At 69.7% G+C, this 55,385-nt stretch carries 61 protein-coding genes and 1 pseudogene (1 of these 62 running past the window's edge); 56 read left to right on the top strand and 6 right to left on the bottom strand.

The window, feature by feature from the left end:
* From rplJ to ACWCYY_RS36350, 9 genes are all read left to right on the top strand, one after another.
* A protein-coding gene (rplJ, locus tag ACWCYY_RS36390) for a 50S ribosomal protein L10 (protein ID WP_345286286.1) crosses the window boundary here: on the top strand, nt 1-128 show its 3' portion. It extends 436 nt beyond the left edge of the window; the window shows 128 of its 564 coding nt (coding positions 437-564); its start codon lies beyond the left edge, outside the window; it ends in the stop codon at nt 126-128.
* A 90-nt stretch (nt 129-218) separates the two neighbouring features.
* Nucleotides 219-602 (top strand): 50S ribosomal protein L7/L12, encoded by a 384-nt coding sequence (rplL, locus tag ACWCYY_RS36385; protein ID WP_345286284.1) that lies wholly within the window; start codon nt 219-221, stop codon nt 600-602.
* A 602-nt stretch (nt 603-1,204) separates the two neighbouring features.
* Nucleotides 1,205-4,678 (top strand): DNA-directed RNA polymerase subunit beta, encoded by a 3,474-nt coding sequence (rpoB, locus tag ACWCYY_RS36380; protein ID WP_345286282.1) that lies wholly within the window; start codon nt 1,205-1,207, stop codon nt 4,676-4,678.
* Between the two features lie 101 nt (nt 4,679-4,779).
* The gene (locus tag ACWCYY_RS36375) at nt 4,780-8,673 is read left to right on the top strand and encodes a DNA-directed RNA polymerase subunit beta' (RefSeq protein ID WP_345286280.1); all 3,894 of its coding nucleotides are present in this window, start codon (nt 4,780-4,782) and stop codon (nt 8,671-8,673) included.
* Nucleotides 8,674-8,841: 168 nt separating this feature from the next.
* Complete coding sequence (locus tag ACWCYY_RS36370; protein WP_449798478.1) at nt 8,842-9,456, top strand: DUF4097 family beta strand repeat-containing protein; 615 nt, start codon at nt 8,842-8,844, stop codon at nt 9,454-9,456.
* A 10-nt stretch (nt 9,457-9,466) separates the two neighbouring features.
* Nucleotides 9,467-10,669 (top strand): sensor histidine kinase, encoded by a 1,203-nt coding sequence (locus ACWCYY_RS36365; RefSeq protein ID WP_449798477.1) that lies wholly within the window; start codon nt 9,467-9,469, stop codon nt 10,667-10,669.
* 13 nt (nt 10,670-10,682) lie between these two features.
* Nucleotides 10,683-11,357: a response regulator transcription factor gene (locus ACWCYY_RS36360; RefSeq protein WP_345286273.1), complete on the top strand. Its 675-nt coding sequence runs from the start codon at nt 10,683-10,685 to the stop codon at nt 11,355-11,357.
* Nucleotides 11,358-11,479: 122 nt separating this feature from the next.
* Nucleotides 11,480-12,031 carry a hypothetical protein gene (locus ACWCYY_RS36355; RefSeq protein ID WP_345286271.1) on the top strand — a complete coding sequence of 184 codons (552 nt, stop codon included), beginning with the start codon at nt 11,480-11,482 and terminating at the stop codon, nt 12,029-12,031.
* 48 nt (nt 12,032-12,079) lie between these two features.
* Nucleotides 12,080-13,516, top strand: a complete 1,437-nt coding sequence (locus ACWCYY_RS36350) for a WGR domain-containing protein (RefSeq protein WP_345286269.1) — start codon at nt 12,080-12,082, stop codon at nt 13,514-13,516.
* Here ACWCYY_RS36350 and ACWCYY_RS36345 read toward each other — a convergent pair.
* Nucleotides 13,500-16,046 (bottom strand): helicase-associated domain-containing protein, encoded by a 2,547-nt coding sequence (locus ACWCYY_RS36345; protein WP_449798476.1) that lies wholly within the window; start codon nt 16,044-16,046, stop codon nt 13,500-13,502. The two genes, ACWCYY_RS36350 and ACWCYY_RS36345, sit on opposite strands and share 17 nt — an antisense overlap.
* Before the next feature lie 66 nt (nt 16,047-16,112).
* Between ACWCYY_RS36345 and ACWCYY_RS36340 the strand changes: the two genes are divergently transcribed.
* The 4 genes from ACWCYY_RS36340 (at nt 16,113) to ACWCYY_RS36325 (ending at nt 20,149) form a co-directional block, all read left to right on the top strand.
* Nucleotides 16,113-16,847, top strand: coding sequence for an SIR2 family NAD-dependent protein deacylase (locus tag ACWCYY_RS36340; RefSeq protein WP_449798475.1), 735 nt, complete (start codon nt 16,113-16,115; stop codon nt 16,845-16,847).
* A 72-nt stretch (nt 16,848-16,919) separates the two neighbouring features.
* Nucleotides 16,920-18,155 (top strand): cytochrome P450, encoded by a 1,236-nt coding sequence (locus ACWCYY_RS36335; RefSeq protein ID WP_449798474.1) that lies wholly within the window; start codon nt 16,920-16,922, stop codon nt 18,153-18,155.
* 14 nt (nt 18,156-18,169) lie between these two features.
* On the top strand, nt 18,170-19,168 hold the full coding sequence (locus ACWCYY_RS36330; protein WP_345286260.1) for an ADP-ribosylglycohydrolase family protein: 999 nt from the start codon (nt 18,170-18,172) through the stop codon (nt 19,166-19,168).
* A 93-nt stretch (nt 19,169-19,261) separates the two neighbouring features.
* Nucleotides 19,262-20,149, top strand: a complete 888-nt coding sequence (locus ACWCYY_RS36325; protein WP_345286259.1) for a prohibitin family protein — start codon at nt 19,262-19,264, stop codon at nt 20,147-20,149.
* 13 nt (nt 20,150-20,162) lie between these two features.
* Here ACWCYY_RS36325 and ACWCYY_RS36320 read toward each other — a convergent pair whose 3' ends face one another.
* From ACWCYY_RS36320 to ACWCYY_RS36305, 4 genes are all read right to left on the bottom strand, one after another.
* Nucleotides 20,163-20,438, bottom strand: coding sequence for a hypothetical protein (locus tag ACWCYY_RS36320; RefSeq protein ID WP_345286257.1), 276 nt, complete (start codon nt 20,436-20,438; stop codon nt 20,163-20,165).
* Between the two features lie 171 nt (nt 20,439-20,609).
* Nucleotides 20,610-21,842, bottom strand: coding sequence for a DUF2786 domain-containing protein (locus ACWCYY_RS36315; protein ID WP_449798485.1), 1,233 nt, complete (start codon nt 21,840-21,842; stop codon nt 20,610-20,612).
* Between the two features lie 126 nt (nt 21,843-21,968).
* Entirely contained in the window at nt 21,969-23,558 is a 1,590-nt protein-coding gene (locus ACWCYY_RS36310) for a transporter (RefSeq protein ID WP_449798473.1), read from the bottom strand.
* Nucleotides 23,555-24,316 carry an ABC transporter ATP-binding protein gene (locus tag ACWCYY_RS36305; RefSeq protein ID WP_449798472.1) on the bottom strand — a complete coding sequence of 254 codons (762 nt, stop codon included), beginning with the start codon at nt 24,314-24,316 and terminating at the stop codon, nt 23,555-23,557. Before ACWCYY_RS36305 ends, ACWCYY_RS36310 begins: the two co-directional genes overlap by 4 nt.
* A 160-nt stretch (nt 24,317-24,476) precedes the next feature.
* Here ACWCYY_RS36305 and ACWCYY_RS36300 point away from each other — a divergent pair, with 160 nt between their 5' ends.
* The 42 genes from ACWCYY_RS36300 to glmM all read left to right on the top strand — a co-directional run bounded on the left by ACWCYY_RS36300 (nt 24,477) and on the right by glmM (nt 53,759).
* Nucleotides 24,477-25,016, top strand: a complete 540-nt coding sequence (locus ACWCYY_RS36300; protein WP_345286250.1) for a DUF1707 and DUF4190 domain-containing protein — start codon at nt 24,477-24,479, stop codon at nt 25,014-25,016.
* Between the two features lie 323 nt (nt 25,017-25,339).
* Nucleotides 25,340-25,711 (top strand): 30S ribosomal protein S12, encoded by a 372-nt coding sequence (gene rpsL, locus ACWCYY_RS36295; protein ID WP_014144289.1) that lies wholly within the window; start codon nt 25,340-25,342, stop codon nt 25,709-25,711.
* A gap of 2 nt (nt 25,712-25,713) precedes the next feature.
* A complete protein-coding gene (gene rpsG, locus ACWCYY_RS36290) occupies nt 25,714-26,184 on the top strand; it encodes a 30S ribosomal protein S7 (RefSeq protein ID WP_030457432.1) in 471 nt (156 codons plus the stop codon).
* Between the two features lie 39 nt (nt 26,185-26,223).
* Nucleotides 26,224-28,329 carry an elongation factor G gene (fusA, locus tag ACWCYY_RS36285; RefSeq protein WP_345286247.1) on the top strand — a complete coding sequence of 702 codons (2,106 nt, stop codon included), beginning with the start codon at nt 26,224-26,226 and terminating at the stop codon, nt 28,327-28,329.
* Nucleotides 28,330-28,517: 188 nt separating this feature from the next.
* Nucleotides 28,518-29,711: an elongation factor Tu gene (tuf, locus tag ACWCYY_RS36280; protein ID WP_345286245.1), complete on the top strand. Its 1,194-nt coding sequence runs from the start codon at nt 28,518-28,520 to the stop codon at nt 29,709-29,711.
* 93 nt (nt 29,712-29,804) lie between these two features.
* Nucleotides 29,805-30,791, top strand: coding sequence for a dTDP-glucose 4,6-dehydratase (rfbB, locus tag ACWCYY_RS36275; protein ID WP_449798471.1), 987 nt, complete (start codon nt 29,805-29,807; stop codon nt 30,789-30,791).
* Nucleotides 30,792-31,279: 488 nt separating this feature from the next.
* Nucleotides 31,280-31,588 carry a 30S ribosomal protein S10 gene (gene rpsJ / locus ACWCYY_RS36270; protein ID WP_012785157.1) on the top strand — a complete coding sequence of 103 codons (309 nt, stop codon included), beginning with the start codon at nt 31,280-31,282 and terminating at the stop codon, nt 31,586-31,588.
* Between the two features lie 14 nt (nt 31,589-31,602).
* A complete protein-coding gene (gene rplC, locus ACWCYY_RS36265; RefSeq protein WP_345286242.1) occupies nt 31,603-32,247 on the top strand; it encodes a 50S ribosomal protein L3 in 645 nt (214 codons plus the stop codon).
* A gap of 1 nt (nt 32,248) precedes the next feature.
* The gene (gene rplD / locus ACWCYY_RS36260) at nt 32,249-32,926 is read left to right on the top strand and encodes a 50S ribosomal protein L4 (protein WP_345286240.1); all 678 of its coding nucleotides are present in this window, start codon (nt 32,249-32,251) and stop codon (nt 32,924-32,926) included.
* A complete protein-coding gene (gene rplW / locus ACWCYY_RS36255; RefSeq protein WP_380149358.1) occupies nt 32,926-33,246 on the top strand; it encodes a 50S ribosomal protein L23 in 321 nt (106 codons plus the stop codon). The genes rplD and rplW overlap by 1 nt, the downstream gene beginning before the upstream one ends.
* Nucleotides 33,247-33,283: 37 nt before the next feature.
* On the top strand, nt 33,284-34,120 hold the full coding sequence (gene rplB / locus ACWCYY_RS36250) for a 50S ribosomal protein L2 (protein ID WP_345286238.1): 837 nt from the start codon (nt 33,284-33,286) through the stop codon (nt 34,118-34,120).
* Nucleotides 34,121-34,131: 11 nt separating this feature from the next.
* Nucleotides 34,132-34,413, top strand: coding sequence for a 30S ribosomal protein S19 (gene rpsS, locus ACWCYY_RS36245; RefSeq protein WP_345286236.1), 282 nt, complete (start codon nt 34,132-34,134; stop codon nt 34,411-34,413).
* Nucleotides 34,414-34,474: 61 nt separating this feature from the next.
* A complete protein-coding gene (gene rplV / locus ACWCYY_RS36240; protein ID WP_057231334.1) occupies nt 34,475-34,822 on the top strand; it encodes a 50S ribosomal protein L22 in 348 nt (115 codons plus the stop codon).
* Nucleotides 34,822-35,649, top strand: a complete 828-nt coding sequence (gene rpsC / locus ACWCYY_RS36235) for a 30S ribosomal protein S3 (protein WP_345286233.1) — start codon at nt 34,822-34,824, stop codon at nt 35,647-35,649. The genes rplV and rpsC overlap by 1 nt, the downstream gene beginning before the upstream one ends.
* A 4-nt stretch (nt 35,650-35,653) precedes the next feature.
* Nucleotides 35,654-36,073 carry a 50S ribosomal protein L16 gene (gene rplP, locus ACWCYY_RS36230; RefSeq protein WP_030232476.1) on the top strand — a complete coding sequence of 140 codons (420 nt, stop codon included), beginning with the start codon at nt 35,654-35,656 and terminating at the stop codon, nt 36,071-36,073.
* Entirely contained in the window at nt 36,070-36,294 is a 225-nt protein-coding gene (gene rpmC, locus ACWCYY_RS36225) for a 50S ribosomal protein L29 (RefSeq protein ID WP_345286356.1), read from the top strand. The genes rplP and rpmC overlap by 4 nt, the downstream gene beginning before the upstream one ends.
* Nucleotides 36,294-36,566, top strand: a complete 273-nt coding sequence (rpsQ, locus tag ACWCYY_RS36220; protein ID WP_345286229.1) for a 30S ribosomal protein S17 — start codon at nt 36,294-36,296, stop codon at nt 36,564-36,566. Before rpmC ends, rpsQ begins: the two co-directional genes overlap by 1 nt.
* Before the next feature lie 99 nt (nt 36,567-36,665).
* On the top strand, nt 36,666-37,037 hold the full coding sequence (gene rplN / locus ACWCYY_RS36215; protein WP_014136277.1) for a 50S ribosomal protein L14: 372 nt from the start codon (nt 36,666-36,668) through the stop codon (nt 37,035-37,037).
* Between the two features lie 15 nt (nt 37,038-37,052).
* On the top strand, nt 37,053-37,364 hold the full coding sequence (gene rplX / locus ACWCYY_RS36210) for a 50S ribosomal protein L24 (RefSeq protein ID WP_345286354.1): 312 nt from the start codon (nt 37,053-37,055) through the stop codon (nt 37,362-37,364).
* Complete coding sequence (gene rplE, locus ACWCYY_RS36205) at nt 37,364-37,933, top strand: 50S ribosomal protein L5 (RefSeq protein WP_345286227.1); 570 nt, start codon at nt 37,364-37,366, stop codon at nt 37,931-37,933. The genes rplX and rplE overlap by 1 nt, the downstream gene beginning before the upstream one ends.
* A 4-nt stretch (nt 37,934-37,937) precedes the next feature.
* Entirely contained in the window at nt 37,938-38,123 is a 186-nt protein-coding gene (locus ACWCYY_RS36200; RefSeq protein ID WP_030055830.1) for a type Z 30S ribosomal protein S14, read from the top strand.
* Between the two features lie 269 nt (nt 38,124-38,392).
* A complete protein-coding gene (gene rpsH / locus ACWCYY_RS36195) occupies nt 38,393-38,800 on the top strand; it encodes a 30S ribosomal protein S8 (protein WP_345286223.1) in 408 nt (135 codons plus the stop codon).
* Between the two features lie 22 nt (nt 38,801-38,822).
* On the top strand, nt 38,823-39,362 hold the full coding sequence (rplF, locus tag ACWCYY_RS36190) for a 50S ribosomal protein L6 (protein ID WP_345286221.1): 540 nt from the start codon (nt 38,823-38,825) through the stop codon (nt 39,360-39,362).
* A 3-nt stretch (nt 39,363-39,365) separates the two neighbouring features.
* Entirely contained in the window at nt 39,366-39,749 is a 384-nt protein-coding gene (rplR, locus tag ACWCYY_RS36185; RefSeq protein ID WP_345286219.1) for a 50S ribosomal protein L18, read from the top strand.
* A gap of 48 nt (nt 39,750-39,797) precedes the next feature.
* Complete coding sequence (rpsE, locus tag ACWCYY_RS36180) at nt 39,798-40,433, top strand: 30S ribosomal protein S5 (protein ID WP_345286217.1); 636 nt, start codon at nt 39,798-39,800, stop codon at nt 40,431-40,433.
* Nucleotides 40,433-40,615 (top strand): 50S ribosomal protein L30, encoded by a 183-nt coding sequence (gene rpmD, locus ACWCYY_RS36175; RefSeq protein WP_014136270.1) that lies wholly within the window; start codon nt 40,433-40,435, stop codon nt 40,613-40,615. The genes rpsE and rpmD overlap by 1 nt, the downstream gene beginning before the upstream one ends.
* A 1-nt stretch (nt 40,616) precedes the next feature.
* Nucleotides 40,617-41,072: a 50S ribosomal protein L15 gene (gene rplO, locus ACWCYY_RS36170; RefSeq protein WP_345286214.1), complete on the top strand. Its 456-nt coding sequence runs from the start codon at nt 40,617-40,619 to the stop codon at nt 41,070-41,072.
* Nucleotides 41,073-41,382: 310 nt separating this feature from the next.
* Nucleotides 41,383-42,693 (top strand): preprotein translocase subunit SecY, encoded by a 1,311-nt coding sequence (gene secY, locus ACWCYY_RS36165; protein WP_345286212.1) that lies wholly within the window; start codon nt 41,383-41,385, stop codon nt 42,691-42,693.
* A complete protein-coding gene (locus tag ACWCYY_RS36160; RefSeq protein ID WP_345286210.1) occupies nt 42,693-43,346 on the top strand; it encodes an adenylate kinase in 654 nt (217 codons plus the stop codon). Before secY ends, ACWCYY_RS36160 begins: the two co-directional genes overlap by 1 nt.
* Before the next feature lie 105 nt (nt 43,347-43,451).
* Nucleotides 43,452-44,288 carry a type I methionyl aminopeptidase gene (gene map, locus ACWCYY_RS36155; RefSeq protein WP_345286208.1) on the top strand — a complete coding sequence of 279 codons (837 nt, stop codon included), beginning with the start codon at nt 43,452-43,454 and terminating at the stop codon, nt 44,286-44,288.
* Nucleotides 44,289-44,381: 93 nt separating this feature from the next.
* A complete protein-coding gene (mscL, locus tag ACWCYY_RS36150; RefSeq protein ID WP_345286206.1) occupies nt 44,382-44,804 on the top strand; it encodes a large conductance mechanosensitive channel protein MscL in 423 nt (140 codons plus the stop codon).
* 161 nt (nt 44,805-44,965) lie between these two features.
* Nucleotides 44,966-45,187, top strand: coding sequence for a translation initiation factor IF-1 (gene infA / locus ACWCYY_RS36145; RefSeq protein WP_003956442.1), 222 nt, complete (start codon nt 44,966-44,968; stop codon nt 45,185-45,187).
* Nucleotides 45,188-45,225: 38 nt separating this feature from the next.
* Nucleotides 45,226-45,339: a 50S ribosomal protein L36 gene (rpmJ, locus tag ACWCYY_RS36140; protein WP_003956441.1), complete on the top strand. Its 114-nt coding sequence runs from the start codon at nt 45,226-45,228 to the stop codon at nt 45,337-45,339.
* Between the two features lie 184 nt (nt 45,340-45,523).
* Nucleotides 45,524-45,904, top strand: coding sequence for a 30S ribosomal protein S13 (gene rpsM / locus ACWCYY_RS36135; protein ID WP_345286202.1), 381 nt, complete (start codon nt 45,524-45,526; stop codon nt 45,902-45,904).
* 72 nt (nt 45,905-45,976) lie between these two features.
* Nucleotides 45,977-46,384, top strand: a complete 408-nt coding sequence (gene rpsK / locus ACWCYY_RS36130; protein WP_345286200.1) for a 30S ribosomal protein S11 — start codon at nt 45,977-45,979, stop codon at nt 46,382-46,384.
* A 128-nt stretch (nt 46,385-46,512) separates the two neighbouring features.
* Complete coding sequence (locus tag ACWCYY_RS36125) at nt 46,513-47,535, top strand: DNA-directed RNA polymerase subunit alpha (protein WP_030232516.1); 1,023 nt, start codon at nt 46,513-46,515, stop codon at nt 47,533-47,535.
* Between the two features lie 124 nt (nt 47,536-47,659).
* Complete coding sequence (gene rplQ, locus ACWCYY_RS36120) at nt 47,660-48,148, top strand: 50S ribosomal protein L17 (RefSeq protein ID WP_345286197.1); 489 nt, start codon at nt 47,660-47,662, stop codon at nt 48,146-48,148.
* 74 nt (nt 48,149-48,222) lie between these two features.
* Nucleotides 48,223-49,134 (top strand): tRNA pseudouridine(38-40) synthase TruA, encoded by a 912-nt coding sequence (gene truA, locus ACWCYY_RS36115; protein ID WP_449798470.1) that lies wholly within the window; start codon nt 48,223-48,225, stop codon nt 49,132-49,134.
* 195 nt (nt 49,135-49,329) lie between these two features.
* Nucleotides 49,330-50,994 carry an ABC-F family ATP-binding cassette domain-containing protein gene (locus ACWCYY_RS36110; RefSeq protein WP_345286193.1) on the top strand — a complete coding sequence of 555 codons (1,665 nt, stop codon included), beginning with the start codon at nt 49,330-49,332 and terminating at the stop codon, nt 50,992-50,994.
* A gap of 216 nt (nt 50,995-51,210) precedes the next feature.
* Nucleotides 51,211-51,654: a 50S ribosomal protein L13 gene (gene rplM, locus ACWCYY_RS36105; protein ID WP_345286191.1), complete on the top strand. Its 444-nt coding sequence runs from the start codon at nt 51,211-51,213 to the stop codon at nt 51,652-51,654.
* 43 nt (nt 51,655-51,697) lie between these two features.
* Nucleotides 51,698-52,204, top strand: coding sequence for a 30S ribosomal protein S9 (rpsI, locus tag ACWCYY_RS36100; protein WP_345286189.1), 507 nt, complete (start codon nt 51,698-51,700; stop codon nt 52,202-52,204).
* Between the two features lie 187 nt (nt 52,205-52,391).
* Nucleotides 52,392-53,759 carry a phosphoglucosamine mutase gene (gene glmM / locus ACWCYY_RS36095; RefSeq protein WP_449798469.1) on the top strand — a complete coding sequence of 456 codons (1,368 nt, stop codon included), beginning with the start codon at nt 52,392-52,394 and terminating at the stop codon, nt 53,757-53,759.
* Between the two features lie 74 nt (nt 53,760-53,833).
* Here the strand turns inward: glmM and coaA are convergent, their stop codons facing one another.
* The gene (gene coaA / locus ACWCYY_RS36090; protein WP_396296766.1) at nt 53,834-54,826 is read right to left on the bottom strand and encodes a type I pantothenate kinase; all 993 of its coding nucleotides are present in this window, start codon (nt 54,824-54,826) and stop codon (nt 53,834-53,836) included.
* 88 nt (nt 54,827-54,914) lie between these two features.
* Between coaA and ACWCYY_RS36085 the strand changes: the two are divergent.
* Nucleotides 54,915-55,385 (top strand): annotated as a pseudogene (locus ACWCYY_RS36085) (glutamine--fructose-6-phosphate transaminase (isomerizing)); the annotation flags it as partial.

The raw sequence follows: 55,385 nt of genomic DNA, 5'->3' as shown, positions 1-55,385 counted from the left end.
AGGCTGCCGCGCTCTTCCAGGCCCTGCCGTCGAAGCTCGTCCGCACCGTGGACGCTCTTCGCGACAAGGTCGAGCAGGGCGGTGCCGGCGCGCCGGCTCCCGCCGCTGAGGACGAGGCCGCGGAGTAACTCCGCAGGCTCACGCCTCGCTGCGGGCCAGTGCCCGCTTCACCCGTACATACGGCACCTACCTGCCGAACTAGTGGAAGGACGCCAATCATGGCGAAGCTGACCCAGGACGAGCTGCTCGCGCAGTTCGAGGAGCTCACCCTCATCGAGCTCGCTGCCTTCGTGAAGGCCTTCGAGGACAAGTTCGACGTCACCGCTGCCGCCCCGGCCGCCGCCGTCGTCGTTGCCGGCCCGGCCGGTGGCGGCGAGGCTGTCGAGGAGCAGGACGAGTTCGACGTCATCCTCGACGGTGCCGGCGACAAGAAGATCCAGGTCATCAAGGAGGTGCGCGCCCTCACCTCCCTCGGCCTGAAGGAGGCCAAGGACCTCGTCGACACCGCCGGTGCGAAGGTTCTCGAGAAGGTCGCCAAGGACGTTGCCGAGAAGGCCAAGGCCCAGCTCGAGGGCGCCGGCGCCAAGGTCACCGTCAAGTGACTCAGTGCCCTCCCTGAGAGGGCGCGAGGCCGGGCCGATCACCCCTGTGGTGGTCGGCCCGGCCTTTTTTGCACTCCCGGGGACCTGACGTTCACCGTCCTGGCCGACTGTGGGCTCGGCCACTGTCGGCGGGTCCGGGTATGGTGATCGCTGTCGTCTCCGGAGGGCCCGCCACGGGGTCTGTAACGCGGTGGCCTGCTGGGACGATGTACGGCGTGAGGTCCGCACTCCGGTGCGGCCCTTGACGAACCGCACCGGGCGCGCGATTCTCAAGGCGCGCCCCGCGTGGTGGGTCCAGGCGGTCGGAGCGGTTCCGGATGCATATTCCGTGGCTCCGACGGGAACTGACTCATCGTGAGGTGCGGTGGCCCGGGGCGTCCGGGCCATTGGTGAGTGGTAGGAGAGGGGTCTCCGATTCGGTCTCCGAATCAGGGCTTGTCAGCAGTGTGCCTTTTGGCTACACTGTCCCTTTGCGCTGCCTGTTAGCTGCTCCGTGACTCGTCGCCCGGAGTGGCCCCTGTCCTGACCTGGGGTTTTCCGCCTCGGCAAGGCCCGGCCGGTACGCGCGTAGTGAGCTCCGAGCCCTCGGAAGGACCCCCCTCTTGGCCGCGCCGCGCAACGCCTCGAACAATTCCGCATCCACCGCCCCGCTCCGCGTCTCGTTCGCGAAGATCAAGGAGCCCCTCGAGGTCCCCAACCTCCTGGCCCTGCAGACCGAGAGCTTCGACTGGCTGCTCGGCAACGCGGCCTGGAGGTCGCGGGTCGAGGAGGCGTTGGAGAACGGTCAGGACGTCCCCACCAAGTCCGGTCTGGAGGAGATCTTCGAGGAGATCTCCCCGATCGAGGACTTCAGCGGGTCGATGTCGCTGACCTTCCGCGACCACCGTTTCGAGCCGCCGAAGAACTCCATTGACGAGTGCAAGGACCGCGACTTCACGTTCGCGGCCCCGCTCTTCGTCACTGCCGAGTTCACCAACAACGAGACCGGTGAGATCAAGTCTCAGACGGTCTTCATGGGCGACTTCCCGCTCATGACCCACAAGGGCACCTTCGTGATCAACGGCACCGAGCGTGTCGTGGTCTCGCAGCTGGTGCGCTCCCCGGGCGTCTACTTCGACTCGAGCCTGGACAAGGTGTCCGACAAGGACATCTACTCCTGCAAGATCATCCCCTCCCGCGGTGCCTGGCTGGAGATGGAGATCGACAAGCGCGACATGGTCGGTGTCCGCATCGACCGCAAGCGCAAGCAGTCGGTCACCGTGCTGCTGAAGGCCCTCGGCTGGACCAACGAGATGATTCTCGAGGAGTTCGGCGAGTACGAGTCGATGCGCGCCACCCTGGAGAAGGACCACACCCAGGGCCAGGACGACGCGCTCCTCGACATCTACCGCAAGCTGCGCCCCGGCGAGCCGCCGACCCGCGAGGCCGCCCAGACGCTGCTGGAGAACCTGTACTTCAACCCGAAGCGGTACGACCTCGCGAAGGTCGGCCGGTACAAGGTGAACCGCAAGCTGGGCAACGCGGAGTCCCTGGACTCCGGCGTCCTCACCGAGCCCGACATCATCGGTGCGATCAAGTACCTGGTGAAGCTGCACGCCGGCGAGGTCGAGTGGCGTGACGACGAGGGCCGCGACATCGTGGTCGAGGTCGACGACATCGACCACTTCGGCAACCGTCGCCTGCGCAACGTGGGCGAGCTGATCCAGAACCAGGTCCGTACGGGTCTCGCCCGCATGGAGCGCGTCGTGCGCGAGCGCATGACCACCCAGGACGTCGAGGCGATCACGCCGCAGACCCTGATCAACATCCGGCCGGTCGTCGCCTCCATCAAGGAGTTCTTCGGCACCAGCCAGCTGTCGCAGTTCATGGACCAGACGAACCCGCTGTCGGGCCTGACCCACAAGCGTCGTCTGTCCGCACTCGGCCCCGGTGGTCTGTCCCGTGAGCGGGCCGGCTTCGAGGTCCGTGACGTGCACCCCTCGCACTACGGCCGCATGTGTCCGATCGAGACCCCCGAAGGCCCGAACATCGGTCTGATCGGCTCGCTCGCGTCCTACGGCCGGGTCAACGCCTTCGGCTTCATCGAGACCCCGTACCGCAAGGTCGTCGACGGTGTCGTCACCGAGGCCGTGGACTACCTGACCGCCGACGAGGAGGACCGCTTCGTCATCGCGCAGGCCAACGCCCCGCTGACGGACGACCTGCACTTCGCCGAGCCGCGTGTCCTGGTCCGCCGCCGCGGCGGCGAGATCGACTACATCCCGGGCTCCGAGATCGACTACATGGACGTCTCGCCGCGCCAGATGGTGTCGGTCGCGACCGCCATGATCCCGTTCCTCGAGCACGACGACGCCAACCGCGCGCTCATGGGCTCCAACATGATGCGTCAGGCGGTGCCGCTGCTGAAGAGCGAGGCACCCGTGGTCGGCACCGGCATGGAGTACCGCTGCGCCGTCGACGCCGCCGACGTGATCACCGCCGAGAAGGCCGGTGTCGTCCAGGAGGTCTCGGCCGACTACGTCACCGTGGCCAACGACGACGGCACGTACAACACGTACCGCGCCGCCAAGTTCACCCGCTCCAACCAGGGCACCTCCTTCAACCAGAAGGTGCTCGTCGACGAGGGCTCCCGCGTCGAGGTCAACCAGGTGCTGGCCGACGGCCCCTGCACCGACCAGGGCGAGATGGCGCTCGGCAAGAACCTGCTCGTGGCGTTCATGTCGTGGGAGGGTCACAACTACGAGGACGCGATCATCCTGTCGCAGCGCCTCGTCCAGGACGACGTCCTCTCCTCGATCCACATCGAGGAGCACGAGGTCGACGCCCGTGACACCAAGCTCGGCCCCGAGGAGATCACCCGGGACATCCCGAACGTCTCCGAGGAGGTCCTCGCCGACCTCGACGAGCGCGGCATCATCCGGATCGGTGCGGACGTCGTCACCGGCGACATCCTGGTCGGCAAGGTCACCCCGAAGGGCGAGACCGAGCTGACCCCGGAGGAGCGCCTGCTCCGCGCGATCTTCGGTGAGAAGGCCCGTGAGGTCCGCGACACCTCGCTGAAGGTGCCGCACGGCGAGTCCGGCAAGGTCATCGGCGTCCGCGTCTTCGACCGCGAGGAGGGGGACGAGCTTCCCCCGGGCGTGAACCAGCTGGTCCGCGTCTACGTCGCCCAGAAGCGCAAGATCACCCACGGTGACAAGCTCGCCGGCCGTCACGGCAACAAGGGCGTCATCTCGAAGATCCTGCCGGTCGAGGACATGCCGTTCCTGGAGGACGGCACCCCGGTCGACATCATCCTCAACCCGCTGGGCGTCCCGTCCCGAATGAACCCGGGACAGGTCCTGGAGATCCACCTCGGGTGGCTCGCCAAGCAGGGCTGGGACGTCTCCGGCCTCGCCGACGAGTGGGCCCAGCGCCTGCAGGCGATCGGCGCCGACACCGTCCAGGGCGGCACCAACCTCGCCACCCCGGTCTTCGACGGCGCCCGCGAGGACGAGATCACCGGCCTGCTGGACCACACCACCCTCACCCGTGACGGTGAGCGCCTGGTGAACTCCACCGGTAAGGCCCGGCTCTTCGACGGCCGCTCCGGCGAGCCGTTCCCGATGCCGGTGTCGGTCGGCTACATGTACATCCTGAAGCTGCACCACCTGGTCGACGACAAGCTGCACGCCCGTTCGACCGGTCCGTACTCGATGATCACCCAGCAGCCGCTCGGTGGTAAGGCGCAGTTCGGTGGTCAGCGATTCGGTGAGATGGAGGTGTGGGCCCTCGAGGCGTACGGCGCGGCCTACGCGCTGCAGGAGCTGCTCACCATCAAGTCCGACGACGTCCTGGGCCGCGTGAAGGTCTACGAGGCGATCGTCAAGGGCGAGAACATCCCCGAGCCCGGCATTCCCGAGTCCTTCAAGGTCCTCATCAAGGAAATGCAGTCGCTCTGCCTCAACGTGGAGGTGCTGTCCTCGGACGGCTCGTCCATCGAGATGCGTGACTCCGACGAGGACGTGTTCCGCGCCGCCGAGGAGCTCGGCATTGACCTGTCCCGGCGCGAGCCGAGCAGCGTCGAAGAGGTCTGATTGAGGCCGGGCCGGCTGATGCTGCATCAGCCGGCCCGCCCCCAGGCCCCCCTCAGACCAACAGACAGAACCTCGATTCACGAAAGAGGGCTTGACGACCAGTGCTTGACGTCAACTTCTTCGACGAGCTCCGCATCGGCCTGGCCACCGCCGACGACATCCGCCAGTGGTCCCACGGCGAGGTCAAGAAGCCGGAGACCATCAACTACCGCACCCTGAAGCCGGAAAAGGACGGGCTCTTCTGCGAGAAGATCTTCGGCCCCACCCGGGACTGGGAGTGCTACTGCGGCAAGTACAAGCGCGTCCGCTTCAAGGGCATCATCTGTGAGCGCTGCGGCGTCGAGGTGACCCGCGCCAAGGTGCGCCGCGAGCGGATGGGCCACATCGAGCTGGCCGCCCCGGTCACCCACATCTGGTACTTCAAGGGTGTCCCGTCCCGCCTGGGCTACCTGCTGGACCTGGCGCCGAAGGACCTCGAGAAGGTCATCTACTTCGCCGCCTACATGATCACCTGGGTCGACGACGAGCGCCGTCAGCGCGACCTGCCGTCGCTGGAGGCGCACGTCTCCGTCGAGCGCCAGCAGATCGAGAACCGTCGCGACTCCGACCTCGAGAACCGCGCGAAGAAGGCCGAGACCGACCTCGCCGAGCTCGAGGCCGAGGGTGCCAAGGCCGACGTGCGCCGCAAGGTGCGCGAGGGCGCCGAGCGCGAGATGAAGCAGCTGCGCGACCGCGCGCAGCGCGAGATCGACCGCCTCGACGAGGTCTGGGCCCGCTTCAAGAACCTCAAGGTCCAGGACCTCGAGGGCGACGAGCTGCTCTACCGCGAGCTGCGCGACCGCTTCGGCACCTACTTCTCCGGCTCGATGGGCGCGGCGGCCCTCAAGGACCGCCTCGAGACCTTCGACCTGGCCGAGGAGTCCGAGCGCCTGCGCGAGATCATCCGGACCGGCAAGGGCCAGAAGAAGACCCGTGCGCTCAAGCGCCTCAAGGTCGTCTCCGCCTTCCTGCAGACCACCAACAAGCCCAACGGCATGGTGCTGGACTGCGTCCCGGTGATCCCGCCGGACCTGCGTCCGATGGTCCAGCTCGACGGTGGCCGCTTCGCCACCTCCGACCTGAACGACCTGTACCGCCGCGTCATCAACCGCAACAACCGCCTGAAGCGGCTTCTCGACCTCGGCGCGCCCGAGATCATCGTGAACAACGAGAAGCGCATGCTCCAGGAGGCGGTCGACGCCCTGTTCGACAACGGCCGTCGTGGCCGGCCGGTCACCGGCCCGGGCAACCGTCCGCTGAAGTCCCTGAGCGACATGCTCAAGGGCAAGCAGGGTCGTTTCCGTCAGAACCTGCTCGGCAAGCGCGTCGACTACTCGGCCCGTTCGGTCATCGTCGTCGGCCCGCAGCTCAAGCTGCACCAGTGCGGTCTGCCCAAGGCCATGGCGCTGGAGCTCTTCAAGCCGTTCGTGATGAAGCGCCTGGTGGACCTGAACCACGCGCAGAACATCAAGTCGGCCAAGCGCATGGTCGAGCGCGCCCGCCCCGTGGTGTGGGACGTCCTCGAAGAGGTCATCGCCGAGCACCCGGTGCTGCTGAACCGTGCGCCCACCCTGCACCGCCTCGGCATCCAGGCCTTCGAGCCCCAGCTGGTCGAGGGCAAGGCCATCCAGATCCACCCGCTCGTCTGCACCGCGTTCAACGCGGACTTCGACGGTGACCAGATGGCCGTCCACCTGCCGCTCTCCGCGGAGGCGCAGGCCGAGGCCCGCATCCTGATGCTGTCCTCGAACAACATCCTGAAGCCGGCCGACGGTCGCCCCGTCACCATGCCGACCCAGGACATGGTGCTCGGTCTGTTCTTCCTCACCTCGGACCGCGAGGAGGTGAAGGGCGGTGGCCGCTCCTTCTCCTCCACCGCCGAGGCGATCATGGCCTTCGACGCCCGCGAGCTGGACGTCCAGGCCCCGATCGACCTGCGCCTGCCGGTCGGCACCGTGCCGCCGCGCGGCTGGACCCCGCCGGTGGACGAGGAGGGTCAGACCTCCTGGTTCGAGGGCGAGTCCTTCCGCCTGAGCACCACCCTGGGCCGCGCGCTCTTCAACGAGCTGCTGCCCGAGGACTACCCGTTCGTCGACTACGAGGTGGGCAAGAAGCAGCTTTCCGCGATCGTCAACGACCTGGCGGAGCGCTACCCCAAGGTCGTCGTCGCGGCGACCCTGGACAACCTCAAGTCGGCCGGCTTCCACTGGTCGACCCGGTCCGGCGTCACCGTCTCGATCTCGGACGTCGTCGTCCCGCCGAGCAAGCCGCAGATCCTCGAGGGCTACGAGGCCCAGGCCGAGAAGGTGCAGCGCCAGTACGAGCGCGGCCTGATCACCAACGAGGAGCGCAAGAGCGAGCTCATCGGCATCTGGACCCGCGCGACCAACGAGGTCGCCGAGGCGATGAACGCGAACTTCCCGAAGACCAACCCCATCTTCATGATGGTGGACTCGGGTGCTCGTGGAAACATGATGCAGATGCGTCAGATCGCCGGTATGCGTGGTCTGGTGTCGAACGCGAAGAACGAGACCATCCCGCGTCCCATCAAGGCCTCGTTCCGTGAGGGCCTGTCCGTGCTGGAGTACTTCATCTCCACCCACGGTGCCCGTAAGGGTCTGGCCGACACCGCGCTGCGCACCGCCGACTCGGGTTACCTGACCCGTCGTCTGGTGGACGTCTCGCAGGACGTCATCATCCGCGAGGAGGACTGCGGCACCGAGCGCGGCCTCAAGCTGGCGATCGGCGTCCGCGGCGAGGACGGCTCGCTGCGCAAGACGGACGACGTCGAGACCAGCGTCTACGCCCGCATGCTCGCCGAGGACATCACCGTCGACGGCAAGCTGCTGGCCACCGCCAACACGGACCTCGGCGACGTCCTGATCGACGAGCTGATCCGTCACGGCATCGGCGAGGTCAAGACCCGCTCGATCCTCACCTGTGAGTCGGCGGTCGGCACCTGCGCCATGTGCTACGGCCGTTCGCTGGCCACCGGCAAGCTGGTCGACATCGGTGAGGCGGTCGGCATCATCGCCGCCCAGTCCATCGGTGAGCCCGGCACCCAGCTGACGATGCGTACCTTCCACACCGGTGGTGTGGCCGGTGACGACATCACCCAGGGTCTGCCCCGTGTCGTCGAGCTCTTCGAGGCGCGCACCCCCAAGGGTGTCGCCCCGATCTCGGAGGCCCAGGGCCGGGTCCGGGTCGAGGACACCGAGAAGACCCGCAAGCTGGTCGTCACCCCCGACGACGGCAGCGACGAGATCGCCTACCCGGTCTCCAAGCGCGTCAAGCTGCTGGTCTCCGAGGGCGAGGCGGTCGAGGTCGGCCAGAAGCTGACCGTCGGTGCGACCAACCCGCACGACGTCCTGCGCATCATGGGCCAGCGTGCCGTCCAGGTCCACCTGGTGGCCGAGGTCCAGAAGGTCTACAACTCGCAGGGTGTGTCGATCCACGACAAGCACATCGAGATCATCATCCGGCAGATGCTCCGCCGCGTGACGATCATCGAGTCGGGCGACGCCGAGCTGCTCCCGGGCGAGCTCGTCGAGCGCGGCCGCTTCGAGCAGGAGAACCGTCGCGTGGTCTCCGAGGGCGGTCACCCCGCCTCCGGCCGTCCGCAGCTGATGGGTATCACCAAGGCCTCGCTGGCCACCGAGTCCTGGCTGTCGGCCGCCTCCTTCCAGGAGACGACCCGGGTCCTCACCGACGCGGCGATCCACGCCAAGTCGGACCCGCTGCTGGGCCTCAAGGAGAACGTCATCCTCGGTAAGCTCATCCCGGCCGGTACGGGTCTGCCCCGCTACCGCAACATCCGGGTCGAGCCGACCGAGGAGGCCAAGGCCGCCATGTACTCGGCCGTCGGCTACGACGACTACGACCTGTCGCCCTTCGGCGCCGGCTCCGGCCAGGCCGTTCCGCTGGACGACTACGACTACGGCCCGTACACGGGCTGACGGTCAGTCGCACGACCGCAGGGCGGTCACCCCACACGGGGTGGCCGCCCTGCGGCGTTTCCTCCCCCGCCCGGGGGAGTGCGCAGGACCGCTCCGGAGAGGGAGGTGCGGGGCGGGGGTGCGGGCCAGGCTGGGGGCAGTTGGTTTCGGACTGCGGAGGGCTTGGTCGTGAAGCGGGTACTGGTGGCGGGCGTGGTCGTGGCGGGTGTGCTGGCGGGGGCGGGCGGGTGTGCCGCGGAGCCGGAGCGCCGGGAGGCCGCGTACGCGGTGGACGGGCCGGTGCGGGTGCTGGTGGTGGACTCGGGGACGGGGGACGTGCAGGTCACGGGGGAGGGGTCGGGGGTGGCGGTGACGGAGCGTCAGGAGTGGCGGGGGAAGGCGCCGGAGGTCCGGCACGAGCTGGTGGACGGGACGCTGACGCTGTCGTACCGGTGCCCGGGCCACGACTGCTCGGTGGGGTACGTGGTGCGGGTGCCGACCGGGACCGAGGTGAAGGTGAAGGCGGGCACCGGTGACGTGCGGCTGGCGGGGCTGACCGGGGTGGTCACGGCGGAGGCCGGGACGGGGGACGTCCGGGGGGCCTTCGCGGTGGCGCCGAGGAGCGTGCGGGCCGTGGCCGGCACCGGCGACGTGCGGCTGGAGCTGCCGAAGGGCGAGGAGTACGCGGTGGACGCCGAGGCGGGCACCGGGTCGGTGCGGGTGGACGTGCCGGTGCGCATCGCGTCGGAGCGGAAGGTCACGGCGCGGGCGGCGACGGGTGACGTGACGGTGGTCGGTGGCTGAGGGAGGCGCCGTGCGGGATGATCGACTTCACGGGGGTGAGGTCTGGGTGGAGCGGTGGCGGGCGTGCGCGGAGCGGGCCGGGGCGTGGTGGCGGGCCCGGTGGGCCGGGGTGGATCCGTACGTGCTGGACGTCGGGCTGGCGGTGGCCTCGGCGGCCATCGCGGTCTGGACGGTCTGGCACGACGAGCCGGCCTGGGAGTGGTGGGTCTACGCCCTGGCGGTGGCCACCGCGCTGCCGGTGGTGTGGCGGCGGCGCGCCCCGTTCACGGTCTTCCTGCTGAACGCGGTGGCCTCGATCGGGGTGACGGTGGCGGCGCACTCGGCGATGCCGCAGGTGCCACTGGCGGCGGTGGTGACGGTCTACACCGTCGCGGACCGGGGCCGGGACTGGCAGCGCTGGCTGATGCTGACCGGCCTGGTCTGGGGCAACGTGGCGGGCACCCGCTCGCTGAACGGGGCGCTGTTCAGCCTGCTGACCTCCGTCGGGGCGTTCGTCTTCGGTTCGCTGGTGCGGGAGTTGCGCCGCAAGGCGGCGGACGCCGCGGACCGGGCCGGTGAGCTGGCCCGCCGGGCCGAGGTGGACGCGGCCCGCGCGGTGGCCGAGGAGCGGGCCCGGATCGCCCGGGAGATGCACGACATCCTGGCGCACGCGGTCTCGCTGATGGTGATCCAGGCCGAGGCGGGCCCGCTGGTGGTGCGCAGCGATCCGGACCGGGCGGTGCGCACCTTCGACACGATCGCCGACTCCGGCCGGGACGCGATGGTCCAACTCCGGCGGGTGCTGGGAGTGTTGAAGGAGCAGGGGGCCGGCCCCGAGCTGGCCCCGCAGCCGACCCTGGCGGAGCTGCCGGTGGTGGTGGAGCGGGTCCGGGAGTCGGGGCTGCGGGTGGAGCTGGAGTGCGCCGAGGCCGGTCCGCCGGAGGTGCAGGCCGCGGCGTACCGGATCGTGCAGGAGGCGCTCACCAACACGGTGAAGCACGCCGGGGCGACCTCCGCCGAGGTGAGCGTCACCCGTACCGGCCGGGAGCTGCTGGTGCGGGTGGCGGACGACGGGCGCGGGGTCGGTGCCCCGCGGGCGGGGGAGTGGTCGGGCGGCCGCGGGCTGGTCGGCATCCGGGAACGGGCGGCCGCCGTGGGCGGCCGGGCGGAGGCGGGGCCCGGCCCCGAGGGGCGCGGCTTCGTGGTCAGCGCCCGCCTGCCGTTGGCGAGTTGAGAAGGGGAGCAGCATGACGATCCGGGTGGTGGTCGCCGACGACCAGGAGCTGGTGCGGGCCGGGTTCGGGATGATCCTGGACGCGCAGCCGGACATCGAGGTGGTGGCGGAGGCGGCCAACGGTGCGGAGGCGGTCGAGCGGGTGCGCGAACTCGCCCCGGACGTCCTGCTGCTGGACGTCCGGATGCCGGTGATGGACGGCCTGGAGGCGGCCCGCCGGGTCTGTGCGGAGCACCCGGCCACCAAGGTGATCATGCTGACCACCTTCGACGTGGACGACTACGTCTACGACGCCCTGTACGCCGGGGCCAGCGGCTTCCTGCTCAAGGACGTCCGCCGGGACGACCTGGCCCACGGGGTGCGGATGGTGGCCTCCGGCGAGGCGCTGCTGGCGCCCTCGGTGACCCGCCGGCTGATCGGCGAGTTCACCGCCCGCCGGGGCTCCGGCCCGGGGCCGCAGCGGCCGCCGTCGCGGCTGCTGGAGCAGCTGACGGCCCGTGAGGCGGAGACCCTGCGGCTGCTCGCGCGCGGGCTCTCCAACGCGGAGATCGCCGGGGCCCTGGTGGTGAGCGAGCACACCGTGAAGACGCACGTCTCCAACGTGCTGGCCAAGCTGCAGCTCCGGGACCGGGTGCACGCGGTGGTCTTCGCGTACGAGTCCGGCGCGGTGGTGGCCGGGGAGGACTGATCCCGGTGGCCTCCCCCGCGCGGGGGAGGCCACCGGTTCACCGGCGCGGGCGATCCCCGGGCGGCGCCCGGACGGCAGGCTGGTGGTCATCGAGAAGCCGTCACCACCAAGGGAGTTCGACGATGACCTGGGACCGTCCGGCGCTGGTCGCGCCGCTGCTGTTCGGCCTCTACGGAGCGGTCCGGCTGCTGCCGGAGTCGCGGGAGCCGGGACCGAGCTGGCTGATCGGCCATGCACTGCTGCTGCTCGGGCTGCTGCTGTTCGTCCCGGTGCTGGCCGAACTGGCCCGCCGGGCCCGGGGGTTCGGCCGGGTGCTGGGCCCGCTGGCGTACCTGGGGCTGGCCGCCTCGGTCGGGCAGGTGCTGGTGGACCTCTGGGTGGGCCTGGTGGCGGAGGACAAGGCCGCGATGCGGGAGCTGTTCCAGCGGGTGCAGGACGTGCCCGGGGTGCTGCCGGCGTTCTACCAGGTGGGGCCGCTGCTGTTCCACCTCGGCCTGGTCGCGCTGCTCGTCGCGGCGGCCCGCCGCACCGCCTGGTGGAGCCCGCTGGTGGCGGCCGCCGGAGTGGCGCTGTCGGCGGTGAGCCTGGACCTGCTGCCGGTGGCCGCCGTGCTCTGGGTGCTGGCGCTCAGCCCGCTGGAGCGGCGGCCGGTGGCTGTCGGTGGGGCCGCGTAGATTCGTTCCCGTCACCCCACCCCACCGTCCCGAGAGGGCTCCCCAGCCATGTCCGTCGCCACCGAGCAGGTCACCTACCTGGAGCTCTCCGAGGATGCCGGGAGCGCCCACAAGTTCTACGAAGTCCGGCTGGACGGGGCCGAGTTGACCGTCACCTACGGCCGGATCGGCGAGCCGGGCCAGCGCAAGGCCACCGTCTACCCGACGCCGGAGAAGGCGGCCGCCGCGGCGGCGAAGAAGGTCGGGGAGAAGGTCCGCAAGGGCTACGCCCCGGCGGTGCGCGGGGTGCGGCAGCGCCGCTCGGTGACGCGCCGCCAGATCGTCAGCTCCCGCTCCACGGCGCACCAGGCCCCGCTGCTCTGGCGGTTCCGCTCCGGCGCCCCGGCCTTCGGGGTCTTCGTCGGGCAGGAGCACGCCTGGGTGGGGAACGAGCAGGGCGACGTCTACACCCTCACCCACGACGGCGAGGTGACGGGCCGTTACGGCCTCCCCGACGGCGTGAAGTGCATCGTCGCGGACGAGTACTGGATCTACGCCGGCTGCGACGACGGCAAGGTCTACGACCTGGGCGGCAAGGTCCCCCGGGTGGCGTACGAGATCGCCGCCGACGTGGACATCTACTGGCTGGACATCCACGACGGCCTGCTCGGTGTGGCGGACGCGGTCGGCGGCATCACCACGGTGGACCACGAGGACGAGTTCCAGTGGCGCCGCGCCACCCGGGGCGGCAGCGCCGGCTGGATGGTGCGCTGCGACGGGGACGCGGTCTACCACGGCTACGACCGGGGCGTGACGCGCTACGCGGCCGGCGGCGAGCAGGAGTGGCACACCCCGACCACCGGCGCGGTGCTGTTCGGCTGGCAGGAGCGGGACGAGGTCTTCGCGGGCACCTCGCGCGGCGTGGTGCACCGGCTGCGGAAGTCCGACGGGGCGCAGACCGGGCTCTACCGGTGCGACGCCGCGGTGTTCTCCTGCGCCGCCTCGCCGGACGGCCGGTACGTCTTCGCCGGGGACAACCACTCCTCGGTCTACTGCTTCGCCGCCGACGGCACCCGGCTCTGGAAGCTGGGCACCGGCTGCGGCTCGGCGTACTCCATGCAGTACCGGGACGGCCGGCTCTACCTGGTCACCACCGACGGCTCGCTGGCCTGCCTGGACGCGAGCGAGGAGGCCGTCCGGGCGGCGGAGGGCGGACACCTCCCGCGGACCACCGACGTGAAGGCCTCGGGCTGGGAGCGGGTGGTGCCGAGCGCCGAGGTCGAGGTGGTGACGGGAGCCCTGGACGGCGGCGTCGAGGTCGAGTGCGTGCAGGAGGGCGCCCGGACCAGGGTGCGGGTGGTGACGCCCGGCTTCCGTGCGGACTGGCGGGTGCAGTTCCCGAAGGAGGTCCGGGTGCCGGGCGCCCGCTACTGGGTGTCGGAGGTGCTGGAGTCCGGCCGGGGCGGCTTCTACCGCGCTCGGGGCGAGATCAAGCGGGTGCTCTGACCTTACTCAGCGCCGATGCCAACTCGGCTGCTGTGGTGGGAAGTTCCGGCATGGGCTGGTCGGCGCGCAGGGCCGGGGCGCGCTCCACCACGGTGACGCCGGTGCTCGCCTCCAGCACGGGGGCGTAGCCCGCCGCGCGCAGCGCCGCCAGGGTGGCCTCGGGAGCGGCGGCGGCGATCAGCACCGTCGGTGCGACCCGGCGCAGCCCGAGCTTGGCCAGCGGGCGGCTGTGGGCGAGCTCCAGCACCAGCGCTTCGTCGTCGGAGCGCAGGCAGCTGCCGGCGGCGGCCACCCGGATCCGGCCGTGGGTGCGGGCGGTGTCCCGGACCAGGTACTCCAGCGGCTGCGGGAGCGGGGCCGCGGCGGTGCTGAACTCCCGCAGCCGGTCGATCAGTTCGGTGGCGTCCTGGCCGGCGTCCAGCGCCCGGCGGACGGAGGCGGGGCCGAACCGCCAGACGGTGGCGTGGCCCTCGGACTCCCGGTCGGCGGCTCCGGCCAGCAGCTCGGCCAGCTCGGGGGAGGCGGGTCCGGTCACCACGGCGGTGAGGTCGGCCTGGAACCGGGCGGTCCGGGCCGGCTCGGGGACGAGGCCGGCCAGGGCGTCGCGGAGCCCGGCCACGGCGGTGGCCAGCGCGGGGTGCCGGTCGAGGGAGGGCCCGGCACCGGGGACGGCCGGGAAGAAGCGGTCCGCACCGGCCCGGAGCAGGTCGAGCACGGCGTGTCCCACGGGGGTGAGCACGCCGTGCCCGACCACTCCGAGCAGCGCGGCCTCGTCCAGCGTGGCCCGGGCGGAGTCTTGGGTGGCGGTGTTGACCTCGACCACCAACGGGGCGAACCAGGAGGCTGCTTCCACGAGGGCGGCGGTTCCCCCGTGGCCAGCGGTTCCCCGGGGGGCAGCGAGGGTGGTGGTCACACCGGGGGCGCGGGGAACTGCGCGCTGCGGAAGAAGCGGGTCCGTCTGCCGGGTACGGGGGTCCACCTGCACGTGAGCGTCCGTACCCGGCACACGGGTCGTTGCGTTCCCCTTCGCGCAGTTCCCCGCGCCCCCGGGGTGACCACCTTCCCCGGCGTAGTCGGCTGCCAGCGCCGAGAGCAGGCTGCGGCGGAGCGGCACCGCCGTCCGGTCCTGAGGGGTCGTCAGGGCGACCTCCGGGCCGCCGTGCTCACGGGTGAAGACCTCGGGCGTCACCGCCCAGGCCGCGACCAGTGGCAGCAGCCGCTCCGCGGGGGAGGCGGCCAGCCAGGTGTCGTAGCGGGCGGTCGGCAGCAGCTGCGCGGCCGGAGCGGGTGCGGGGCGGCGGCCCCGGGCGGGCGCGGGCGACGGCTCGCGGTGCGGGGCGAGCAGGCCGGCGTTGGCGGCCAGGTCCAGCCACAGGCGGGTCTGCGCCTCCCCGGCCCCGATCTCCTTGGCCAGCCGGGCGGTGTCCCGTACGGCGATCCCGCCCGCCTTGCGGAGCGTCAGCGGCCGGGCCGCGACCGCCCGCAGCAGTACCTCCACCCGGGAGGCCGAGGCCGTCGCGGCCGCCTGGGCCTCGGCCAGTGCGTGGCCCGTGCCCGCGTCGCCGCCCGTGTCCCCGTCCCGCTCCGCGACGGCGGTCGGCGGATCCGGCTCGAAGGGCAGCGGCCACGACGGGTCGCGCAGGGCCAGCCCCACCTCGTACGGCAACTCCACGACGCCCGGCCCCGCCGGTGCCAGCAGCCCGCGCGCGGCGGCCCACGCCACCGTCGGATCCCCCGAACCGTCCGGCGGGAAGCGGTACTTGGCGAACGGCCCGGTGTCCTCCGAGCGGAAGTACCCACTGCTCAGCCGCGGCGAACCGAGCCCCGGCGCGGCCAGCGCCGAGAGCAGCCGGACCACCGCCTCCGGTGCGCCCGCCACCACCTCCCGCACGGCCGCCCGGTCCCGCAGCAGCGCGACCACACCCCGCTGCGCCTCCTCCCGGCTGCGCGCCGGGCCCAGCCCCAACGAGTCCTCCACCAGCCGGACCTGGGCCGCCAGGTAGGCGTCGGAGTACAGCACCTCGGCCGGCCGCCCGTACCCCAGCAGGCCGCCGGCCGGCCGGTACAGCACGGCCGGGAGGACCAGTGACGAGCCGTGCGGCGGCAGCAGCAGCGCACGCGCGGCCAGGTCGTCGAGCAGCGTCAGGGCCCGGGCGCCGAGCGGGCCGAGCGCGGCCGCGAGGTCGGCCCGCTCGACGGCCCGCTCGGACGGTTCCAGGCCGTCCGCACCGGCCCAGCCGCCCGAGCGACGCCCCGCGAAGCCGGTCAGTGCGGGCCCGGCGGCGTCGGCGACCGGCCCGTACCGGCGCTCGGCCAGGACGGCCACCGCGGCGAGCACCTGGAGCCGGGCCCGGTCCAGGCCGGTCAGGGCGAGCCGCACCGAGGGGGCGGTCAGCAGGAGCTCGGCCAGCCGGAGCGGATCGGCGGCGTCGGAGCGTCCGTGCGGCAGGCCGCGCTCCTCCAGCAGGACGGTCAGCTGCTCCGGGGTGCGCCGCGTCAGCCAGGTCGCCAGCGCCTTCGTGCTGTTCACCGCACCACCGTAGCGGCCCGGAAACCCACTCGCGGGCGGTGCCTGACGGACCGTAACGTCACCGGCATGACCACCAAGCGTCCGCTCACCGCCGTCCTCACCGGAGCAGGGATCTCCACCGACTCCGGCATCCCCGACTACCGGGGCCCCCAGGGCCTCTGGCAGCGCGATCCGAGCGCCCAGCAGCTGGTCACCATCGGTCCCTACCTGGCCGACACCGAGATCCGCCGCCGGGCCTGGCTGATGCGCCGCGACGCCGGGGCCCTGCACGCCGAGCCGAACGCGGGCCACCGCGCCCTGGTCGAGCTGGAGCGGGCCGGGGTGCCGATGCGGGTGCTCACCCAGAACGTCGACGGCCTGCACCAGGCCGCCGGGCAGACCCCGCGCAAGGTGCTCGAACTGCACGGCACCGCCCGGGACGTGCGCTGCGCCTCCTGCGGCGACCGGGGGCCGATGACCGGGGCGCTGGCCCGGGTCGAGGCCGGCGAGCCCGACCCGGCCTGCCTGGTCTGCGGCGGGATCCTGCGGCCGTGCACCGTGATGTTCGGCGAGAGCCTGGACCTCACGGTGCTGGACCAGGCCGAGGCCGTCTCGATCGCCTGCGAGGTGTTCGTCGCGGTCGGCACCAGCCTCCAGGTCCACCCGGCGGCCGGTCTGGCCGAGGTGGCCGTGACGAACGGGGCGCGGCTGATCGTGGTGAACGGCGAGCCCACCCCGTACGACGAGATGGCCCACGAGGTGATCCGCGAGCCGATCTCCACCGCCCTGCCCGCCCTGGTCGAACGCCTGCTGGCCGTCTGACGACCGACCTGACGGTCCGTTCGGCCGTCTGCGTACGATGGCCCTCCCCGCACAGTCTGGGAGGGCACCAGCATGGCCGAGCAGGACAGCAGGGCCGCCGTGGCCGCCGCGTACGACCCGTGGTCGCCGGAGTTCGTCGCGCACCCCTACGAGGCGTACGCCCGGCTGCGCACCGAGGCGCCGGTCGTCTTCCACGAGCACAGCGGGCAGTGGCTGGTCTCCCGCTACGCCGACGTCAACGCGCTGCTGCGGGACCGCCGGCTCGGCCGCACCTACACCCACCGCTTCACCCACGCCGAGTTCGGCCGCCCCGAGCCGGACCCGGCGCACGAGGCCTTCCACACCCTCAACGAGCACGGCCTGCTCGACCTGGAGGGCGTCGACCACACCCGGATCCGCCGGCTGGTGTCCAAGGCCTTCACCCCGCGCATGGTGGCCGGGCTGCGGCCGACCGTGGAGAAGCTGGCCGGCGAGCTGGTCGACGGGCTGCTCCGGGACGGCGGCGGCGACCTGATCGCGAAGGTGGCCGAGCCGCTGCCGGTCGCGGTGATCGCCGAGATGCTCGGCTTCCCGGCCGAGGACCGGCAGCTGCTGCGCCCCTGGTCGGCCGACATCACCGCGATGTTCGAGCTCAACCCCTCCGACGAGACCGCCCGACGGGCCGTCACCGCCTCCACCGAGTTCTCCGACTACCTGCGCGGCCTGATCCGGGCCCGCCGCGCCGAGCCCGGCGAGGACCTGATCAGCGCCCTGGTCGCCGCCGCCGACGGCGGCGACGCGCTGACCGAGCAGGAGATGGTCTCCACCTGCGTCCTGCTGCTCAACGCCGGCCACGAGGCCACCGTCAACACCACCGGCAACGGCTGGTGGGCACTGTTCCGCAACGAGGCCGAGCTGGCCCGGCTGCGCGCCGAGCCCGAGGCCCTGCTGCCCACCGCCGTCGAGGAGTTGATGCGCTGGGACACCCCGCTCCAGATGTTCGAGCGCTGGGTGCTGGACGACGTCGAGCTGTACGGCACCACGATCCCGCGCGGCGCCGAGATCGCCCTGCTCTTCGGCTCCGCCAACCGCGACCCCGAGCGCTTCCCCGACCCCGACCGGCTCGACCTCGGCCGCACCGACAACGCGCACATCACCTTCGGCGCCGGAATCCACTTCTGTCTCGGCGCCCCCTTGGCCAGACTGGAGCTGACCGAGTCCTACGGGGCGCTGCTGCGGCGGGCTCCCGGTCTGCGGCTGGTCACCGAGCCGCGCTGGCGGCCGGGGTACGTGATCCGGGGGCTCGAAGAGCTGCTGGTGGAGATCTGACAGGGGGGATGGGCATGCGACGGGCGAGCGGCACCATGGTGGGCCTGGCGATCGGTGACGCGCTGGGCAAGGAGACCGAGTTCACTCCGTACGAGGAGCTGCTGCGCGGCACGCCGTGGCGCGAACGCCAGCTCCCCAAGCGGGCGTTGGTCACCGACGACACCCAGATGACGCTCGCCCTGGCCACCGGCCTGCGGGCCGCCCTGGAGCGCGGCCCGCTGGCTCCGCTGCGCCTCGCCAACCGGGTCCGCGAGGAGTTCGTCCACTGGTACCACGACCCGGACAACAACCGGGCCCCCGGTACCACCTGCCTGCAGTCCTGCAACCGCCTGCGGAAGCCCGACACCACCTGGCAGCAGGCCAGCGACCTCGGCTCCAAGGGCTGCGGCGCCAACATGCGGGTCGCCCCGGTCGGCCTGGTCCCCGGCCTGACGGACCGCCAGCGCTCGGGCGCCGCGCAGCTGCAGTCCGGCCTCACCCACGGCCACCCCACCGCGCTGGCCGCCAGCGACCTCACCGCGCACACCGTCCACCTGCTGGTGAACGGCGCCGCCCCGGCCGAACTGCCCGGCCTGCTCCGGGAGTACGCGCTCGCCGTCCGCGCGCGCGGCTACGACGCGCTCTGGCTCGGCGACCTGGCCGACGGCGCCCAGGACCCCTCGCCCGAGCACTTCGCCCTGCGCGGCTGGGACGAGTGCCTGCACCAGCTCGACCGGCTGGACGCGGCCCTCGCCCACCCCGAGCCCGAGGGCGACCCGTGCGCCGTCACCGGCGAGGGCTGGATCGCCGAGGAGGCCTTCGGCACCGGCCTGCTCTGCTTCCTGCTCTTCCCCGACGACCCGGTCGCGGCCGTCCGGCGCGGCGCCGTCTCCGGCGGCGACTCCGACTCCATCGCCTGCCTGGCCGGCGCCTTCGCCGGCGCCCACCACGGCCTGGACGCCTGGCCGGCCGACTGGGTCCAACGGATCGAGTACCGCGAGGAGCTGCTGGCCTTCGGCGCCCTCTGGGACTGAACGGCGCGCGCCGGGGCTGAACGGACACCCACGGTTCGGCGAACACTGGGTGACGCACTGTCAGGAAGATCGCCGCGCCCCTAGGCTGCGGCCATGCTGCTGATATCCGTCATCCTGCTGGTCGTCGGCGTGGTCCTGCTCGTGCTCCGCTGGCGCGGGGCCTTCGACGGCCGGGCCTCGATCTTCGGCGGCCTGGCCTCCCTGCTGCTCGGCCTCGGCCTCGGCCTGACCACCTTCGTCCACGTGGTCGAGCCCACCGAGGTCGGCGTCCCCACCACCCTCGGCAAGGTCGGCTCCGCCTGGCAGCCCGGCCTCCACCTCAAGTCCCCGCTCACCGACGTCACCACCTTCTCCACCCGCCCGGTCGACCTCAACCTCACCGGCGACACCACCGTCGAGGTCCGCTCCTCCGAGGGCGGAGTCCTCTTCGCCGACGTCACGCTGAAGTGGTCCATCGACCCCAAGCACGCCGTCGACCTCTACAAGCTGGCCGGCAGCGAGGAGTCGGTGCAGCAGCGGCTGGTCTACTCCGACAGCCGCGAGATCATCCGCAACGTCTTCGCCCGCTACACCAACGTCGAGGGCTACAGCTCCAAGCGCGAGGCCATCAGCTCCGAGATCGACAAGCTGGTCGTCGAGCGCCTCACCCCGCGCGGCATCGTCGTCAACGGCGTCAACCTGCGCAACGTCAAGCCCAGCGACTCCCTGCAGAAGGCCATCGAGGCCAAGATCCAGCAGGACCAGGCCACCGCCCAGGCCCAGGCCTCCGTCGCCACCGCCAAGGCCGAGGCCGAGAAGAAGAAGATCGAGGCCGAGGCCCAGGCCAACGCCAACCAGCTGCTCGCCAACTCGCTGACCGACAAGATCCTGCTCAGCCAGTGCATCGAGGCCTTCAAGGCCGCCGCCGAGAAGAACCCGGTCTACGCCAGCCCCTGCGGCGGCACCGGCAACCCGGTCATCGTCGACTCCACCAAGCGCTGAACCGAGCGCCGACTCACGGGGTGACGACCCGTCCGTCGAAGGCGGCGAAGGCACTGCCGACCAGCTCGCGCAGCGCCTCGCCGTCCACGGCGTCCAGCCGCTTCACGTACAGGCACCCCTTGCCGACGGTCACCGGCCCCAGCCGGGCCAGCAGCTCCGCGTGCCGCTCGAAGCCCTCCGCGACGTAGAGCGTCAGCGCCTGCGCGTCCGCCCTCCGGCACCCGTCCGGCACGGCGGCCAGGAACACGGCGGGATCCTCGTCGGTCGGCACAGTCCTCGGTTCGGCCATGCCGCCAGCCTGGCAGGTGGTGATGCCGGGGGCGCGGGGCTCTGCTGATCTGCGGCTCCGCCGCGCGGGCGCGAGTCCGGAAGGCGGCCCAGCGTGGGATCGGGGCACGTCAGCCAGTTGCACGTGTTGCCGTTCCCCCGCGCGCAGTTCCTCGCGCCCCCGGGGTGACCACTAGCGTGTGATGGACCCCGAGCGGCCGTTCAGCGCCGCACGGTCCGCCGCGGCGCGCCCCTCGTACCAGCCGTCCGCGTTGGAGACCCGGACCCGCTGGGAGGTGAGCCGGGGGAACATCCGGTCCACCGTGTGGTCGACCGCCTCCTCGCGGGCCGCCAGCGCGGGCAGCAGCCGCTCGTCCGGCGCCAGCCGCTCGGCCGTCCCGTCCTCGCCGACCCGGTGCCCCGCGACCGCCTCCGCCGTGGCGGTGGTGAGCCGCTCGCGGATCCGCGCGGCGTAGGCGATCAGGAAGGACTGCCGGAAGGACTTGGTGCGCGAGGCGCCTTCCTTGTGGTGCCGGCTGCCGGCCCGCTGCATGGCGGCGGTCGCCTGCACCAGCAGCGAGGTGTAGAGCAGCTCCACCGCGTCCAGGTCCGAGTCGAAGCCGATCACCGTGCAGAAGCCGAACTCCTTGGCCCACACCGTCCGGCACCGGTTGGCCGTCGCCACCGCGTCCAGCAGCATCGCCTTCGGGCTCTCGTACGGGTTGTCCACCCCGATCCGCACCGCTCCCGGGGTGGTGGAGGAGTCCTGACCGGCCGTCAGCAGGGCCTCGTCGATACTGTGCTGGGCGATCAGCTGCTGCGCCTTCGCGGTGAGCGCCTCCGCCTCCTCCGGGTACTCGGTGGACTCGGCCTTGGCCAGCAGCGCCCGGATCCGGGAGAGCATCTTCGGCTCGCCCGGCACCGGCCCCACCGCGCGGTGCTCCACCGGGGCGGCGGCGCCCGGGGCGGGCCCGACCGGCGTGACGGGGGGCAGGAGCGCCCAGAGCCGGATCAGCTCCAGCGCGGCGGTGGCCAGCGCGAAGCGGTCCAAGCGGTGTTTGGCGGCGTAGGCGGCGAGGTAGGCGCCGTCGCCGTCCCACCACACCTCGGTGGCGAGTTCGCGCAGCTGCTCGTGCCAGCGCCGGTCCAGCGCGGCGGCCGGGTGCCGGCGCTGCTCGGCGGCGATCAGGTCGACCCCGAGCTCCTGGTGGACGGGGCCGAGCTCGCGGCGGACCATCCGGGCCAGGTCGGCGGGGCGCCAGCCGACCGTCCAGGCGCGGCTGACGGTCCGTTCGGCCTGGGCCACCAGGGCCCGGCTGACCTCGGTCCAGTCGGCGGCGGCGAGCAGCGAGGCCCCGGTGTCGAGGGCGAGGTCGAGGCGCTCCGGCTCGGCGCCCGTCACCTGGGCGACGGCCTGCGCGACCAGGGCTTCGGCGGTGGACTGCTGGGGCACGGTGATCTGCCTCGCACAGGAGAAGGAAGAGGGGGGACCACAGCAATGATGCCGGAGCGGCAGCGCCGCCCCGGCATCGTCGTCCTCACGCGGACGCGGTCAGCGCTCGATCGCCGTCGCCAGGATCTCCGGCAGCCGCTCCAACAGCCGGGCGGCCGCCAGCCGGGTGCCGAGCACCGCGAACAGCGCGCCGTACAGCAGCCCGCCCGGCAGCACCGTCCACTCGGGCAGCACCAGCATCAGCAGGGCGACCGGCGAGGCGATCAGCGCGGCCAGCAGCATCGAGCCGAAGGTGTTCAGCATCACCAGTCCGCCCTGGCCCGGTGCGGCGTTGCGCATCGGATTGGAGTCGGCCGGCAGCGCGAACGGGGCCAGCACGCTGAGCAGCGCCCCGGCACCGACCCCGGCGCCGAGGCCGGCGAGGGCCAGGCCGAGCGCCGGCGGCCACTCGGACCACTTCCCGGTGACCACCGCCAGCACCAGCGACAGCACCACCGTCACCGGCACCGCGTACGAGAGCACCCCGTAGGCGCGGCCGCGCAGCTCGTCCCGGGCGTCGGCCGGGCCGGCCAGGGTGGCCGAGACCATCCAGAACGCCGAGCCGTCCATGCCGAACAGGTTGACCATCTGCAGCCCGAGCATCATGCCGGTGAAGGAGACCAGGTAGACCGTGGCCCAGCCCTGCACCATCGACAGCACGCACATCACCAGCGTCATGCCGATGCTGGTGAAGACGGCCGCCTTGGCCCGCGGCTCGCGCCAGGCGTAGCGCAGGTGACGCTGCATCACCGCGCCGACCCGGCCCTCCGGGAAGAAGTCCCGGGTGGAGCGGCCGACCTGGCGGGTGGTGATCAGGGTGGAGGAGTCCGCGGTGACCATCAGGTCCACCAGGCTCCGACGCCACCAGCGCAGCAGCAGCACCAGCAGCGCGGCGGTGGCCGTCAGCTGGAGCAGCGCCAGCGGCACGGACTCGCCGGCCGTCCGGCCCGCGTCCAGCGCGCTGACCGGCGGGATCCAGCGCAGCACCGCGGCGAACGGCTCCAGCGGCGAGAGGTCCAGGCCCTTCTCGCCGGACTTGCCGAGGATCGACTGCGAGACCAGGTTGCCGACCTGGATCAGCAGCGCGAACAGCAGGCCGCCGAAGATCGCGAAGTCCTTGCCCCGGCGGCTGGAGAGCAGCTTGGCGTTGCCCGCCGCCACCGCCCGGGAGAGCGTCACCAGGGTGAGCACCGTCAGCGGCACCCCGAGCACCGCGAACGGCACCGAGACCGCGCCCGCCGAGCCGGCCACCGCGGCGCCGCTCAGCATCACCAGGGCGATCACCGGGCCGGGCCCGATCAGCGCACCCAGCAGGGTGCCGCGCAGCATCGCGGCAGGACGCAGCGGCAGCATGGTCAGCCGGGTGGGGTCGGCGGCCTCGTCGCTGCTGAACAGGAAGAGGGGGAGTGCGCCCCAGCCGATCGCCATCGAGGTGGTGAGCATCACGGCGGCGTCGCCGGCCCCGGCGTGGCCGTGCAGGAAGGCGAAGGCGGTGGCGATCAGCGCGGTGAGCAGGAGGCCGGCCAGCGAGCCGATCACGTACAGCGCCCGCCGGCCCGGGCTGCGCCTGAGCCCGTTGGCGAGCAGCCGGAGCTTGAGCCGGACCAGGGTGCGGACGACCACCGCGTCCGGGGTGACGGCGGCGCTCACCTCGCCTCGCCCAGCCAGTCCAGGCCCTGGCCCTCGTCCTCGCGGACGCCGATCAGTTCCAGGAAGGCGGTGTGCAGCGAGCGCTCGCCGCGGACGTCGTCCAGCGGGCCCTGGGCGATCACCTGACCCGCGTTCACCACCGCGACCCAGTCGCAGAGTTGCTCCACCAGCTCCATCACGTGGCTGGAGAAGACCACGGTGGAGCCGCTGGCGGCGTACCGCTTGAGCACCCCGCGGATGGTCTGGGCGGAGACCGGGTCGACGCCCTCGAAGGGCTCGTCGAGGAAGAGCACGTCCGGGTTGTGCAGCAACGCGGCGGCCAGCCCGATCTTCTTCCGCATGCCGGTGGAGTAGTCGGCCACCAGCTTGTCGGCGGCGGCCTGCAGGTCCAGCACGGTGAGCAGTTCCTCGGCGCGGCGGTCCACCTCGGCACCGGGCAGCCCCCGCAGCCGCCCGTTGTACTGGAGGAGCTCGCGGCCGCTGAGCCGCTCGAACATGCGCAGGCCCTCGGGCAGGATGCCGATCCGGGCCTTCACGCTCACCGGGTCGGCCCAGACGTCGGCGCCGTGCACCCGCACGGTGCCGTGGTCGGGCCTGAGCAGGCCGGTGACCATCGAGAGGGTGGTGGTCTTGCCGGCCCCGTTGGGTCCGACCAGGCCGATGAAGGAGCCGGCGGGCAGGTCGAGGGTGAGTCCGGCCACGGCGGCGTGGTCGCCGAAGCGCTTCCACAGGTCGTGGATGCTGACGGCAGGTGTCATGTGCGCACTCCTAGGTACGGGTCTACCGTCAGCTTTTCAGAGGAACCCCGGACGGCGGCACCCTTCGAACGGCGGGAAGTGATCATGGTCCGTCCGGGTGAAGTTGCAACTGCCGGGCGGTGTCCTTCGTCATGCTGACTGGGGGACACGAGGAGGACCGATGAACGTCCAGCCGTGGGGTCCGCAGTACCCGCAGCAGCAGCCGGCGCGTCAGCAGGACGCCCAGCTGGCCATGCGGGCCGGCCACACCGACCGCGAGCGCGCGGTAGACGTGCTGAAGGCCGCGTACGCGGAGGGTCGGCTGTCCGCCGACGAGTACGGCCAGCGCTTCGAGGCGGTGCAGCGGGCCAAGACGTACGGCCAACTCGCCTACCTGGTCTCGGACCTGCCCGTCGGCCCGGCACCGACGCCGATGGTGGTGCCGATGGCCGCCGTCGCCCCGCTGCCGCCGCCGTACTTCCCGCCGCCCAAGGCCCGGACCAACCCGCTGGCCGTGACCTCCCTGGTGCTCGGGCTGTTGTGCCTGCCGAGCCTCGGCATGACGGGCGTGCCGGCCGTGGTGACCGGGCACCTGGCGAAGGGTCAGATCCGGCAGAGCCGCGAGGAGGGCGACGGGATGGCCACCGCCGGCCTGGTGTTCGGCTGGATGGCGGTGTCGTTCTGGGTGCTGGCGATGATCAGCCTGGCCGCCTCGGGCTGAGCCGCCGGGCCCCGGTGCCGCCCCGGCCACCGCCCGTGACCGGCCCGGTCGCGGGCGGAGCTGCGGCGTTGCATTTGTTTTGACCGGCGCGGATGCGCTAGGTACGCTCTGACCTTGTGCCTGGGGTGTCCCCGGGTCCTTGTGCGTGCCAGCAGACCGGCCGCAGTGCCGGAGCGGTTCACCGCTCCGTGAGCGGCGTCACTGCACATCCATGGATTCCGTTCCTCGGACGAGGCTCAACACACCCGACCGCGTGGGTCGGAGAGTTGAGGACATCGCAGGTTAGTTTTACGCAGCCTTGGCACACAGAAAACGGAGAAACGGTGCCTACGATCCAGCAGCTGGTCCGAAAGGGCCGGCAGGACAAGGTCGAGAAGAACAAGACGCCCGCGCTGAAGGGTTCCCCCCAGCGCCGTGGCGTCTGCACGCGTGTGTACACCACCACCCCGAAGAAGCCGAACTCCGCGCTTCGCAAGGTGGCCCGTGTGCGCCTCACCAGCGGGATCGAGGTCACCGCCTACATTCCGGGCGAGGGCCACAACCTGCAGGAGCACTCCATCGTGCTGGTTCGCGGTGGCCGTGTGAAGGACCTTCCTGGTGTCCGCTACAAGATCATCCGCGGTTCGCTTGACACCCAGGGTGTCAAGAACCGCAAGCAGGCTCGCAGCCGCTACGGCGCCAAGAAGGAGAAGTAAGAATGCCTCGTAAGGGCCCCGCCCCGAAGCGCCCGGTCATCATTGACCCGGTCTACGGCTCCCCGCTGGTGACCTCGCTGGTCAACAAGATCCTGCTGCACGGCAAGCGCTCCACCGCCGAGCGGATCGTCTACGGCGCCCTCGAGGGCGTCCGTGAGAAGACCGGTGCCGACCCCGTGGTCGCCCTCAAGCGTGCGCTTGAGAACGTCAAGCCCACCCTTGAGGTGAAGTCCCGCCGCGTCGGTGGCGCCACCTACCAGGTGCCGGTCGAGGTCCGCCCGGGCCGCGCCAACACCCTGGCCCTTCGCTGGCTGGTCGGGTACTCCCGCGCCCGTCGTGAGAAGACCATGACCGAGCGTCTGCTCAACGAGATCCTCGACGCCTCCAACGGCCTCGGTGCTTCCGTGAAGCGTCGTGAGGACACCCACAAGATGGCCGAGTCCAACAAGGCCTTCGCGCACTACCGCTGGTAGTCCGAACCCCGTCACTAGACAGAGAGAGAACGAGCCACCATGGCTGCAACCTCCCTTGACCTGGCCAAGACCCGGAACATCGGGATCATGGCCCACATCGACGCGGGCAAGACCACCACCACCGAGCGGATCCTGTTCTACACCGGTGTGTCGTACAAGATCGGTGAGGTCCACGATGGCGCTGCCACCATGGACTGGATGGAGCAGGAGCAGGAGCGCGGCATCACGATCACGTCGGCCGCGACGACCTGTCACTGGACCCTCGACGGTGTCGACAACACCATCAACATCATCGACACCCCGGGTCACGTCGACTTCACCGTCGAGGTGGAGCGTTCGCTCCGCGTCCTCGACGGCGGCGTGACGGTGTTCGACGGCGTTGCCGGTGTCGAGCCCCAGTCCGAGACGGTCTGGCGTCAGGCCGACCGTTACGGCGTCCCGCGCATCTGCTTCATCAACAAGCTGGACCGCACGGGCGCGGACTTCTACTTCTGCGTCAAGACCATCGTGGACCGCCTCGGCGCGACCCCGCTGGTCATGCAGCTCCCGATCGGCGCCGAGGGTGACTTCACCGGTGTCGTCGACCTGGTGAAGATGAAGGCCCTGGTCTGGTCCGCGGACGCGCCCAAGGGCGAGATGTACGACACCGTCGACATCCCGGCCGACCTGGCGGACAAGGCTGCCGAGTACCGCGAGCAGCTCCTCGACACCGTGTCCAACGTCTCCGACGAGGTCATGGAGCTCGCCCTCGAGGGCGAGGACATCCCCGAGGACGTCCTGGTCGCCGCGATCCGCAAGGGCACGCTGAACTCGGACTTCACCCCGATCTTCTGCGGCTCGGCGTTCAAGAACAAGGGCGTCCAGCCCCTGCTCGACGCGGTTGTGAAGTACCTGCCGTCGCCCCTCGACATCGAGGGCATCGAGGGCACGAAGCCGAACAACCCCGACGAGAAGATCGTCCGTCAGGCCTCGGACGACGAGCCGCTCGCCGCGCTCGCGTTCAAGATCATGTCTGACCCGCACCTGGGCAAGCTCACCTTCGTCCGCGTGTACTCCGGCCGCCTGGAGTCCGGCACCTCGGTGCTGAACTCCGTCAAGGGCAAGAAGGAGCGCATCGGCAAGATCTACCGCATGCACGCGAACAAGCGTGAGGAGATCGACTCGGTGGGCGCCGGCGACATCATCGCCGTCATGGGCCTCAAGCAGACCACCACCGGTGAGACGCTGTCCGACGAGAAGAACCCGGTCATCCTGGAGTCCATGGACTTCCCGGCCCCGGTCATCCGCGTCGCGATCGAGCCCAAGTCCAAGGGTGACCAGGAGAAGCTGGGTGTCGCCATCCAGCGTCTCGCCGAGGAGGACCCGTCCTTCCAGGTCAACACGGACGAGGAGACCGGCCAGACCATCATCGCGGGTATGGGCGAGCTGCACCTCGAGGTGCTCGTCGACCGTATGCGCCGTGAGTTCAAGGTCGAGGCCAACGTCGGCAAGCCGCAGGTCGCGTACCGCGAGACGATCCGCAAGGCCGTCGAGCGCATCGACTACACGCACAAGAAGCAGACCGGTGGCTCCGGCCAGTTCGCGAAGATCCAGATCGCGATCGAGCCGATCGAGTCCGGCGAGGGCTACGAGTTCGTGAACAAGGTCACCGGTGGCCGCGTTCCGAAGGAGTACATCCCCTCGGTCGACGCCGGTTGCCAGGAGGCCATGGAGTTCGGTGTCCTCGCCGGCTACCCGCTCCAGGGTGTCCGCGTGACCCTGCTCGACGGTGCCTCGCACGACGTCGACTCCTCCGAGCTCGCCTTCAAGATCGCCGGTTCCATGGCGTTCAAGGAGGGTGCGAAGAAGGCCGGCCCGGCTCTGCTGGAGCCGATGATGGCCGTCGAGGTCACCACGCCCGAGGACTACATGGGCGACGTGATCGGCGACATCAACTCTCGCCGTGGCCAGATCCGGTCCATGGACGAGCGTCACGGTGCCCGCGTCGTTTCGGCGCTGGTGCCGCTCTCCGAGATGTTCGGCTACGTCGGTGACCTGCGCAGCAAGACCTCTGGTCGCGCGAGCTACTCGATGCAGTTCGACTCGTACGCCGAGGTTCCGCGGAACGTGGCGGACGACATCATCGCCAAGGCCAAGGGTGAGTGACGTCCCGACATTCGGGATGTTCGTAACCCCTTAGGCTATTAGGAGGTGAACCTGGGGAATCCACCCGGATTCCCCAGGTCCCCTCCGCCCCCACCCGCGGGACGGCACGGGCCCAGGCCCGGACCAAACCCGATCAAAGACCAACTGACGTCAGCACGGCGTACAGAACTGTCCTCAGGAGGACTGCAGTGGCGAAGGCGAAGTTCGAGCGGACGAAGCCCCACGTCAACATCGGCACCATCGGTCACATCGACCACGGTAAGACCACTCTTACCGCGGCCATCACCAAGGTGCTGCACGACGCGTACCCGGAGATCAACCCCTTCACGCCGTTCGACCAGATCGACAAGGCGCCGGAGGAGCGGCAGCGCGGTATCACCATCTCGATCGCGCACGTCGAGTACCAGACCGAGGCGCGTCACTACGCCCACGTCGACTGCCCGGGTCACGCGGACTACATCAAGAACATGATCACCGGTGCGGCCCAGATGGACGGTGCGATCCTCGTCGTCGCCGCCACCGACGGCCCGATGCCGCAGACCAAGGAGCACGTCCTCCTGGCCCGCCAGGTCGGCGTCCCCTACATCGTCGTCGCGCTGAACAAGTCCGACATGGTGGACGACGAGGAGATCCTGGAGCTCGTCGAGCTCGAGGTCCGCGAGCTGCTCTCCGAGTACGACTTCCCGGGCGACGACCTGCCGGTCGTCCGCGTCTCGGCGCTGAAGGCGCTCGAGGGCGACGCCGAGTGGGGCCAGAAGCTCCTCGGCCTGATGGAGGCCGTGGACGAGGCCATCCCGACCCCGGCCCGTGCCGTGGACCAGCCGTTCCTGATGCCGATCGAGGACGTCTTCACGATCACCGGTCGTGGCACCGTCGTCACCGGCCGCATCGAGCGCGGTGTCCTCAAGGTCAACGAGACTGTCGACATCATCGGCATCAAGGAGACCAAGACCACCACCACGGTCACCGGCATCGAGATGTTCCGCAAGCTGCTCGACGAGGGCCAGGCCGGTGAGAACGTCGGTCTGCTCCTCCGTGGCATCAAGCGCGAGGACGTCGAGCGCGGCCAGGTCATCATCAAGCCGGGCTCGGTCACCCCGCACACCGAGTTCAAGGCCCAGGCCTACATCCTGTCGAAGGACGAGGGTGGCCGTCACACCCCGTTCTTCAACAACTACCGCCCGCAGTTCTACTTCCGTACCACGGACGTGACCGGCGTCGTGACCCTCCCCGAGGGCACCGAGATGGTCATGCCGGGCGACAACACCGCCATGGACGTCGTGCTGATCCAGCCGATCGCCATGGAGGAGGGCCTGAAGTTCGCCATCCGTGAGGGTGGCCGCACCGTCGGCGCCGGCCAGGTCACCCAGATCGTCAAGTAATTGCCGATCTGACCACTGGTCAGCCGGAGGGCCCGCCCCCCGTCCGCGAGGACGGAGGGCGGGCCCTCCGCCGTTCCACAGCAAGGCACCACCATGCGCATCCTCGTCACCGGCGGGGCCGGCTTCGTCGGCTCCGCGTACGTCCGGGCCAGGCTGGCGGCCGACCCCGCGGCCCGGGTCACCGTGCTCGACGCGCTCACCTACGCGGGCGTCGAGGCCAACCTCGCCCCGGTGGCCGGCCACCCCGGCTACTCCTTCGTCCGGGGCGACGTCTGCGACCGCGAGCTGGTGGAGCGGGTGCTCCCCGGCCACGACGCGGTGGTGCACTTCGCCGCCGAGACCCACGTGGACCGCTCGATCGCCGGAGCCGCCCCCTTCGTGCGCACCAACGTGCTCGGCACCCAGGTCCTGCTGGACGCGGCGCTGGAGCACGGTGTCGGCCGCTTCCTGCACGTCTCCACCGACGAGGTCTACGGCTCGATCGCCGAGGGCTCCTGGACCGAGGACGAGCCGCTCGCGCCGAACTCCCCGTACGCCGCCTCCAAGGCCGCCGCCGACCTGCTCGCCCTCTCCTGCCACCGCACCCACGGCCTGGACGTGGTGGTCACCCGCTCCTCCAACACCTACGGGCCGTACCAGTTCCCGGAGAAGCTGATCCCGTTCTTCGCCACCGAGCTGCTGGACGGCCGGACCGTCCCGCTCTACGGCGACGGCGGTCACGTCCGGGACTGGCTGCACGTGGACGACCACTGCCGGGGCATCGAGCTGGCCCTGGCCCGCGGCCGGGCCGGCCGGGTCTACCACCTGGGCGGGGGAACCGAGTTGACCAACCGTGAGCTCACCGGCCTACTGCTGGCCGCCACCGGCCGCGGTTGGGAGGCGGTCCGCCGCGCGCCCGACCGCAAGGGCCACGACCGGCGGTACTCGCTGGACGGCGCCCGGGCCCGCGCCGAGCTCGGCTACCAGCCGCGGGTGGAGTTCCGGGCCGGCCTGGCCGACACCGTCCGCTGGTACCGCGAGCACCGCGACTGGTGGCAGCCGCTGCGGGTCGGAGACCGAACTGTCGTACAGCGGGCCTGAGTTGGAGCCCGCGGGGGCGCGTGGTGCGGATCACGCGCTGCTCCGATTGGCATCCGACCTGCCGATTGTGGCAGGATGTCCTAGTTGCTCGGTTGAGTTGCCGATGCTGCGCGCCTCCCGCCGGGAGGACTGGAAGCGAGTCCCAGGTACTCGTCGTTCCCGTGATGGCCGTTCATATTCCCACGTGCTGTATGTGGGCGTAGTGGTGTGTAGTCGACACCGCGGCAGCTGCGGGGCGGACGTACGGGAATCTTCCGGGAAGCGTGGGCAGGGCCTCGACCCGGCGCCTGGCGGGTGCAAGACCTCGCCGACCCCGATGTACCGAGACCGAGAAGGCGTGACCTTCCCGGTTTCTTGCAAGCGAGAGGGCGACACGCCCGAGCGCGGGGGTCGGAGAAGGTAACCACCCGGGGGTGCCACCGGACCAAGCCACCCGGCCGAATCCGGCTGCAGAAGCAACAGACGACACAAAGGACTACTGAGTAGCCATGGCGGGACAGAAGATCCGCATCCGGCTCAAGGCCTACGACCACGAGGTGATTGACTCCTCGGCGAAGAAGATCGTCGAGACCGTCATTCGCACTGGTGCGCAGGTCGCGGGCCCGGTGCCGCTGCCCACTGAGAAGAACGTTTACTGCGTCATCCGCTCGCCGCACAAGTACAAGGACTCGCGCGAGCACTTCGAGATGCGCACTCACAAGCGTCTGATCGACATCCTCGACCCGACCCCGAAGACCGTTGACTCGCTGATGCGCCTCGACCTTCCGGCCGGCGTCGACATCGAGATCAAGCTCTGAGAGGCGCGACGAAGATGGCAAAGCAGATTAAGGGCATCCTGGGCGAGAAGCTCGGCATGACCCAGGTCTGGGACGAGAACAACCGGATCGTTCCGGTGACCGTCGTCAAGGCCGGGCCCAATGTCGTGACCCAGGTCCACACCGCTGACGGCATCGGCTACGACGCCGTGCAGATCGGCTTCGGCGAGATCGACCCCCGCAAGGTGAACAAGCCCCTCGCGGGTCACTTCGCCAAGGCCGGTGTCACCCCGCGCCGCTTCCTGGTCGAGCTCCGCACCGCGGATGCTTCCGAGTACACCCTCGGCCAGGAGATCACCGCAGAGCTGTTCGAGGCGGGTGTCAAGGTCGACGTGACCGGCACCTCCAAGGGCAAGGGCTTCGCCGGTGTCATGAAGCGTCACAACTTCAAGGGCCTCGGCGCCGGTCACGGCACCCAGCGCAAGCACCGTTCGCCCGGCTCGATCGGTGGCTGCGCCACCCCGGGTCGCGTGTTCAAGGGCATGCGCATGGCTGGTCGGATGGGCCACGAGCGTGTGACCACCCAGAACCTGACCGTGCACGCGGTCGACGCGGAGAAGGGCCTGCTCCTCATCAAGGGTGCGGTCCCGGGCCCGAACGGCGGCCTCGTCCTCGTCCGCACCGCGGCGAAGGGGCTGTGAAATGAGCACCATTGACATCCTGTCGCCGGCTGGCGACAAGGCCGGCAGCCTCGAGCTGCCCGCCGAGATCTTCGACGCCAAGGTCAGCATCCCGCTGATGCACCAGGTCGTCGTGGCGCAGCTCGCTGCCGCCCGTCAGGGCACCCACAAGACCAAGACCCGCGGCGAGGTCCGTGGCGGCGGCAAGAAGCCGTACCGCCAGAAGGGCACCGGTCGCGCCCGTCAGGGCTCGACCCGTGCGCCGCAGTTCGCCGGCGGTGGCGTCGTGCACGGTCCCGTGCCGCGCGACTACTCGCAGCGGACCCCGAAGAAGATGATCGCCGCCGCTCTGCGTGGCGCGCTCACCGACCGGGCCCGCCACAACCGCATCCACGTCGTCACCGGCGTCGTTGCGGCCGAGGCGCCGTCGACCAAGGCCGCCAAGGGCCTGTTCGGCAAGATCTCCGAGCGCAAGAACGTCCTCCTGGTCGTCGAGCGCGAGGACGAGCTGGGCATCAAGTCCGCTCGCAACCTGCCGAACGTGCACATCCTGGACGCGGGTCAGCTGAACACCTACGACGTGCTCGTCTCCGACGACGTGGTCTTCACCCAGGCCGCCTTCGAGCGTTTCGTGGCCGGTCCGGCCGCGTCCGCCAAGGCCGTGGCTGCTGAGGGCGAGCTCGAAGGGAGCGCCGCCTGATGGCTGCAGAGATCACGAGCAAGACGTTCACGGACCCCCGTGACGTCCTGGTGAAGCCGGTCATCTCCGAGAAGAGCTACTCGCTCCTCGACGAGAACAAGTACACGTTCATCGTGTCGCCGGGGTCCAACAAGACCCAGATCAAGCAGGCCGTCGAGGCGGTCTTCTCGGTCAAGGTCGAGGCTGTCAACACGATCAACCGTCAGGGCAAGCGCAAGCGCTCCAAGACCGGTTTCGGCAAGCGCAAGGACACCAAGCGCGCCATCGTGACGCTGGCCGAGGGCAACCGCATCGACATCTTCGGTGGTCCGACCTCCTGACGGAGGACTCGGATCGTCGTTAAGGACGAGGACGAAAATGGGTATCCGCAAGTACAAGCCGACTACGCCGGGCCGTCGTGGCTCGAGCGTGGCCGACTTCGTCGAGATCACGCGGTCCACGCCGGAGAAGTCGCTGGTTCGCCCGCTGCACAGCAAGGGCGGCCGTAACAACGCCGGTCGTGTCACCGCTCGCCACCAGGGTGGCGGCCACAAGCGCGCCTACCGCGTGATCGACTTCCGTCGTCACGACAAGGACGGCGTGCCGGCCAAGGTCGCTCACATCGAGTACGACCCCAACCGCACCGCGCGCATCGCGCTCCTGCACTACGCGGACGGCGAGAAGCGCTACATCATCGCCCCGCGCGGCATCGCCCAGGGTGACCGGATCGAGAACGGCCCCGCGGCCGACATCAAGCCGGGCAACAACCTGCCGCTGCGCAACATCCCGGTCGGTACCACCATCCACGCGGTGGAGCTGCGTCCCGGCGGCGGTGCCAAGATGGCCCGCTCCGCCGGCTCCGGCATCCAGCTGCTGGCGCGTGAGGGCAAGATGGCGCACCTGCGCATGCCCTCCGGTGAGATCCGCCTGGTCGACGCCCGCTGCCGCGCCACTGTCGGCGAGGTCGGCAACGCCGAGCAGTCGAACATCAACTGGGGCAAGGCCGGCCGTATGCGCTGGAAGGGCGTCCGCCCGACCGTGCGTGGTGTGGCCATGAACCCGATCGACCACCCGCACGGTGGTGGTGAGGGTAAGACCTCCGGTGGTCGCCACCCGGTCTCGCCGTGGGGTAAGCCCGAGGGCCGTACCCGTCGCCCGAACAAGGCGTCGGACAAGCTCATCGTGCGCCGCCGCAAGACCAACAAGAAGCGCTAGGAGCAGGTCAGATGCCGCGCAGTCTCAAGAAGGGCCCCTTCATCGACGGCCACCTTCTCAAGAAGGTGGACGCGCAGAACGAGGCGGGCACCCAGAACGTCATCAAGACCTGGTCCCGTCGCTCCGTGATCGCCCCGAGCATGCTCGGTCACACGATCGCGGTCCACGATGGCCGCAAGCACGTCCCGGTGTTCGTCACCGAGTCGATGGTCGGCCACAAGCTCGGCGAGTTCGCCCCCACGCGCACCTTCAAGGGGCACGTGAAGGACGACCGCAAGTCGAAGCGCCGCTAGTCGCTCCGCGAGCTTCAGCGCCAGCACGACTCAAGTGACTTACTCCATTAAGGGGACAACCATGGAAGCCAGGGCCCAGGCGCGGTACATCCGCGTCACGCCCATGAAGGCCCGCCGCGTGGTGGACCTCATCCGTGGCATGAGTGCCACGGAGGCCCAGGCGGTCCTGCGTTTCGCTCCGCAGGCTGCCACCGTGCCGGTCGGCAAGGTGCTCAACAGCGCCATCGCCAACGCCGCGCACAACTACAACCACTCCAACGTGGACGACCTCGTCATCAGCGAGGCGTACGTTGACGAGGGCCCGACCCTGAAGCGGTTCCGTCCGCGCGCCCAGGGCCGTGCCTACCGGATCCGCAAGCGGACCAGCCACATCACCGTGGTCGTCAGCAGCAAGGAAGGGACCCGGTAATGGGCCAGAAGGTTAACCCGCACGGGTTCCGCCTCGGCATCAGCACGGACTTCAAGTCCCGCTGGTACGCCGACAAGCTGTACAAGGACTACGTCAAGGAAGACGTCGCCATTCGTCGCATGATGACGAAGGGCATGGAGCGCGCCGGCATCTCCAAGGTCGAGATCGAGCGCACCCGCGACCGCGTCCGCGTCGACATCCACACCGCTCGCCCCGGCATCGTCATCGGCCGCCGTGGCACCGAGGCCGACCGCATCCGCGGTGACCTCGAGAAGCTGACCGGCAAGCAGGTCCAGCTGAACATCCTCGAGGTCAAGAACCCCGAGCTGGACGCCCAGCTCGTGGCTCAGGGCGTCGCGGAGCAGCTGTCCTCCCGCGTGTCGTTCCGCCGTGCCATGCGCAAGTCGATGCAGGGCACCATGAAGTCCGGCGCCAAGGGCATCAAGGTCCAGTGCTCCGGTCGTCTCGGCGGCGCCGAGATGAGCCGTTCGGAGTTCTACCGCGAGGGTCGCGTGCCGCTGCACACCCTCCGTGCGAACGTCGACTACGGCTTCTTCGAGGCCAAGACCACCTTCGGCCGCATCGGCGTGAAGGTCTGGATCTACAAGGGCGACGTCAAGAACATCGCCGAGGTCCGCGCTGAGAACGCCGCTGCCCGCTCGGGCAACCGTCCGGCCCGCAACGACGCCCGCCCCGCGCGTGGCGGCGAGCGCGGTGGCCGTGGCGGCGAGCGTGGCGCCCGTGGCGGTCGTCGTCCCGCGAACACCGAGGCCCCGGCCGCGGTGACCGAGGCGCCGGCTGCCGAGAGCACCGGAACGGAGGCCTGACCTCATGCTGATCCCCCGTCGGGTCAAGCACCGCAAGCAGCACCACCCGAAGCGCCGTGGCGCTGCCAAGGGTGGCACCGAGCTGGCGTTCGGCCAGTTCGGCATCCAGGCCGTCACCCCGGCCTACGTGACGAACCGTCAGATCGAGTCCGCTCGTATCGCGATCACCCGTCACATCCGCCGTGGCGGCAAGGTCTGGATCAACATCTACCCGGACCGTCCGCTGACCAAGAAGCCGGCCGAGACCCGCATGGGTTCCGGTAAGGGTTCGCCGGAGTGGTGGATCGCGAACGTGCACCCGGGTCGGGTCATGTTCGAGCTGTCGTACCCGAACGAGAAGGTGGCTCGCGAGGCGCTCACCCGCGCCGCGCACAAGCTGCCGATGAAGTGCCGGATCGTCCGGCGCGAGGACGGTGAGAGCTGATGTCGGCCACGAAGGCTGCAGAGCTTCGCGAGCTGGACAACGAGGCTCTCGTCGCCAAGCTCCGTGAGGCGAAGGAGGAGCTGTTCAACCTCCGCTTCCAGGCGGCGACCGGGCAGCTCGACAACCACGGACGGCTCAAGCTCGTCCGTAAGGACATCGCGCGGATCTACACCCTGATGCGCGAGCGCGAGCTGGGCATCGAGACGGTGGAGAACGCCTGATGACTGAGAACACCAACGAGACGCGCAGCTTCCGCAAGACCCGTGAGGGTCTCGTCGTCAGCGACAAGATGGACAAGACCGTCGTCGTCGCCGTCGAGGACCGCGTCAAGCACGCGCTGTACGGCAAGGTCATCCGCCGTACGAACAAGCTGAAGGCGCACGACGAGGCGAACGCCTGCGGCATCGGCGACCGGGTCCTCCTCATGGAGACCCGCCCGCTGTCCGCGACGAAGCGCTGGCGCGTCGTCGAGATCCTCGAGAAGGCCAAGTAACGAAGCCGATGTGGTACGGCCGTATGTGCCTGGTGTCGCAAGACGACCGGGTGAGCAGCGGCCGGCCCGTCGACCTTCGTTGACGATCAGGAGAAAGCTGTGATCCAGCAGGAGTCGCGACTGCGCGTCGCCGACAACACCGGTGCCAAGGAGATCCTTTGCATCCGTGTTCTCGGTGGCTCCGGTCGCCGCTACGCCGGTATCGGGGACGTCATCGTCGCCACCGTCAAGGACGCGATCCCCGGCGGTTCGGTGAAGAAGGGTGACGTCGTCAAGTGCGTCGTCGTCCGCACCGTCAAGGAGCGTCGTCGTCCGGATGGCTCGTACATCCGCTTCGACGAGAACGCCGCCGTCGTTCTGAAGAACGCCGATGGTGACCCCCGTGGCACCCGCATCTTCGGCCCGGTGGGCCGCGAGCTGCGCGACAAGAAGTTCATGAAGATCATCTCGCTGGCGCCGGAGGTGCTCTAACCCATGGCGAACAGCATGAAGATCAAGAAGGGTGACCTGGTTCAGGTCATCACCGGCAAGGACAAGGGCAAGCAGGGCAAGGTCATCCAGGCCATCCCCGCCGAGAACAAGGTCCTGGTCGAGGGTGTGAACCGGGTCAAGAAGCACACCAAGCCGGGTCCGGGCACCCAGGGTGGCATTGTCACCGTCGAGGCTCCCGTTCACGTCTCCAACGTCCAGCTGGTCGTGGAGAAGGACGGCAAGAAGGTCGTCACCCGCGTTGGTTACCGCTTCGACGACGAGGGCAACAAGATCCGCGTTGCCAAGCGAACCGGTGAGGACATCTGATGTCTGAGACGACTGTTGAGAAGGTGGCCCCCCGCCTCAAGGAGCGTTACAACTCCGAGGTGAAGGGCCAGCTGCAGGAGCAGTTCAAGTACGAGAACGTCATGCTGATCCCCGGCCTGGTCAAGGTCGTGGTCAACATGGGTGTCGGCGAGGCTGCCCGTGACAGCAAGCTGATCGAGGGCGCGATCCGCGACCTCACCGCCATCACCGGCCAGAAGCCGGCGGTGACGAAGGCCCGTAAGTCCATCGCGCAGTTCAAGCTGCGCGAGGGCCAGCCGATCGGCACCCACGTCACCCTCCGTGGTGACCGCATGTGGGAGTTCGTGGACCGTCTGGTGTCGCTGGCCCTGCCGCGTATCCGTGACTTCCGCGGCCTCTCGCCGAAGCAGTTCGACGGCCGTGGCAACTACACGTTCGGTCTGACCGAGCAGGTCATGTTCCACGAGATCGACCAGGACAAGGTCGACCGTCAGCGCGGTATGGACATCACCGTCGTGACCACCGCTCAGAACGACGACGAGGGCCGGGCGCTCCTGCGCGCTCTGGGCTTCCCGTTCAAGGAGGCGTGAGCCAATGGCGAAGAAGTCCCTCATCGCGAAGTCCGAGCGCAAGCCGAAGTTCGGCGTGCGTGCGTACACCCGCTGCCAGCGCTGCGGCCGTCCGCACTCGGTGTACCGCAAGTTCGGCCTGTGCCGTGTGTGCCTCCGTGAGATGGCGCACCGCGGCGAGCTGCCGGGCGTGACCAAGAGCTCCTGGTAAGCCAGAGCCTTAGTCGCACCAGCGAATCAGCAGGAGTGCCCGACCCCACACGCCCCCGTTTTGGGGGAGCCGTACGGAATCCCGTAAGGTAGTGGGGTCGGGCCCCCTGTCGCGGTCAGTTGTGTGCTGTCCGCGACCCTCTGTGAGAGGGCTCGCACCCAGTCTTACTACGTCGCAGGTCCCCTGCGTCTGTGCCCCCGCCGCACTCCACGAGTGCGTCGGGGGGACCTGGCGCGGAGAAACCACGGCGAGAGAGGCCTGAGGCCATCATGACCATGACCGACCCCATCGCAGACATGCTCACGCGTCTGCGTAACGCGAACTCGGCGTACCACGACACCGTGGCGATGCCGGCCAGCAAGCTCAAGGCGCACGTCGCCGAGATCCTGCAGCAGGAGGGGTACATCTCCTCCTACAAGGTTGAGGAGCCGGTTGAGGGCGAGGTCAGCAAGAAGCTGACCATCGAGCTCAAGTTCGGCCCCAACCGTGAGCGCTCCATCGCCGGCATCAAGCGCATCAGCAAGCCGGGTCTGCGCGTTTACGCAAAGTCCACCAACCTGCCGAAGGTCCTCGGCGGCCTGGGCGTGGCGATCATCTCCACGTCCTCGGGTCTCCTCACGGACAAGCAGGCTGCCAAGAAGGGCGTAGGCGGAGAAGTTCTCGCCTACGTCTGGTAATTCGGGAAACGGAGGTACAGCAATGTCTCGCATTGGACGGCTGCCCATCCCGGTTCCCGCCGGCGTGGACGTCACCATCGATGGCCAGGCGGTCTCGGTGAAGGGCCCCAAGGGCACCCTCACCCACGTCGTCGCCGCGCCGATCGAGATCGGCAAGGGCGAGGACGGCACGCTGCTCGTCACCCGCCCGAACGACGAGCGTCAGTCGAAGGCCCTCCACGGCCTTTCCCGCACGCTGGTGGCGAACATGATCACCGGCGTGACCGCGGGCTACCGCAAGTCGCTCGAGATCAGCGGTGTTGGTTACCGTGTCGCCGCGAAGGGCTCCGACATGGAGTTCCAGCTCGGCTACAGCCACCCGATCCTGGTCGAGGCGCCGGAGGGCATCTCCTTCGTCGTCGAGTCGCCCACCAAGTTCCACGTGGACGGCACCGACAAGCAGAAGGTCGGCGAGGTCGCCGCGAAGATCCGCAAGCTGCGGAAGCCCGACCCGTACAAGGCCAAGGGTGTCAAGTACGCGGGCGAGGTCATCCGCCGCAAGGTCGGAAAGAGTGGTAAGTAAGCCATGACTGTCTCTGTCAAGATCGGCAAGGGCAACGGCTACAAGAACGCCGCCCGCAAGCGCCGCGCGATCCGCGTTCGCAAGCGCGTCGTCGGCACCGAGGTGCGTCCGCGCCTCGTTGTGACGCGCTCGAACCGTCACATGGTCGCCCAGGTCATCGACGACGCCAAGGGTCACACCCTGGCGTCGGCGTCCACCCTCGACGTGTCCATCAAGGGCAACGAGGGCGACAAGACCGAGCTGGCCAAGAAGGTCGGGAGCCTGGTCGCCGAGCGCGCCAAGGCCGCCGGCATCGAGTCGGTCGTCTTCGACCGCGCGGGCAACCGGTACGCCGGCCGCATCGCCGCCCTGGCGGACGCGGCCCGCGAGGCCGGGCTCGACTTCTAAGCCGCTCGTCGACCCAGTCGACGGACGTAAACGAGAGAGGTAATACCAATGGCTGGACCCCAGCGCCGCGGCAGCGGCGCCGGCGGCGGCACCGGCGGTGGCGAGCGGCGTGACCGTAAGCGCGACGACCGGGGCAACGCCCCCGCCGTCGAGAAGACTGCTTACGTCGAGCGCGTCGTCGCGATCAACCGTGTCGCCAAGGTTGTCAAGGGTGGTCGTCGTTTCAGCTTCACCGCGCTGGTCGTGGTGGGCGACGGTGACGGCACCGTGGGTGTCGGTTACGGGAAGGCGAAGGAGGTTCCGGCCGCCATCGCCAAGGGTGTTGAGGAGGCCAAGAAGAACTTCTTCAAGGTCCCCCGTATCCAGGGCACCATCCCGCACCCGATCCAGGGTGAGAAGGCCGCCGGCGTCGTGCTCCTGAAGCCGGCGTCCCCCGGTACCGGTGTTATCGCCGGTGGCCCGGTGCGTGCCGTCCTGGAGTGCGCCGGCGTTCACGACATCCTGTCGAAGTCGCTCGGCTCGGACAACGCCATCAACATCGTGCACGCCACGGTTGCCGCTCTGAAGGGCCTCGTGCGCCCCGAGGAGATCGCGGCCCGTCGTGGCCTGCCGCTGGAGGACGTGGCCCCGGCCGCGCTGCTGCGCGCCCGTGCCGCCGGTACCGCTGCGGCGGTGAGCGCCTGATGGCTCGCCTGAAGGTCACTCAGACCAAGTCGTACATCGGCAGCAAGCAGAACCACCGTGACACCCTGCGCTCGCTCGGCCTCAAGCGGCTGAACGACACCGTGGTGAAGGAGGACCGCCCGGAGATCCGCGGCATGGTCCACACCGTTCGTCACCTCGTCACGGTCGAGGAGGTGGACTGAAATGGCAGACAACTCGCCGATCAAGATCCACAACCTGCGCCCGGCCCCCGGTGCCAAGACCGACAAGATCCGCGTCGGTCGTGGTGAGGGTTCCAAGGGTAAGACCGCAGGTCGTGGTACCAAGGGCACCAAGGCCCGCTACCAGGTTCCGCAGCGCTTCGAGGGTGGCCAGATGCCCCTCCACATGCGCCTGCCGAAGCTGAAGGGCTTCAAGAACCCGGCCCACAAGCAGTTCCAGGTCGTGAACCTGGACAAGCTGGCCGAGCTCTACCCGAACGGTGGCGAGGTCACCGTGGCCGACCTGATCGCGAAGGGCGCCGTTCGCAAGAACGAGCTCGTCAAGGTCCTCGGCCAGGGCGACATCGCGGTCGCGCTGCAGGTGACGGTCGACGCCGTCTCCGGCTCCGCCGCCGAGAAGATCACCGCCGCCGGCGGTTCGGTCACCGAGCTCATCTGAGCCCGCTGACGTTCCTCGGAACCCCGTTCCTCCTTCGGGAGGGGCGGGGTTCCGTGCTTTCCCGGCCGATTTTCCGCTGACTTTTGTGTGTCAAAACGGGCATCCCGTCCCCCGTGCGTGGGGGAGGGGTGGTACGCGCTTCTTTCGGGTGGCCGAGCACTGTTAGAGTCCGTGGAGTTCCCTTGTAGGCTGCGCCCAGGCTTGCCTGTGCCGTCCGGAGAAACCCGGGGCCCACGGGGGCTGCAATCCCCACACACCCATTCAGGACCGACCCTTCCGCCGACGACGTGCGGGAGGCGCAGGAGGCACCGTGCTCAGTGCGTTCGCGCGGGCGTTCCAGACGCCCGACCTGCGCAAGAAGCTGCTGTTCACGCTGGGCATCATGGTGCTGTTCCGGCTGGGCGCCCACGTTCCCGTACCGGGCGTCGACTTCGTCGCGGTCAACCAGTGTCTGAAGGACCAGTCGCAGAGTGGTCTGTTCGGCCTGGTGAACCTCTTCAGCGGTGGCGCGCTGCTCCAGCTGACGATCTTCGCGCTCGGCATCATGCCGTACATCACGGCCAGCATCATCCTCCAGCTCCTCACCGTGGTCATCCCGCGGCTCGAGGCGCTGAAGAAGGAGGGCCAGGCCGGCACCGCGAAGATCACCCAGTACACCCGCTACCTGACCATCGCGCTCGCCGTGCTCCAGGGCACCGGCATCGTCGCGACGGCCTCCAGCGGCGCCCTGTTCTCGGGCTGCTCGCTCGCCAACCAGGTGGTGCCGGACCAGTCGATCTTCCGCATCGCCTCCATGGTGATCACCATGACCGCGGGCACCACCGTGGTCATGTGGCTCGGTGAGCTGATCACCGACCGCGGCATCGGCAACGGCATGTCCATCCTGATCTTCACCTCCATCGCCTCCGGCTTCCCGGGCTCGATGTGGGCGATCAAGCTCTCCGGCAAGATCGGTGGCGGCTGGGTCGAGTTCTTCAGCGTGATCGCGATCGGCGTCGTCGTCGTGATCCTGGTCATCTTCGTCGAGCAGGCGCAGCGCCGGATCCCGGTCCAGTACGCCAAGCGCATGATCGGCCGCCGCGCCTTCGGCGGCACCTCGACCTACATCCCGCTGAAGGTCAACCAGGCGGGTGTCATCCCGGTCATCTTCGCCTCCTCGCTGCTGTACATCCCGGCGCTGGTGGCGCAGTTGACGAACAGCCAGGCCGGCTGGGCGCAGTGGATCAACACCAACTTCGTCCGCGGTGACCACCCGATCTACATGGCCACCTACTTCGTGCTGATCGTGTTCTTCGCGTTCTTCTACGTCGCCATCTCCTTCAACCCCGAAGAAGTTGCCGACAACATGAAGAAGTATGGTGGGTTCATCCCGGGCATCCGGGCCGGCCGACCGACGGCCGAGTACCTTAACTACGTGCTGACCCGTATCACGTGGCCGGGGTCGCTCTACCTGGGCCTGATCGCGTTGATCCCGATGATCGCCCTGGTCGCCTTCAACGCGAACCAAAACTTCCCGTTCGGTGGCACCAGTGTGCTCATCGTCGTCGGTGTCGGACTCGAAACTGTGAAGCAGATCGAGAGCCAGCTCCAGCAGCGTAATTACGAAGGGTTCCTCCGCTGATGCGTATCGTCCTCGTCGGACCTCCCGGGGCCGGGAAGGGTACTCAGGCGCACGTCCTGGCCAAGACCCTGTCCATTCCCCACATCTCCACCGGAGACCTGTTCCGCGCCAACATCAGCCAGGGCACCCCGTTGGGGCTCGAGGCGAAGGCGTACATGGACGCGGGTCGCCTGGTACCGGATGAGGTCACCATCGGGATGGCCAAGGACCGCATGCTCCAGGACGACGCCGCCAACGGCTTCCTGCTGGACGGCTTCCCGCGGAACCTCGGCCAGGCCAAGGCCCTGGACGAGATCCTGGCCGAGGCCGGCATCGCCCTGGACGGCGTGCTGGACCTGGAGGTCCCCGAGGACGAGGTCGTGAAGCGGATCGCCGGTCGCCGGCTCTGCCGCAACAACGGCGCCCACGTCTTCCACGTGGTCTACAACCCGCCGAAGGCCGAGGGCGTCTGCGACGAGTGCGGCGGCGAGCTGTACCAGCGCTCGGACGATACCGAAGAGGCCGTCCGGGTCCGCCTGGAGGAGTACCACACCAAGACCGAGCCGATCATCGGCTACTACGCGGACCAGGGTCTGCTGGTCACCATCTCGGCGCTGGGCAAGGTCGACGAGGTCACCGAGCGCGCGGTCGGCGCACTGAAGAAGAACGCCTGACGGTCTGACGACGACGGCCGGGAAGCCCCTCGTGGACTTCCCGGCCGTCGTCGCGTCGTACCGTAGGTGAGTAGCTGTAGTACGGACGGAAGGCGTGGAACCCAGATGGTGGAGATCAAGACCCCCGAGCAGATCGCCAAGATGCGCGTGGCCGGGCTGGTCGTGGCCGAGGCGCTGAAGGCCTGCCGGGAGGCGGTGGCCCCGGGGATCACCACCCAGGAGCTGAACGACATCGCGGACAAGGTGATCACCGGCCACGGTGCGACCTCCAACTTCCGCGCGCACCACGGCGGTCTGTGGTTCCCCGGCGTGATCTGCGCCTCCGTCAACGAGGAGGTCGTGCACGGCATCCCCGGCGAGCGGGTCCTCCAGGAGGGCGACATCATCTCGATCGACTGCGGCGCGATCGTCGACGGCTGGCACGGCGACGCGGCGATCACCGTCGCGGTGGGGGAGACCGCCCCGCAGAACGAGCTGCTCTCCAAGGTGACCGAGGGCTCGATGTGGGCCGGCATCGCCCAGATGAAGAAGGGCAACCGCCTGGTCGACGTCTCCCGGGCGATCGAGGGCTTCGTCCGCCGCCAGCCGCTCCCGCCCAAGGGCAAGTGGGGCATCACCGAGGGCTACGGCGGCCACGGCATCGGCACCGCGATGCACATGGAGCCGCACGTGCTGAACTACGTGGCCGGCCGGGGCAAGGGCCCCAAGCTGATCCCGGGCACCGTGCTGGCGATCGAGCCGATGGTCTCGCTCGGCACCCCCCACACCGCGATCCTGGACGACGAGTGGACCGTCGTCACCAACGACGGCACCTGGGCCTCGCACTGGGAGCACTCGGTGGCCGTCACCGAGCAGGGCCCGCTGGTGCTGACCGCCTTCGACGGCGGCAAGGCCGAGCTGGCGAAGCTGGGCGTGGTGGCGGCCCCGGATCCCCTGGGCTGAGCCCTTCGACACACGTACGGCCTGCAGGTTTCGTCCTGCAGGCCGTTTGTCCTATTTTTAGCAGCTGACAACCGCTGAAAAGGGGACGAGCAAGTGCTCAAGGGATTCCGCGACTTCATGATGCGCGGCAACGTGATCGACATGGCCGTCGGTGTGGTCATCGGCTCGGCCTTCACCGCGGTGGTGACCGGCTTCGTGGCCGCGTTCCTCACCCCGCTGGTCGGCGTGGTGGTCGGTGCGGCCGGCGACTTCCGCTCGTACAGCTTCACCGTGCTGGAGGTCACCTTCCCGTACGGCCAGTTCCTGAACGTGCTGATCGCGTTCCTGCTGACCGCCGCGGTGCTGTACTTCTGCGTGGTGCTGCCGGTCACCAAGGCGACCGCCCGCTACCTGCCGAAGAAGCCGAAGGCCGCGAAGCGCCCGTGCCCGGAGTGCCTGAGCGAGATCCCCGAGGCGGCCCGCCGCTGTGCGCACTGCACCGCGCACGTCGAGCCGCTGGTCGTCACCAGCCTCTGAGCCGGTTTTGGCGTGGCTGGGCCCGTGGCGTACGATGGACCGTCGGCTCACTCGTAGCGTGCTTCTGCACGCCCTCTACCCACTCGGGCGGGGGTGAACCCAGGTTCGCACGAGCGTGCCGCATACGGTAGCCGTTCCCCGGAAGGTGGATCTCGTAGTTCATGGCAAAGAAGCAAGGCGCCATTGAGATCGAGGGCACCGTGATCGAGTCCCTGCCGAACGCCATGTTCAAGGTGGAGCTGCAGAACGGTCACAAGGTCCTCGCGCACATCAGCGGCAAGATGCGGATGCACTACATCCGCATCCTCCCGGACGACCGGGTCGTCGTGGAGCTCAGCCCTTATGACCTGACTCGAGGCCGGATCGTCTACCGGTACAAGTAACAAGCATCTGTCAGATCTAGACCCGGAGAACCTGAACCATGAAGGTCAAGCCGAGCGTCAAGAAGATCTGCGACAAGTGCAAGGTGATCCGCCGTCACGGCCGGGTCATGGTGATCTGCGACAACCTGCGCCACAAGCAGCGCCAGGGCTGACCAGCCTCACCCCGCATTTCTCGTAGTACTTCGCGCGACGCGAAAAAACGTCATACGCGGGCTACCCGATCCGTCCCCTCCGGGGACGGACTGCCACCCTCGGCTCAGAGGCCGGGGCTCCCACACCGAGAGGTGTCGGAGTAGGTAGCGCGTCAGACCTCTGAAAGAACCACAGGAGCCTTGAATGGCACGCCTCGCAGGCGTTGATCTCCCGCGTGAGAAGCGGATCGAGATCGCTCTGACCTACGTCTACGGCATCGGCCGCACCCGCGCGCAGCTCGCGCTCGCCGAGACCGGCGTCAACCCGGATGTCCGCGTTCGCGACATCACCGAGGACGACCTGGTCAAGCTGAGCCAGTACATCGACGCGAACTTCGAGGTCGAGGGTGACCTCCGCCGCGCCGTTGCCGCCGACATCCGCCGCAAGGTCGAGATCGGCTGCTACGAGGGTCTGCGTCACCGCCGTGGCCTCCCGGTCCGCGGTCAGCGCACCCACACCAACGCGCGTACCCGCAAGGGCCCGCGTCGCGCGATTGCCGGCAAGAAGAAGCCGGGCAAGAAGTAGTCCGCCCGTTAACCGGACATCCCTCCGGCCCGCGGGTTAGCGGACCGACCACCTCAGTAGGAGAACAGACTTATGCCCCCCAAGGGTCGTCAGGCTGCCGGCGCGAAGAAGATCCGCCGCAAGGAAAAGAAGAACGTCGCTCACGGCCACGCGCACATCAAGAGCACGTTCAACAACACCATCGTTTCGATCACCGACCCGCAGGGCAACGTGATCTCCTGGGCCTCCGCCGGCCACGTCGGCTTCAAGGGCTCGCGCAAGTCCACCCCGTTCGCCGCGCAGATGGCCGCCGAGGCCGCTGCCCGTCGCGCGATGGAGCACGGCATGCGCAAGGTCGACGTCTTCGTCAAGGGCCCGGGTTCCGGCCGTGAGACCGCGATCCGTTCGCTGTCCGCCGCCGGTATCGAGGTCGGCTCGATCCAGGACGTCACCCCCACCCCGCACAACGGCTGCCGTCCGCCGAAGCGCCGCCGCGTCTGACGCTGCGCCTTCGGGCAGTCTGGGTGCTTTAAACCTCGTACGGGGTCCGGTCTGAGGCCGGACCCCGTACGCTGGTTCTGTTCGGCATCAAATAGTGGGTGCCGAGTCCAACTGGAGGATCTGAAAACATGCTGATCGCTCAGCGTCCCTCGCTGACCGAAGAGGTCGTCGACGAGTTCCGCTCGCGGTTCGTGATCGAGCCGCTGGAGCCGGGCTTCGGCTACACCCTCGGCAACTCTCTCCGCCGCACGCTCCTCTCCTCGATCCCCGGCGCCGCTGTCACCAGCATCCGGGTCGACGGTGTCCTGCACGAGTTCACCACCGTGCCGGGCGTCAAGGAGGACGTCACCGACCTCATCCTGAACATCAAGCAGCTGGTCGTCTCCTCGGAGCACGACGAGCCGGTCGTGATGTACCTGCGCAAGCAGGGTCCGGGTGTGGTCACCGCCGCCGACATCGCGCCGCCGGCCGGTGTCGAGGTGCACAACCCCGAGCTGGTCCTCGCCACCCTGAACGGCAAGGGCAAGCTGGAGATGGAGCTGACCGTCGAGCGCGGTCGCGGCTACGTCTCCGCCGTGCAGAACAAGGCTTCCGGCCAGGAGATCGGCCGCATCCCGGTCGACTCGATCTACAGCCCCGTGCTGAAGGTCACCTACAAGGTCGAGGCCACCCGTGTCGAGCAGCGGACCGACTTCGACAAGCTCATCGTCGACGTCGAGACCAAGCCCGCCATGCGCCCCCGTGACGCCATGGCCTCGGCCGGCAAGACCCTGGTGGAGCTGTTCGGTCTCGCCCGCGAGCTGAACATCGACGCCGAGGGCATCGACATGGGCCCGTCCCCGACGGACGCCGCCCTGGCCGCCGACCTGGCGCTGCCGATCGAGGAGCTCGAGCTCACCGTTCGGTCGTACAACTGCCTCAAGCGCGAGGGCATCCACACCGTGGGTGAGCTCGTCGCCCGCTCCGAGGCCGACCTGCTCGACATCCGCAACTTCGGTGCGAAGTCGATCGACGAGGTCAAGGCGAAGCTGGCCGGCATGGGCCTGGCGCTCAAGGACAGCCCGCCCGGGTTCGACCCGACCGCCGCCGCCGACGCCTTCGGCGCCGACGACCTGGACGACGCGGGTTACGCGGAGACCGAGCAGTACTAAGAGATTTGTGGCGGGGCGGCCCCCAACCGGGCCGCTCCGCTTCATGAAAGCCGTACGGGCACAGTGCCCGTACGCCCGTTCCGGTACCTGATACGGCCGGTGACGGTGATTCAAGGAGTTACGCATGCCGCGTCCCACGAAGGGTGCCCGCCTCGGCGGCGGCCCGCACCACGAGCCGCTGCTGCTCGCCGGTCTGTGCCGGGAGCTGTTCCAGTACGGCCGCATCACCACGACCGAGGCCAAGGCCCGTCGGATGCGCCCGCTGGCCGAGAAGCTGATCACCAAGGCGAAGAAGGGCGACATCCACAACCGTCGCATCGTCCGCAAGACGATCACCGACGTGTCGGTGCTGCACACCCTCTTCACCGAGATCGCCCCCCGCTACGAGAACCGCCCCGGTGGTTACACCCGCATCACCAAGATCGGTGGTCGTCGTGGTGACAACGCGCCGATGGCCGTGATCGAGCTGGTCGAGGCCCTCACCGTCGCGCAGACCGCCGTCGGCGAGGCCGAGGCGGCCACCAAGCGTGCCGTCAAGGAGGCCGACGCCAAGGCCGAGGAGACCGCGGTCGAGGAGACCGAGGCCACCGAGGTCGAGGCCGACAAGGCCTGACACCTTCTCAGGTGACGTCCGGGCCCGCTCCCTTCACCGGGGGGCGGGCCCGTTCCCTTTCTAGGAGTACTTACGTGGTGAACGACTGCGCCGAGCAGCCCCCGGTCAAGGACGGCCCGGCGGACGGGTACGTGCGGATCCGGCTCGACCTGGCCTACCAGGGCGCCGAGTTCTCCGGCTGGGCGCGGCAACGGGGCCGGCGCACCGTGCAGGAGGAGATCGAGAGCGCGCTGCAGATCGTGACGCGCAGTCAGGACCTCTTCCCGCTCACGGTGGCCGGCCGGACCGACGCCGGGGTGCACGCCCGGGGCCAGGTCGCGCACGTGGACCTGCCGGCGGAGCTGTGGGCCGAGCACGGCGAGAAGCTGCTGCGGCGGCTCGCCGGGCGGCTGCCGGGCGACGTGCGGATCTACCGGGTGTCGGAGGCGCCGTCGGGCTTCGACGCGCGGTTCGCGGCCGTCTGGCGGCGGTACGCGTACCGGGTCGCCGACCACCCGGGCGGGGTGGACCCGCTGCTGCGGGGGCACGTGCTGTGGCACGACCGGCCGCTGGACGTGGAGAAGATGAACGAGGCGGCGCGGCTGCTGCTGGGGGAGCACGACTTCGCGGCCTACTGCAAGAAGCGGGAGGGTGCGACGACCATCCGGACGCTGCTGGAGCTGCGGTGGGACCGGGTGCCGGTGGACTCCTACGCCTCGCAGGAGGGGTCGCTGGCGGTGGCGACGGTGCGGGCGGACGCCTTCTGCCACAACATGGTGCGGTCGTTGGTCGGGGCGATGCTGCTGGTCGGCGACGGGCACCGGCCGGTGGACTTCCCGGGGCAGGTGCTGGCCGGACGGGTCAGGAACTCGGCCGTGAACGTGGTCCGGCCGTACGGGCTGACGCTGGAGGAGGTCGGCTACCCGGCCGACGACCAGCTCGCGGAGCGGAACCGCCTCGCGCGGCGGATGCGGACGCTCCCGGGTGTCGAGGCCCCCGCGGCGTAGGTGGTTGCGCCCCGCAGGGGCGCGAGGAACTGCGCGCGGGGGAACGGCACTACCTGCAACTGGCTCGCCTGCCCCGATCTCGCGCTGGGCCGCCTTCCGTACTCGCGCAGTTCCTCGCGCCCCTGGGGCGCTGCCCTGCCGGGGGTGGCCAAATCCGTTTGGGCCGTATGGGCGGAAGGCGGCACAATCCCTGCCATGGGACACGTCGAGATTTCGCACCTGGAGTACTACCTGCCGGACGGGCGGGTGCTGTTCGACGACGCGTCCTTCCGGGTCGGCGAGGGCTCCGCGGTGGCGCTGGTGGGCGCCAACGGGGCCGGGAAGACCACGCTGCTGCGCATGATCGCGGGGGACACCCAGCCGCACGGCGGCTCGGTGACGGTGAGCGGCGGGCTGGGCGTGATGCGCCAGTTCGTCGGGACCACCGGGCGGGAGGACCAGCGGGAGACCCCGGGGGCGCTGCCCGCCGACGCCTCGGTACGGGACCTGCTGGTGTCGGTGGCGCCGCCGCGGATCGCTGTCGCGGCCAAGGCGGTGGACGCCGCCGAGCTGGCGATGATGGCGCAGGACGACGAGAAGTCGCAGATGGCGTACGCGCAGGCGCTCTCGGACTGGGCCGACGCCGACGGGTACGACTACGAGACGGTCTGGGACGTCTGTACCACCGCCGCGCTGGGCATGCCCTTCGACCGGGCACAGTTCCGCGGGCTGAACACCCTCTCCGGCGGTGAGCAGAAGCGCCTGGTGCTGGAGGCGCTGCTTCGCGGCCCCGAGGAGGTGCTGCTGCTGGACGAGCCGGACAACTACCTGGACGTGCCGGGCAAGCGCTGGCTGGAGGAGGCCATCAAGGCCACCCCGAAGACCGTCCTCTTCATCTCGCACGACCGCGAGCTGCTCTCCCGCTCGGCCGACAAGATCATCAGCGTCGAGACCGGCTTCGGTGGCGGCGGAAGCTCGGTCTGGGTGCACGGCGGGGGCTTCGACTCCTTCCACGAGGCCCGCAAGGAGCGCTTCGAGCGCTTCGAGGAGCTGGGCCGGCGCTGGGACGAGGAGCACGCCAAGCTGAAGAAGCTGGTGGTGAACCTCCGTCAGGCCGCCTCCGTCAGCCATGCGCTGGCCACCCGGTACGCGGCGGCGCAGACCCGGCTGAAGAAGTTCGAGGAGGCGGGCCGGCCGGAGGAGCCGCCGCGCGAGCAGAACATCACCATGCGGCTCAAGGGCGGCCGCACCGGTGTGCGTTCGCTCACCATCGAGCAGCTGGAGCTCACCGGCCTGATGAAGCCCTTCGACCTGGAGGTCTTCTACGGCGAGCGGGTCGGCGTGCTGGGCTCCAACGGCTCCGGCAAGTCGCACTTCCTGCGCCTGCTGGCCGGCGACGAGACGGTGAAGCACTCCGGCTCGTTCAAGCTCGGCGCCCGGGTGGTGCCGGGGCACTTCCGGCAGACCCACGCCCATCCGGAGCTGCTCGGACGGACCGTCAGGTCGATCATCGAGGAGGAGCACGCGCTCAGCCGCGGCGCCGCGATGGGGGCGCTGCGCCGGTACGAGCTGGACCGCCAGGAGGAGCAGAAGTTCGAGTCGCTCTCCGGTGGCCAGCAGGCCCGGTTGATGATCCTGAAGCTGGAGCTGGACGGCGTCACCGCGCTGCTGCTGGACGAGCCGACGGACAACCTGGACCTGGAGAGCGCCGAGGCGCTCCAGCAGGGCCTGGAGGCCTTCGAGGGCACCGTGCTGTGCGTGACCCACGACCGCTGGTTCGCCAAGACCTTCGACCGCTTCCTGGTCTTCGGCTCCGACGGCCGGGTCTACGAGTCCAAGGAGCCGGTCTGGGACGAGACCCGGGTGCAGCGGGACCGCTAGGCCGAGCGTTTTTGACCCGTACGGACCCTGCCGGTAGGCTGGGCCCTTGTTGTGCGTATTGGCTCGCTCCATCTCACGTGAGAGGTCGGTACGCCGGAGACACCAAGGCCGATGACCAGCGGCTTCCCCTTGAATTGCGTCCAAGTGGAACCGGGCTGATCCCCCGCCCAGGTGCTCCTGTCAGGACTCACTCACTGAAAAGCAGAGGCTACGACCGTGCGTACGTACAGCCCCAAGCCCGGCGACGTCCAGCGTCAGTGGCACGTCATCGACGCGCAAGACGTTGTGCTCGGCCGCCTGGCCTCCCAGGCCGCCAACCTCCTCCGGGGCAAGCACAAGGCGATCTACGCGCCGCACGTTGACACGGGTGACTTCGTCATCATCATCAACGCGGACAAGGTGCACCTGTCGGGTAACAAGAAGACCCAGAAGATGGCGTACCGCCACAGCGGTTTCCCGGGCGGTCTCCGCGCGGTCCGCTACGACGACCTCCTGGCGAACAACCCGGAGAAGGCCGTCGAGAAGGCCATCAAGGGCATGATCCCCAAGAACAGCCTGGGCCGTCAGATGCTCTCGAAGCTGAAGGTCTACTCGGGCGACCAGCACCCGCACGCTGCCCAGCAGCCGGTGCCGTTCGAGATCACCCAGGTCGCGCAGTAATTCCGGCCACCAAGCCCCCATCACTGAAAAGCTGAGGAACATCGTGGCCGAGACTGCCATCGAGAGCACCCTTGAGGTCGACTTCGACGAGAACGTCGAGGGCGACTACACCTCGGAGGAGACCTACACCTCCGAGTCCCTGGCCGGCCGCTTCGGCGAGGCCATCCCCGGCGCCGGCCTCGGCCGTCGCAAGGAGGCCATTGCCCGCGTCCGGATCGTCCCGGGCACCGGCAAGTGGAAGATCAACGGTCGCACCCTGGAGAACTACTTCCCCAACAAGGTGCACCAGCAGACCGTGAACGAGCCCTTCAAGCTCCTCGAGCTCGATGGCCGTTACGACGTCGTCGCCCGCATCGCGGGTGGCGGTGTCTCGGGTCAGGCCTACGCGCTGCGCCTCGGCGTGGCCCGCGCCCTGAACGAGGCCGACGTGGACAACAACCGCGGCGCCCTCAAGAAGGCCGGCTTCCTGACCCGTGACGCCCGCGCCGTCGAGCGCAAGAAGGCCGGTCTCAAGAAGGCCCGCAAGGCGCCGCAGTACAGCAAGCGCTAAGCATCCCCGCCGGGGGGCGTACCGTTTCGATGGTCCGCACCCCCGGGGTGTGCTTGTACGCCCCGGAGCACCCCGTGTGCTCCGGGGCGTCGTGCTTTCCGCGTTCGAGCGCCTGTGCGGAGGGTGGTGAACGCGAGAGATTCTGCCTGTCAGAATTCCGGTGCAACGGTGACGAAGGACGGAAAACGTGGGACGACTCTTCGGTACGGACGGCGTGCGCGGTGTGGCCAACGAGGGCCTGACCGCCGAACTGGCACTCGGCCTCTCGGTGGCGGCCGCGCACGTGCTCGGTGATGCGGGGGCCTTCGCCGGCCACCGCCCGGTGGCGGTCGTGGGCCGCGACCCGAGGGCGTCCGGGGAGTTCCTGGAGGCGGCGGTGATCGCCGGGCTGGCCAGCGCCGGCGTGGACGTGCTGCGGGTCGGCGTGCTGCCGACCCCCGCCGTGGCGTACCTCACCGGTGCGCTCGGGGCCGACTTCGGCGTGATGCTGTCGGCCAGCCACAACGCGATGCCCGACAACGGCATCAAGTTCCTCGCCCGCGGCGGCCACAAGCTGGACGACGCGATCGAGGACGCCATCGAGGCGCACTACCGCCGCTACGGGGTCGGCACGGACGAGAACTGGAAGCGCCCGACCGGCGCGGCCGTCGGCCGGGTCCGCCAGTACACCGAGGGCTTCGACCGGTACGTGGCCCACCTGGTCGCCGTGCTGCCCAACCGCCTGGACGGCGTGCGGGTGGTCATCGACGGCGCCCACGGCGCGGCCGCCCGGGTCGCCCCCGAGGCCTTCGCCCGGGCCGGTGCCGAGGTGGTCTACACGCTCGGTGCCGAGCCGGACGGGCTCAACATCAACGACGGCGTCGGCTCCACCCACCTGGACAAGCTGCGGGTGGCGATGAAGGAGCACCGGGCCGACCTGGGCATCGCCCTGGACGGCGACGCCGACCGCTGCCTGGCCGCCGACGCGGACGGCAACGAGGTGGACGGCGACCAGATCATCGCGATCCTCGCCGTGGCCATGAAGGAGGCCGGCACCCTGCGCCGCAACACCGCGGTGGCCACCGTGATGTCCAACCTGGGCTTCAAGCTGGCGATGGAGCGCGAGGGCGTCGAGCTGGTGCAGACCGCCGTCGGCGACCGCTACGTGCTGGAGGAGATGAAGAAGCACGGCTTCGCGCTGGGCGGCGAGCAGTCCGGCCACGTGATCCTGCTGGACCACGCCACCACCGGCGACGGCACCCTCACCGGCCTGATGCTCGGTGCCCGGGTGGCCGCCACCAAGCAGCCGCTGGCCGACCTGGCCGCCGTGATGACCCGGCTGCCGCAGGTGCTGATCAACGTCAAGGGCGTGGACAAGAGCCGGGTGTCGACCAGCGCCGAGCTGATCGCCGCCGTCGCGGCCGCCGAGGCCGAGCTGGGCGCCACCGGGCGGGTGCTGCTGCGCCCCTCGGGCACCGAGCCGCTGGTGCGGGTGATGGTGGAGGCGGCCGACGAGGTGCAGTCCAAGGCCGTCGCGGAGCGGCTGGCCGAGGCCGTGCGGACGCACCTGGGCTGAGTGCCCGGAGCTGAGCAGTGCTCAGGCCCCCACCTCTGGTGGGGGCCTGAGGGCGTTTCAGGGGCCGGCGCGGCTCAGAGCTTGCGGAGCAGGGCGCGGCGGACCTTGTGGTCGGCGCCCTTCTGGAGGACCAGGGTGGCCCGGCCGCGGGTGGGGAGGACGTTCTCCAGCAGGTTGGGCTTGTTGATGGTGCGCCAGACCTGGCGGCCGTACTCCATCGCCTCCTCCTCCGGGACCTCGGTGAAGCGGCGGAAGTAGGAGTTCGGGTCCTGGAAGGCGGTGTCCCGGAGCTTCTTGAAGCGGGACAGGTACCAGCGCTCGATGTCGTCGGTGCGGGCGTCCACGTAGATGGAGAAGTCGAAGTAGTCGGCCACCGCGAGGCGGGTGCGGCCGTCGGTGCCGGGCAGGGCCGGCTGGAGCACGTTGAGGCCCTCGACGATCAGGATGTCGGGGCGCTCCACGGTGAGGCGCTCGTCCGGCACGATGTCGTAGACCAGGTGCGAGTAGACCGGGGCGGTGACCCGGTCCTTGCCGGCCTTCACGTCCGCCACGAAGCGCATCAGGGCCCGGCGGTCGTAGGACTCGGGGAAGCCCTTACGGGCCATCAGGCCCCGGCGGCGGAGCTCCTCGTTGGGGAGCAGGAAGCCGTCGGTGGTGACCAGCTCGACCCGGGGGTGTTCGGGCCAGCGGGCCAGCAGGGCCTGGAGGAGGCGGGCGGTGGTGGACTTCCCGACCGCGACCGAGCCGGCCACGCCGATCACGAACGGGGTGCGGGTGCGCTCGGTGTCCGGGGTGTCCAGGAAGGTACCGACGGCGCCGCGCAGCTCGTGGGTGGCGTGGATGTAGAGGTTCAGCAACCGGGACAGCGGCAGGTAGACGTCCCGGACCTCGTCCAGGTCGAGTGCGGTGCCCAGGCCTCGGAGCTGCTCGACCTCTTCGGCCGTCAGCGGCAGCGGGGTGCGCTCGCGCAGGGCGCTCCACTCGGCCCGGTCCAGATCCACGTACGGGGAGGGGGTGGGCGTCGCGGGAGCGCCCCTCGTACAGAGTTCGGTCAGCACGTGCTCCATTGTGGGCCGTTCCGGGGCGGGCGGGTGCTGTGGTGTCGGTCACGAGCGGCGGAGGGCCGGTCACGGGGGGCGCGCATATGCTGACCTTATGTGCGGAATTGTGGCTTATGTGGGCTCTCAGGGAGCCATGGACGTGGTCGTCGAGGGCCTACGGCGACTGGAGTACCGCGGTTACGACTCGGCCGGTGTGGCGGTTCAGACACCGCGACCTGACGGACGGTGGGCCCTCGCCACCGAGAAGCGGGCCGGAAAGCTGGTCAATCTGGAGAAGGCGCTCGCCGAGCGACCGCTCCCCGCCGGGACGGTCGGCATCGGTCACACCCGGTGGGCGACGCACGGCGGTCCGACGGACCTGAACGCGCATCCGCACCTGGACGACCACGGGCGGGTGGCGGTGGTGCACAACGGGATCATCGAGAACTTCGCCGAGCTCCGGGAGGAGTTGGCGGGGCGGGGGCACACCCTGCGCTCGGAGACGGACACCGAGGTGGTGGCGCATCTGTTGGGGGAGGTGTTCGCGGGGGATCTGGCGGAGGCGATGCGGGTGGTGTGCCGGCGT

The sequence above is a fragment of the Kitasatospora sp. NPDC001664 genome (genome assembly GCF_053596675.1).
The sequence above is the reverse complement of the archived record's forward strand: the minus strand, read 5'-3'. Positions and strand labels throughout refer to the sequence as shown.

What these genes read in the sequence shown, in the direction of transcription:
- rplL (WP_345286284.1), top strand. Translation starts at nt 219, where the DNA reads ATGGCGAAGCTGACCCAGGACGAGCTGCTCGCGCAGTTCGAGGAGCTC.
- ACWCYY_RS36360 (WP_345286273.1), top strand. Translation starts at nt 10,683, where the DNA reads ATGACGATCCGGGTGGTGGTCGCCGACGACCAGGAGCTGGTGCGGGCC.
- ACWCYY_RS36355 (WP_345286271.1), top strand. Translation starts at nt 11,480, where the DNA reads ATGACCTGGGACCGTCCGGCGCTGGTCGCGCCGCTGCTGTTCGGCCTC.
- ACWCYY_RS36350 (WP_345286269.1), top strand. Translation starts at nt 12,080, where the DNA reads ATGTCCGTCGCCACCGAGCAGGTCACCTACCTGGAGCTCTCCGAGGAT.
- ACWCYY_RS36340 (WP_449798475.1), top strand. Translation starts at nt 16,113, where the DNA reads ATGACCACCAAGCGTCCGCTCACCGCCGTCCTCACCGGAGCAGGGATC.
- ACWCYY_RS36335 (WP_449798474.1), top strand. Translation starts at nt 16,920, where the DNA reads ATGGCCGAGCAGGACAGCAGGGCCGCCGTGGCCGCCGCGTACGACCCG.
- ACWCYY_RS36330 (WP_345286260.1), top strand. Translation starts at nt 18,170, where the DNA reads ATGCGACGGGCGAGCGGCACCATGGTGGGCCTGGCGATCGGTGACGCG.
- ACWCYY_RS36325 (WP_345286259.1), top strand. Translation starts at nt 19,262, where the DNA reads ATGCTGCTGATATCCGTCATCCTGCTGGTCGTCGGCGTGGTCCTGCTC.
- ACWCYY_RS36320 (WP_345286257.1), bottom strand. Translation starts at nt 20,438, where the DNA reads ATGGCCGAACCGAGGACTGTGCCGACCGACGAGGATCCCGCCGTGTTC.
- ACWCYY_RS36305 (WP_449798472.1), bottom strand. Translation starts at nt 24,316, where the DNA reads ATGACACCTGCCGTCAGCATCCACGACCTGTGGAAGCGCTTCGGCGAC.
- ACWCYY_RS36300 (WP_345286250.1), top strand. Translation starts at nt 24,477, where the DNA reads ATGAACGTCCAGCCGTGGGGTCCGCAGTACCCGCAGCAGCAGCCGGCG.
- rpsG (WP_030457432.1), top strand. Translation starts at nt 25,714, where the DNA reads ATGCCTCGTAAGGGCCCCGCCCCGAAGCGCCCGGTCATCATTGACCCG.
- fusA (WP_345286247.1), top strand. Translation starts at nt 26,224, where the DNA reads ATGGCTGCAACCTCCCTTGACCTGGCCAAGACCCGGAACATCGGGATC.
- rfbB (WP_449798471.1), top strand. Translation starts at nt 29,805, where the DNA reads ATGCGCATCCTCGTCACCGGCGGGGCCGGCTTCGTCGGCTCCGCGTAC.
- rpsJ (WP_012785157.1), top strand. Translation starts at nt 31,280, where the DNA reads ATGGCGGGACAGAAGATCCGCATCCGGCTCAAGGCCTACGACCACGAG.
- rplC (WP_345286242.1), top strand. Translation starts at nt 31,603, where the DNA reads ATGGCAAAGCAGATTAAGGGCATCCTGGGCGAGAAGCTCGGCATGACC.
- rplD (WP_345286240.1), top strand. Translation starts at nt 32,249, where the DNA reads ATGAGCACCATTGACATCCTGTCGCCGGCTGGCGACAAGGCCGGCAGC.
- rplW (WP_380149358.1), top strand. Translation starts at nt 32,926, where the DNA reads ATGGCTGCAGAGATCACGAGCAAGACGTTCACGGACCCCCGTGACGTC.
- rplB (WP_345286238.1), top strand. Translation starts at nt 33,284, where the DNA reads ATGGGTATCCGCAAGTACAAGCCGACTACGCCGGGCCGTCGTGGCTCG.
- rpsS (WP_345286236.1), top strand. Translation starts at nt 34,132, where the DNA reads ATGCCGCGCAGTCTCAAGAAGGGCCCCTTCATCGACGGCCACCTTCTC.
- rplV (WP_057231334.1), top strand. Translation starts at nt 34,475, where the DNA reads ATGGAAGCCAGGGCCCAGGCGCGGTACATCCGCGTCACGCCCATGAAG.
- rpsC (WP_345286233.1), top strand. Translation starts at nt 34,822, where the DNA reads ATGGGCCAGAAGGTTAACCCGCACGGGTTCCGCCTCGGCATCAGCACG.
- rplP (WP_030232476.1), top strand. Translation starts at nt 35,654, where the DNA reads ATGCTGATCCCCCGTCGGGTCAAGCACCGCAAGCAGCACCACCCGAAG.
- rpsQ (WP_345286229.1), top strand. Translation starts at nt 36,294, where the DNA reads ATGACTGAGAACACCAACGAGACGCGCAGCTTCCGCAAGACCCGTGAG.
- rplX (WP_345286354.1), top strand. Translation starts at nt 37,053, where the DNA reads ATGAAGATCAAGAAGGGTGACCTGGTTCAGGTCATCACCGGCAAGGAC.
- rplE (WP_345286227.1), top strand. Translation starts at nt 37,364, where the DNA reads ATGTCTGAGACGACTGTTGAGAAGGTGGCCCCCCGCCTCAAGGAGCGT.
- ACWCYY_RS36200 (WP_030055830.1), top strand. Translation starts at nt 37,938, where the DNA reads ATGGCGAAGAAGTCCCTCATCGCGAAGTCCGAGCGCAAGCCGAAGTTC.
- rpsH (WP_345286223.1), top strand. Translation starts at nt 38,393, where the DNA reads ATGACCATGACCGACCCCATCGCAGACATGCTCACGCGTCTGCGTAAC.
- rplF (WP_345286221.1), top strand. Translation starts at nt 38,823, where the DNA reads ATGTCTCGCATTGGACGGCTGCCCATCCCGGTTCCCGCCGGCGTGGAC.
- rplR (WP_345286219.1), top strand. Translation starts at nt 39,366, where the DNA reads ATGACTGTCTCTGTCAAGATCGGCAAGGGCAACGGCTACAAGAACGCC.
- rpsE (WP_345286217.1), top strand. Translation starts at nt 39,798, where the DNA reads ATGGCTGGACCCCAGCGCCGCGGCAGCGGCGCCGGCGGCGGCACCGGC.
- rpmD (WP_014136270.1), top strand. Translation starts at nt 40,433, where the DNA reads ATGGCTCGCCTGAAGGTCACTCAGACCAAGTCGTACATCGGCAGCAAG.
- rplO (WP_345286214.1), top strand. Translation starts at nt 40,617, where the DNA reads ATGGCAGACAACTCGCCGATCAAGATCCACAACCTGCGCCCGGCCCCC.
- ACWCYY_RS36160 (WP_345286210.1), top strand. Translation starts at nt 42,693, where the DNA reads ATGCGTATCGTCCTCGTCGGACCTCCCGGGGCCGGGAAGGGTACTCAG.
- map (WP_345286208.1), top strand. Translation starts at nt 43,452, where the DNA reads ATGGTGGAGATCAAGACCCCCGAGCAGATCGCCAAGATGCGCGTGGCC.
- infA (WP_003956442.1), top strand. Translation starts at nt 44,966, where the DNA reads ATGGCAAAGAAGCAAGGCGCCATTGAGATCGAGGGCACCGTGATCGAG.
- rpmJ (WP_003956441.1), top strand. Translation starts at nt 45,226, where the DNA reads ATGAAGGTCAAGCCGAGCGTCAAGAAGATCTGCGACAAGTGCAAGGTG.
- rpsM (WP_345286202.1), top strand. Translation starts at nt 45,524, where the DNA reads ATGGCACGCCTCGCAGGCGTTGATCTCCCGCGTGAGAAGCGGATCGAG.
- rpsK (WP_345286200.1), top strand. Translation starts at nt 45,977, where the DNA reads ATGCCCCCCAAGGGTCGTCAGGCTGCCGGCGCGAAGAAGATCCGCCGC.
- ACWCYY_RS36125 (WP_030232516.1), top strand. Translation starts at nt 46,513, where the DNA reads ATGCTGATCGCTCAGCGTCCCTCGCTGACCGAAGAGGTCGTCGACGAG.
- rplQ (WP_345286197.1), top strand. Translation starts at nt 47,660, where the DNA reads ATGCCGCGTCCCACGAAGGGTGCCCGCCTCGGCGGCGGCCCGCACCAC.
- ACWCYY_RS36110 (WP_345286193.1), top strand. Translation starts at nt 49,330, where the DNA reads ATGGGACACGTCGAGATTTCGCACCTGGAGTACTACCTGCCGGACGGG.
- coaA (WP_396296766.1), bottom strand. Translation starts at nt 54,826, where the DNA reads ATGGAGCACGTGCTGACCGAACTCTGTACGAGGGGCGCTCCCGCGACG.